Source organism: Actinoplanes sp. NPDC051405 (genome assembly GCF_055586185.1).
In genome coordinates, this window is record NZ_JBVJIR010000021.1 from 124193 (window position 1) to 181398 (window position 57206).

48 protein-coding genes (1 of these 48 cut by a window edge) are annotated in these 57206 nt (G+C 72.3%); 24 read left to right on the forward strand and 24 right to left on the reverse strand.

The window, feature by feature from the left end:
• Positions 1–622: 622 nt before the first annotated feature.
• Positions 623–1219, reverse strand: a complete 597-nt coding sequence (locus tag ACZ6S4_RS36720; protein ID WP_465479313.1) for a TetR/AcrR family transcriptional regulator — start codon at positions 1217–1219, stop codon at positions 623–625.
• 81 nt (positions 1220–1300) lie between these two features.
• Between ACZ6S4_RS36720 and ACZ6S4_RS36725 the strand changes: the two genes are divergently transcribed.
• Complete coding sequence (locus ACZ6S4_RS36725; protein WP_465479314.1) at positions 1301–2044, forward strand: SDR family NAD(P)-dependent oxidoreductase; 744 nt, start codon at positions 1301–1303, stop codon at positions 2042–2044.
• A gap of 6 nt (positions 2045–2050) precedes the next feature.
• On the opposite strand, the gene ACZ6S4_RS36730 is transcribed toward ACZ6S4_RS36725, so the two are convergent.
• From ACZ6S4_RS36730 to ACZ6S4_RS36745, 4 genes are read right to left on the reverse strand one after another with little or no spacing between them, the layout of a single operon-like run.
• A complete protein-coding gene (locus ACZ6S4_RS36730) occupies positions 2051–3091 on the reverse strand; it encodes a hypothetical protein (RefSeq protein WP_465479315.1) in 1041 nt (346 codons plus the stop codon).
• 43 nt (positions 3092–3134) lie between these two features.
• On the reverse strand, positions 3135–4058 hold the full coding sequence (locus ACZ6S4_RS36735) for a ketopantoate reductase family protein (protein ID WP_465479316.1): 924 nt from the start codon (positions 4056–4058) through the stop codon (positions 3135–3137).
• Positions 4058–4324 carry a UBP-type zinc finger domain-containing protein gene (locus ACZ6S4_RS36740; protein WP_465479317.1) on the reverse strand — a complete coding sequence of 89 codons (267 nt, stop codon included), beginning with the start codon at positions 4322–4324 and terminating at the stop codon, positions 4058–4060. Before ACZ6S4_RS36740 ends, ACZ6S4_RS36735 begins: the two co-directional genes overlap by 1 nt.
• Positions 4321–5895 (reverse strand): Na+/H+ antiporter, encoded by a 1575-nt coding sequence (locus ACZ6S4_RS36745; RefSeq protein WP_465479318.1) that lies wholly within the window; start codon positions 5893–5895, stop codon positions 4321–4323. The genes ACZ6S4_RS36740 and ACZ6S4_RS36745 overlap by 4 nt, the downstream gene beginning before the upstream one ends.
• 142 nt (positions 5896–6037) lie before the next feature.
• Here ACZ6S4_RS36745 and ACZ6S4_RS36750 point away from each other — a divergent pair, with 142 nt between their 5' ends.
• Genes ACZ6S4_RS36750 through ACZ6S4_RS36775 form a run of 6 tightly spaced genes read left to right on the forward strand, consistent with a single transcriptional unit; the run spans position 6038 to position 11867 of the window.
• Positions 6038–7042, forward strand: coding sequence for a 3-oxoacyl-ACP synthase III family protein (locus tag ACZ6S4_RS36750; RefSeq protein WP_465479319.1), 1005 nt, complete (start codon positions 6038–6040; stop codon positions 7040–7042).
• The gene (locus ACZ6S4_RS36755) at positions 7039–7770 is read left to right on the forward strand and encodes a glycosyltransferase family 2 protein (RefSeq protein ID WP_465479320.1); all 732 of its coding nucleotides are present in this window, start codon (positions 7039–7041) and stop codon (positions 7768–7770) included. Before ACZ6S4_RS36750 ends, ACZ6S4_RS36755 begins: the two co-directional genes overlap by 4 nt.
• The gene (locus ACZ6S4_RS36760) at positions 7770–9221 is read left to right on the forward strand and encodes an AMP-binding protein (RefSeq protein ID WP_465479321.1); all 1452 of its coding nucleotides are present in this window, start codon (positions 7770–7772) and stop codon (positions 9219–9221) included. The genes ACZ6S4_RS36755 and ACZ6S4_RS36760 overlap by 1 nt, the downstream gene beginning before the upstream one ends.
• Positions 9218–9952 (forward strand): glycosyltransferase family 2 protein, encoded by a 735-nt coding sequence (locus ACZ6S4_RS36765; protein ID WP_465479322.1) that lies wholly within the window; start codon positions 9218–9220, stop codon positions 9950–9952. Before ACZ6S4_RS36760 ends, ACZ6S4_RS36765 begins: the two co-directional genes overlap by 4 nt.
• Positions 9949–11031 carry a cytochrome P450 gene (locus ACZ6S4_RS36770; RefSeq protein WP_465479323.1) on the forward strand — a complete coding sequence of 361 codons (1083 nt, stop codon included), beginning with the start codon at positions 9949–9951 and terminating at the stop codon, positions 11029–11031. The genes ACZ6S4_RS36765 and ACZ6S4_RS36770 overlap by 4 nt, the downstream gene beginning before the upstream one ends.
• Positions 11022–11867 carry an NAD-dependent epimerase/dehydratase family protein gene (locus ACZ6S4_RS36775; RefSeq protein WP_465479324.1) on the forward strand — a complete coding sequence of 282 codons (846 nt, stop codon included), beginning with the start codon at positions 11022–11024 and terminating at the stop codon, positions 11865–11867. The genes ACZ6S4_RS36770 and ACZ6S4_RS36775 overlap by 10 nt, the downstream gene beginning before the upstream one ends.
• A gap of 30 nt (positions 11868–11897) precedes the next feature.
• Here the strand turns inward: ACZ6S4_RS36775 and ACZ6S4_RS36780 are convergent, their stop codons facing one another.
• Together ACZ6S4_RS36780 and ACZ6S4_RS36785 are read right to left on the reverse strand one after the other, a co-directional pair.
• Positions 11898–12548 carry a hypothetical protein gene (locus ACZ6S4_RS36780; protein ID WP_465479325.1) on the reverse strand — a complete coding sequence of 217 codons (651 nt, stop codon included), beginning with the start codon at positions 12546–12548 and terminating at the stop codon, positions 11898–11900.
• A gap of 20 nt (positions 12549–12568) precedes the next feature.
• Positions 12569–13270, reverse strand: a complete 702-nt coding sequence (locus ACZ6S4_RS36785; RefSeq protein ID WP_465479326.1) for an EcsC family protein — start codon at positions 13268–13270, stop codon at positions 12569–12571.
• A 200-nt stretch (positions 13271–13470) separates the two neighbouring features.
• Here ACZ6S4_RS36785 and ACZ6S4_RS36790 point away from each other — a divergent pair, with 200 nt between their 5' ends.
• A complete protein-coding gene (locus ACZ6S4_RS36790) occupies positions 13471–15822 on the forward strand; it encodes a putative bifunctional diguanylate cyclase/phosphodiesterase (RefSeq protein WP_465479327.1) in 2352 nt (783 codons plus the stop codon).
• 5 nt (positions 15823–15827) lie between these two features.
• Here ACZ6S4_RS36790 and ACZ6S4_RS36795 read toward each other — a convergent pair whose 3' ends face one another.
• Positions 15828–16322, reverse strand: a complete 495-nt coding sequence (locus ACZ6S4_RS36795) for a GNAT family N-acetyltransferase (RefSeq protein ID WP_465479328.1) — start codon at positions 16320–16322, stop codon at positions 15828–15830.
• A 100-nt stretch (positions 16323–16422) separates the two neighbouring features.
• Here ACZ6S4_RS36795 and ACZ6S4_RS36800 point away from each other — a divergent pair, with 100 nt between their 5' ends.
• Both ACZ6S4_RS36800 and ACZ6S4_RS36805 read left to right on the forward strand, forming a co-directional pair.
• Positions 16423–17334: a proteasome assembly chaperone family protein gene (locus ACZ6S4_RS36800; RefSeq protein ID WP_360553253.1), complete on the forward strand. Its 912-nt coding sequence runs from the start codon at positions 16423–16425 to the stop codon at positions 17332–17334.
• Positions 17335–17431: 97 nt separating this feature from the next.
• Positions 17432–18973 carry a GAF domain-containing protein gene (locus tag ACZ6S4_RS36805; RefSeq protein ID WP_465479329.1) on the forward strand — a complete coding sequence of 514 codons (1542 nt, stop codon included), beginning with the start codon at positions 17432–17434 and terminating at the stop codon, positions 18971–18973.
• A gap of 10 nt (positions 18974–18983) precedes the next feature.
• On the opposite strand, the gene ACZ6S4_RS36810 is transcribed toward ACZ6S4_RS36805, so the two are convergent.
• The gene (locus ACZ6S4_RS36810) at positions 18984–19757 is read right to left on the reverse strand and encodes an alpha/beta hydrolase (protein ID WP_465479330.1); all 774 of its coding nucleotides are present in this window, start codon (positions 19755–19757) and stop codon (positions 18984–18986) included.
• A gap of 175 nt (positions 19758–19932) precedes the next feature.
• Here ACZ6S4_RS36810 and ACZ6S4_RS36815 point away from each other — a divergent pair, with 175 nt between their 5' ends.
• The 6 genes from ACZ6S4_RS36815 to ACZ6S4_RS36840 all read left to right on the forward strand — a co-directional run bounded on the left by ACZ6S4_RS36815 (position 19933) and on the right by ACZ6S4_RS36840 (position 27886).
• Positions 19933–20538 carry a hypothetical protein gene (locus ACZ6S4_RS36815; protein ID WP_433732182.1) on the forward strand — a complete coding sequence of 202 codons (606 nt, stop codon included), beginning with the start codon at positions 19933–19935 and terminating at the stop codon, positions 20536–20538.
• Positions 20539–20680: 142 nt separating this feature from the next.
• Positions 20681–21655: a hypothetical protein gene (locus ACZ6S4_RS36820; RefSeq protein WP_465479331.1), complete on the forward strand. Its 975-nt coding sequence runs from the start codon at positions 20681–20683 to the stop codon at positions 21653–21655.
• A 678-nt stretch (positions 21656–22333) separates the two neighbouring features.
• Positions 22334–23017, forward strand: coding sequence for a tRNA (guanosine(46)-N7)-methyltransferase TrmB (gene trmB, locus ACZ6S4_RS36825; RefSeq protein WP_465479332.1), 684 nt, complete (start codon positions 22334–22336; stop codon positions 23015–23017).
• Positions 23018–23109: 92 nt separating this feature from the next.
• The gene (locus tag ACZ6S4_RS36830) at positions 23110–25716 is read left to right on the forward strand and encodes an ATP-binding protein (protein ID WP_465479333.1); all 2607 of its coding nucleotides are present in this window, start codon (positions 23110–23112) and stop codon (positions 25714–25716) included.
• A 59-nt stretch (positions 25717–25775) separates the two neighbouring features.
• The gene (locus tag ACZ6S4_RS36835) at positions 25776–27224 is read left to right on the forward strand and encodes a selenium-binding protein SBP56-related protein (protein WP_465479334.1); all 1449 of its coding nucleotides are present in this window, start codon (positions 25776–25778) and stop codon (positions 27222–27224) included.
• Positions 27221–27886, forward strand: coding sequence for a hypothetical protein (locus ACZ6S4_RS36840; protein ID WP_465479335.1), 666 nt, complete (start codon positions 27221–27223; stop codon positions 27884–27886). Before ACZ6S4_RS36835 ends, ACZ6S4_RS36840 begins: the two co-directional genes overlap by 4 nt.
• A gap of 37 nt (positions 27887–27923) precedes the next feature.
• Here ACZ6S4_RS36840 and ggt read toward each other — a convergent pair whose 3' ends face one another.
• The 6 genes from ggt to ACZ6S4_RS36870 form a co-directional block, all read right to left on the reverse strand.
• Positions 27924–29726 carry a gamma-glutamyltransferase gene (gene ggt / locus ACZ6S4_RS36845; RefSeq protein ID WP_465479336.1) on the reverse strand — a complete coding sequence of 601 codons (1803 nt, stop codon included), beginning with the start codon at positions 29724–29726 and terminating at the stop codon, positions 27924–27926.
• Positions 29727–29822: 96 nt separating this feature from the next.
• Positions 29823–31724 carry an acyl-CoA dehydrogenase family protein gene (locus tag ACZ6S4_RS36850; protein ID WP_465479337.1) on the reverse strand — a complete coding sequence of 634 codons (1902 nt, stop codon included), beginning with the start codon at positions 31722–31724 and terminating at the stop codon, positions 29823–29825.
• A gap of 105 nt (positions 31725–31829) precedes the next feature.
• Positions 31830–31997, reverse strand: coding sequence for a hypothetical protein (locus ACZ6S4_RS36855; protein ID WP_465479338.1), 168 nt, complete (start codon positions 31995–31997; stop codon positions 31830–31832).
• A gap of 32 nt (positions 31998–32029) precedes the next feature.
• Positions 32030–32443, reverse strand: a complete 414-nt coding sequence (locus ACZ6S4_RS36860; protein ID WP_465479339.1) for a hypothetical protein — start codon at positions 32441–32443, stop codon at positions 32030–32032.
• Positions 32444–32469: 26 nt separating this feature from the next.
• Positions 32470–34398 (reverse strand): ABC transporter ATP-binding protein, encoded by a 1929-nt coding sequence (locus tag ACZ6S4_RS36865; protein ID WP_465479340.1) that lies wholly within the window; start codon positions 34396–34398, stop codon positions 32470–32472.
• Positions 34395–36152, reverse strand: coding sequence for an ABC transporter ATP-binding protein (locus ACZ6S4_RS36870; RefSeq protein ID WP_465479341.1), 1758 nt, complete (start codon positions 36150–36152; stop codon positions 34395–34397). The genes ACZ6S4_RS36865 and ACZ6S4_RS36870 overlap by 4 nt, the downstream gene beginning before the upstream one ends.
• A gap of 214 nt (positions 36153–36366) precedes the next feature.
• Here ACZ6S4_RS36870 and ACZ6S4_RS36875 point away from each other — a divergent pair, with 214 nt between their 5' ends.
• Both ACZ6S4_RS36875 and ACZ6S4_RS36880 read left to right on the forward strand, forming a co-directional pair.
• Positions 36367–36720: a DUF3311 domain-containing protein gene (locus ACZ6S4_RS36875; RefSeq protein WP_465479342.1), complete on the forward strand. Its 354-nt coding sequence runs from the start codon at positions 36367–36369 to the stop codon at positions 36718–36720.
• A 27-nt stretch (positions 36721–36747) separates the two neighbouring features.
• Positions 36748–38430 (forward strand): sodium:solute symporter family protein, encoded by a 1683-nt coding sequence (locus ACZ6S4_RS36880; RefSeq protein ID WP_465479343.1) that lies wholly within the window; start codon positions 36748–36750, stop codon positions 38428–38430.
• Here the strand turns inward: ACZ6S4_RS36880 and ACZ6S4_RS36885 are convergent.
• Entirely contained in the window at positions 38417–39928 is a 1512-nt protein-coding gene (locus ACZ6S4_RS36885) for an alpha/beta hydrolase (protein ID WP_465479344.1), read from the reverse strand. The genes ACZ6S4_RS36880 and ACZ6S4_RS36885 overlap by 14 nt on opposite strands.
• Before the next feature lie 103 nt (positions 39929–40031).
• Complete coding sequence (locus ACZ6S4_RS36890; RefSeq protein ID WP_465479345.1) at positions 40032–43091, reverse strand: M14 family metallopeptidase; 3060 nt, start codon at positions 43089–43091, stop codon at positions 40032–40034.
• 153 nt (positions 43092–43244) lie between these two features.
• Between ACZ6S4_RS36890 and ACZ6S4_RS36895 the strand changes: the two genes are divergently transcribed.
• Positions 43245–44372, forward strand: a complete 1128-nt coding sequence (locus tag ACZ6S4_RS36895) for a PQQ-dependent sugar dehydrogenase (RefSeq protein ID WP_465479346.1) — start codon at positions 43245–43247, stop codon at positions 44370–44372.
• Between the two features lie 25 nt (positions 44373–44397).
• Here ACZ6S4_RS36895 and ACZ6S4_RS36900 read toward each other — a convergent pair whose 3' ends face one another.
• The 3 genes from ACZ6S4_RS36900 to ACZ6S4_RS36910 all read right to left on the reverse strand — a co-directional run bounded on the left by ACZ6S4_RS36900 (position 44398) and on the right by ACZ6S4_RS36910 (position 46839).
• Positions 44398–44652, reverse strand: coding sequence for a hypothetical protein (locus ACZ6S4_RS36900; RefSeq protein WP_465479347.1), 255 nt, complete (start codon positions 44650–44652; stop codon positions 44398–44400).
• 114 nt (positions 44653–44766) lie between these two features.
• Positions 44767–45102, reverse strand: a complete 336-nt coding sequence (locus ACZ6S4_RS36905) for a hypothetical protein (protein WP_465479348.1) — start codon at positions 45100–45102, stop codon at positions 44767–44769.
• 27 nt (positions 45103–45129) lie between these two features.
• On the reverse strand, positions 45130–46839 hold the full coding sequence (locus tag ACZ6S4_RS36910; protein ID WP_465479349.1) for a sodium:solute symporter family protein: 1710 nt from the start codon (positions 46837–46839) through the stop codon (positions 45130–45132).
• A 113-nt stretch (positions 46840–46952) separates the two neighbouring features.
• Here ACZ6S4_RS36910 and ACZ6S4_RS36915 point away from each other — a divergent pair, with 113 nt between their 5' ends.
• The 3 genes from ACZ6S4_RS36915 (at position 46953) to ACZ6S4_RS36925 (ending at position 51603) form a co-directional block, all read left to right on the forward strand.
• Positions 46953–48830, forward strand: a complete 1878-nt coding sequence (locus ACZ6S4_RS36915; RefSeq protein WP_465479350.1) for a Xaa-Pro dipeptidyl-peptidase — start codon at positions 46953–46955, stop codon at positions 48828–48830.
• A gap of 113 nt (positions 48831–48943) precedes the next feature.
• Positions 48944–49600, forward strand: a complete 657-nt coding sequence (locus tag ACZ6S4_RS36920) for a glycoside hydrolase family 97 N-terminal domain-containing protein (protein WP_465479351.1) — start codon at positions 48944–48946, stop codon at positions 49598–49600.
• The gene (locus tag ACZ6S4_RS36925) at positions 49555–51603 is read left to right on the forward strand and encodes an NPCBM/NEW2 domain-containing protein (RefSeq protein WP_465479368.1); all 2049 of its coding nucleotides are present in this window, start codon (positions 49555–49557) and stop codon (positions 51601–51603) included. The genes ACZ6S4_RS36920 and ACZ6S4_RS36925 overlap by 46 nt, the downstream gene beginning before the upstream one ends.
• Here ACZ6S4_RS36925 and ACZ6S4_RS36930 read toward each other — a convergent pair.
• Complete coding sequence (locus ACZ6S4_RS36930; protein ID WP_465479352.1) at positions 51575–52264, reverse strand: TetR/AcrR family transcriptional regulator; 690 nt, start codon at positions 52262–52264, stop codon at positions 51575–51577. The genes ACZ6S4_RS36925 and ACZ6S4_RS36930 overlap by 29 nt on opposite strands.
• A gap of 85 nt (positions 52265–52349) precedes the next feature.
• Between ACZ6S4_RS36930 and ACZ6S4_RS36935 the strand changes: the two genes are divergently transcribed.
• A complete protein-coding gene (locus ACZ6S4_RS36935) occupies positions 52350–53594 on the forward strand; it encodes an FAD-dependent monooxygenase (RefSeq protein WP_465479353.1) in 1245 nt (414 codons plus the stop codon).
• On the opposite strand, the gene ACZ6S4_RS36940 is transcribed toward ACZ6S4_RS36935, so the two are convergent.
• Both ACZ6S4_RS36940 and ACZ6S4_RS36945 read right to left on the reverse strand, forming a co-directional pair.
• Positions 53563–54219, reverse strand: a complete 657-nt coding sequence (locus tag ACZ6S4_RS36940; RefSeq protein ID WP_465479354.1) for an HAD family hydrolase — start codon at positions 54217–54219, stop codon at positions 53563–53565. The genes ACZ6S4_RS36935 and ACZ6S4_RS36940 overlap by 32 nt on opposite strands.
• Positions 54216–55082 (reverse strand): LLM class F420-dependent oxidoreductase, encoded by an 867-nt coding sequence (locus ACZ6S4_RS36945; RefSeq protein WP_465479355.1) that lies wholly within the window; start codon positions 55080–55082, stop codon positions 54216–54218. Before ACZ6S4_RS36945 ends, ACZ6S4_RS36940 begins: the two co-directional genes overlap by 4 nt.
• Before the next feature lie 397 nt (positions 55083–55479).
• On the opposite strand from ACZ6S4_RS36945, the gene ACZ6S4_RS36950 reads away from it, so the two are divergent.
• Entirely contained in the window at positions 55480–56619 is a 1140-nt protein-coding gene (locus ACZ6S4_RS36950) for a glycosyltransferase family 2 protein (RefSeq protein WP_465479356.1), read from the forward strand.
• On the opposite strand, the gene fgd is transcribed toward ACZ6S4_RS36950, so the two are convergent.
• Positions 56616–57206, reverse strand: partial view of a glucose-6-phosphate dehydrogenase (coenzyme-F420) gene (gene fgd / locus ACZ6S4_RS36955; protein ID WP_465479357.1) — the 3' portion only. Its footprint extends 417 nt past the window's final position; 591 of the gene's 1008 nt are visible here — the last part of the coding sequence; its start codon lies beyond the right edge, outside the window; its stop codon occupies positions 56616–56618. The two genes, ACZ6S4_RS36950 and fgd, sit on opposite strands and share 4 nt — an antisense overlap.

Genomic DNA, 57206 nt, shown 5'->3' on the forward strand with positions numbered 1-57206 from the left:
GGGGCCAGCGCGCCAGGCCGGGCCAGCGCGCCGGGCCGGGCCGGGTCGACGCTGTCGAGTCTGCGCGTGGCCGGACGTGCTGCGCGGGCCGCATTGGATCAGCGCGCGCCAGGTTTAGGCGTGCCGCATCCGCACCGGACCAGACCGTGCCTGCGCCGGGCCGACCCGGCCACGCCCGCATCGGCCCACCGGTCCCGCGCGCGGCCGCACCGGGCCAGACCGTGCGGCCCAGACTGTCCCGCCGGGCTGAACCGGAACGGCCAGACCGGGCCTTGCCGGGCGAGGCGACGCCGCACCCGGCCGAGCCGACCCGGCCATGCGACACCGCGCCATGCCACGCCAGACTGCGGCGCGTCAAGCCGGCCAAGCCGCGCCTGACCAGCCCGGGCCGGCCAGGCCGGGCCAAGCAGCGCCTGACCAGCCCAGGCCGGCCAGGCCGGGCCAAGCAGCGCCTGGCCGGCCCGAGCCGGGCTCGGTCCGGCCAGCGCGGGCAAGCTTCCGCGACCATCCACCGCCGCCCCCATCCGACGCCGGCCAGCTGAAGCGCCGCCTTCACCGACCGCGCCCGTTCGCGGATCGCATTGCCGGCTCCGACGCCCATGCGGCGACCGCAACCGCGCGGTCAGACGGTGAAGGAGTGCACGTAGGCGAGACCCGCCTTCATCGACACCCGCATCGGTTCAGCAGTTCGCAGAGTCTGGCTCAGGACGCTGCCACCCTGAAGCGCGGTCAGCAGGGCCATCGACAGCTCATCAAGGTCAGCCTCCGGCCGCAGCTCACCCCGTTCGCGCATCGCTCGCAGGCCGTCGTGCAGCAGGGACTGCCAGCGCTGGAAGGCGTTGCACAGGTCTTCGCGGGTCGCTTCGTCGGTCGGGCCCAGCTCCCCCGCCAGCGACGTCAGCGTGCATTCGCCCCGGCCGCTGTTGTGCTCCTGGTGTTCGATCGCGGCATCGGCCCACGCCTGCAGCGCGTCGAAACTGTCCAGGGCGCCCATGACCGGCCGGCCGGGGATCAGCGGCGCCTCGGCCTGGCGGGTGATGACCGCCCTGATCAACGCCTGCTTGCTGTCGAAGTAGTGGTAGAGCTGCGAGCCGCTGATGCCGGCCGCCTTCCGCACGTCCTCTGTGCTCGTGCCGGCCACGCCGTGCCGGGCGATGAGCTCCGTCGCCGCCTCGAGGATGCGTTCCCTGGTCGCCTGCCCTTTGCGGGTCAAAGTCACACGCTCAGCCTAGCGGACTGGGTTGCGCAACCCAAAAAGGCGGCGTAGGAATGGGTTCAACAACCCAGAAATGGAGTCGACGTGTCTGAACTTGTGGGAAAGACAGCCTTGGTGACCGGGGCCACGGCGGGTATCGGCCGGGCCGTCGCGGTGCGGCTCGCGGAGAACGGGGCCGAGGTCGTGGTGCACGGCCGGGACGCGCAGCGCGGGGCTGAGCTGGTGTCAGCCATCGCCGAGCGGGGCGGCCTGGCGCGGTTCGTCGCCGCCGATCTCTCCGCCGCCGGGGACGTCGAGCGGCTGGCGGCCGAGGCCGGGGAAGTCGACATCCTGGTCAACAACGCCGGGGTGTACGAGTTCACCTCCACCCCCGCCACCAGCGCGGACAGCTTCGACCGGCACCTGGCGATCAACACCCGGGCGCCGTTCCAGCTGGTGGGGGCGTTGGTCCCGGGCATGATCAAGCGAGGGCACGGAGCCATCGTCAACATCAGCTCGACCGCCGCCACCTCGGTCGCGCCGGTCGGGGCGGCCTACGGGGCGTCGAAGGCCGCGCTGGAGACGTTGACCCGCTACTGGGCCACCGAGTTCGGCGGCGCCGGCATCAGGGTCAACGGCATCGCCTCCGGGCCGGTGCGCACCCCGGGCACGGCACCGCTGCTGTCCGCCTACCCGGACGCGATGGATCAGGTGACCGCGCGCGGCCGGATCGGCGACCCCGAGGAGATCGCGGATGTCGTGCTGTTCCTGGTCGGGCCGTTCAGCAGCTACGTCAACGGGACTGTGGTGGCTGTCCACGGTGGAGAGCGCAGCCTGCTGCCCAGCTGACGACCATCAGGCCGTCTGGCTCAGCACATCGTTGAAGATCTTCTGAACGACCGTCTTCTTCTCCGGCGGGGCGAACGCTCCCACCCCCACCTGCCACGCCCCGCCGGAGGTCGTGAAGAAGTGGCTCATGTCGAGGGTGTACCGCCCCTTGGCATCCGTCGGCGTCTCCACGTACCAGGTGCTCTCGTCGTAGGCCCGGCCCTTCGCACCCGGGTCGAACCACTCCGTGGTGAGCCGGTCCCGCTCCGCCGGACCGCAGGGCGCCGGGCACGGCCGCAGCATGATCTGCAGCCGTTGTCCGCTTCCCGGGTTCCCCTCGTCGATGCACACCCGGGCCTGCGCGTCCGGGATGCTGATGCGGCCGGCCACGCACCCCCAGGTGCCGGGCGTGCGGAACGCGAAAGGCCACCCGTTGAACGCCATCGTGTACGTGTCGTCCCCGGCGGCGTAGGCCGGACCGACCAGCTTGCGGACCGGTGCCGACCGCAGGGTGGGCTTGCTCGACGGGACCGCCTCCGTCGCGCCCGGAGCAGGTTCCGTCGGCCGGGCCGGGATCGGCGAAACGGCGGTGGGCCGCGCCACCGGGGTGTCGGATTCCGCGTTGTCGAGCAGCGCCGCCACACCGAGGCCGCCGCACACGCACAGCAGCAGGACCAGCGGCACCACCACGAGCGCGATCGCCGCCGGCAGGCCTCGGTACTTCTGCGGCGCCGGTCCGATCGCGCCGTCGAGCAGGGCGATCGCCGGTGCGCGGTACTCCACCTCGGCCACCTGGCCGGGATGGACCGGCACCACCGTGTCGGCGGTGCCGATCCGCGACGGCAGCAGATACGGCACGTGCATGTGGACGTGGTGCTGACCGGGCGGCACCGGCACGACGGTTCGCCCCCAGCGGGCGGGGACCGGCTGACCGTTGATCGCCAGGTACGGCTTGAACAGGCCCAGCATGAAGGTCAGCCACGAGTAGCGGGCCGTCACGGCAATGGCGGTCGAGCCCTGGTATCCAGGAGGCGGCGCGCCCCACGAGGGCTGCGGCGGGTCGTACACGGCGGTCCTTTCCGATCAAGGACTGCGAAGCATACGGCTGCGGTCAGCCGGTCCGGCCGCGGGAGTAGACCGACAGATTCGTGTACGCCGCCGCGTACAACGGTGCGTCCACGCCCAGCCGCTCCGCGTGGGCGACCAGGTCTCCCACGATCGCGTCGGCTTCAACCGGCCGGCCCGCCTGCATGTCGCGGTACATCGACGAGGTTGTCGGGACCTTGCGGGCATTGGTGATGCTGCCGCGCAGGAACGTCAGTGCCTGCTCGCGCGGCGGGTGGCCCGCCGCCGTCACGATGGCGACCGCCTCGGCGATCACCCGGTCGGTGAAGGCCGGGCCGCCCGGCGCCGCCAGCACCTCGCCCACCGGGCTGCGCATCAGCGTCGTCACCACCCCGAGGCTGGCCAGGAACAGCCACTTCTCCCACATCTGCTGGGTGATCGTCGTCGTGCCCTCGGAGTCGAACTCCGCCCCCGACAACGCTTCGGTCACCGCCGCCAGGCGTGGGTCCGGGCCGCCGTCCAGCGGGCCGTACGCGAGCCGCTGCAACCCGGTGAGCTGCACCACGTCGCCCTCGTCGGTCAGCGTGCCGGCGATCATGCACACGCCGCCGTACACGTGGCCGGGTCCGAACGCCGCGGTCAGCGCGTCGATGTGCCGCATGCCGTTGAGCAGTGGGACGATCACCGTCTCCGGTCCCACCGCCGGTTTCAGATCGTTCAGGGCCCCGTCCAGGCCGTAGCTCTTCACGGCGAGCACGATCAGGTCGTAGGGGCCGTCGATCTCCCCCGCCGTGACCGTCCTGACCGGGATGGTGCTGTCCCCGGCCGGCGAGTGGATCCGCAGCCCGCGCCCGGCCAGCGCGGCCGCGCGGGCCGGGCGGACCAGGAACGTGACGTCCCGGCCCGCCTCGGCCAGCCGGCCGCCGAAGTAGCCCCCGGTGGCGCCGGCGCCCACGAACAGGGTGCGCATCAGGCGCCTAGCAGGTCATCGACGAAGCACCACTTCCAGTTCTCGCCCGGCTCGTAGGAGCGCATCACCGGGTGGCCATCCATTTCGTAGTGGGCGGACATGTGCCGGCGCGGCGACGAGTCGCAGCAGGCCACGTAGCCGCAGTCCAGGCAGAGGCGCAGGTGCACCCAGTCGTGGTGGCCGTCGGCCACGCACTCGGGGCAACCGCCCTCGTACGGCGCCTGCGGTGTCGGTTCCCCGGCTTCCTTCAGGTGCTGGCAGGTCAATCGTCACTCCGGTTCAGCTGGGACTCTTCCAGGTCGAGGTCGCGCTGGGCGCGGGTGAGCACCTCCTCGGAGATGCGCCCCTCGTTGCGGGCGATCTTGAAGACATGGCGCTCAGCGGTAATCATCTCCCGACGCAGCCGACCGTACGCCGCCGACGGGGTCTCCTGCGTCTGATTGCCCAGCCGTTCCCAGGCGCTGTTGGCCCGGCTGTCGGTCAGCGCCCGCAGCCGGTCGACGACGGACCGCGGTGCGCCGTCGGCCGCGGCCTCCAGCCGTTCCAGCGCCGCGCGGCTCGCCGCGTGCTGCACAGCCGCCTCGGCCAGGGCATCCTCGGCGCTGGTGTCCTCCTTGACGCCGAGGCGCCGGGCCAGCACCGGCAGGGTGGGACCCTGGATCAGCAGGGTGAGCACGATGATCGCGAAGGCCACGAAGACGAACAGCTCGCGTGGGTAGTCGGCGTTGGGCACGTCCTTGTTGAGCGGCAGAGTCAGCGCCGCGGCCAGGGTGACCACGCCGCGCATGCCGGCCCAGGCGATCACCGTGGGCACGCTCGGCGGCGGGCGTTCCTCCCGGGCCCGGACCCGGGGGATCAGCCGCGCCAGGTACGTGGCCGGATACATCCAGGCGAACCGGACCAGCACCAGGGTGACGAACACCGCGGCGGTGACCGTCACCGTGGTGGCCAGGTCGCGTTCGATCCGGCTGATCAGGTCGCGGATCTGCAGACCGACCAGCAGGAAGACCACCCCTTCGAGCAGGAACGTGATCAGCCGCCAGACCGCGTCCATCTGCAGCCGGGAGGTCGCCGACAGCAGGTACGGGATCCGGTGCCCCAGGTAGAGCCCGGCCACGACGACCGCCACGATGCTGGAGGTGTGCAGCCGCTCGGCCACGATCACCACGACGAACGGGGTGAGCAGCGACACCGCGTCGTCGAGCAGCGAGTCCTCGATCCGCTTGTGCAGCCAGGCGGCGCCCATCGCGGCCGCGAAGCCGATCAGCACCCCGCCGCCCGCCTTCAGCGCGACCTCGCCGGCGATCTCCCAGAAGCCGACGGCCGAGCCGAGCAGTGCGCCGACCGAGATCCGTACGAGCACCAGCGCCGACGCGTCGTTGAGCAGGCTCTCGCCCTCGAGGATGGTGACCACCCGGCGGGGCAGGCCGATGCGGCGGGCGATCGCCGTCGCCGAGACCGCGTCGGGCGGCGCCACCACCGCCCCGAGCGCGATGCACGCGGACAGCGGCACCTCGGGCAGCAGCGCGTGCACGACGAAGCCGACGACGAACGCGGTCAGCACGACCAGCCCGACCGCGAGCAGCAGGATCGGGCGCAGGGCGCGGCGGAAGGCGACCACGTTGGTCTGCAGCGCGGCGACGTAGAGCAGGGGCGGCAGGATGCCGATCAGCACCAGCTCCGGCTCGATCTCCACCTCCGGCAGGCCGGGGACGAAGGACAGGCCGAGGCCCGCCACCAGCAGGACCAGGGGCGCGATGAAGCCGAGCCGCCGGGCGAGCGCCGCGCCGAGCACGGAGATCGCCACGAGCACGACCGTGTCGACGATGGGTTCCATGCCCGGAAGCTTAGAGAAGTCCGCCCGCGACGCCCTGTGGCGCCTCCCACGCTCCTCGACCCTGGTCCTGGTCGCCGGGCCTAGGAAGAATGAGCCGTTCTACTCACGCCGCGGACCCCGGCACTGCTGAAGGCTGGCGCCCATGACGACGACCGTTCCCCGCGTGGGTATCACCGCCGTGGCCAGCTGCCTGCCCGAGCAGCGGATGACGACCGACGAACTGCAGGAGAGGGTGGGCGGCGGCCTGCCGTTGCCGGCCGGGATGTTCGCACAGGCCACCGGCATCACCACCCGCCGGGTCGCCGCCGACGGCGAGTACGCCTCCGACCTGGCCGTGGCCGCCGGCCGGCAGGTTCTCGAACAGGCCGGCCTGGACGCGCTGGACGTGGACCTGCTGCTGTTCGCCTCGGCGACCCGGGACATGGTCGAGCCGGCGACCGCGCACGTCGTGCAGGCGGCGCTGGGTGGCCGGGCGCACGCCCTGGACGTGACCAACGCCTGCAACAGCTTCCTCAACGGCATCGACCTGGCCCGTTCGATGATCCTGGCCGGGCGGGCCCGCCGGGCGCTGGTGGTGACCGGCGAGACCCCGACCCGCGCGATGCGACCCCGGCTGGACGGCATGCGCCAGGCCCGGCAGGCGTTCGCGGGTTACACCTTCGGCGACGCCGGGGCGGCGGTGCTGGTCGAGCCGGTGGCCACCGGCGGCATCCTGGACGTGGACGCCGAGACGCACTCGCAGCACTGGGCGGTCGGCGGCATCTTCGGCGGCGGCTCGCGGCATCCGCGCGGTGACGAGCACACCTACTTCACCGGCGACGGGCACAAGCTGCGCGGCGTCTTCGAGAAGATCGGCCTCGGCCTGGTCGAACGCGTCCACCACCGCACCGGCCTGGGCTGGGACGACTACGCCCGGGTGCTGGTGCACCAGGTGACGCTGCCCTACCTTCAGCGGTTCGTGGAGGTGGCCGGCGTGCCGGTGGACAAGCTCGAGGTGACCGTGCCGGAGCTGGGCAACATGGCCAGCGCCACGCTGGGCGTCCAGCTCGACCGGGTGCGTCCCGCGCTGCGCACCGGCGACAAGGTGCTGCTGGTCGGGCTGGGTGGCGGCGTGAGCCTGATGACCATGATCTGGGAGGTGTCGTGACCGCGCTGTGGGTGATCGTCCCGGCGTACAACGAGGCCGGGCGGATCGGTCAGACCCTGGCGGCGCTGGCCGCGCAGACCGACACCGGCTTCGAGCTGCTGGTGGTGGACAACGGCTCGACCGACGACACGGCGGCCATCGCGCGCGCTTTCGTCGCGCCGTTCCCCGTGCATGTGCTCGTGGAGCCGGAGAAGGGCGTCGGCTGCGCGGTCGACACCGGTTTCCGGCACGCGATCGCGGCCGGGGCCACCATGCTCGCCCGTACGGATGCGGACTGCCTGCCCCGGCCCGGCTGGCTGGCGGCGGCCCGGGCCGGGCTGACCGGCGGCGCCGGGCTGATGTGCGGGCGGATCACCGCGCGCCGCGACGAGCACGGCCCGGCCGGGCGGGCGCTCTTCCGGCTGCTGGTGGCGCTCGCGGCGGCCTTCGGGCGGCTGCGGCCGGCGCACCGCGCGGACGGCTACCGGGCGCCCTACCGGATGCACGCGGGCAACAACATGGCCATCACCGCGACGCTCTACGAGGCCTGCGGCGGCATGCCGCGGCGCCCGTCCCCCACCGACCGCACCTTCCTCAACCGGGTCCGCCGCAGCACCACGGCGATCCGGCACAGCCGCACGATGGTGGTGGAGAATTCCACCCGCCGGCTGGCCGCGTACGGGATCGTCGGCACCGCCAAGTGGTATCTCGACCGCGGCAGCGGCGCGCTCACGGCGGATCCCCGCTGATGCTCGGCGAGCTCATCGCGGGCCTGCGTGACGACGACACCCGGCCGGCCGTGCTCGGCGCGCGGCGCACCGGACAGCCCGTGGTCCGGGCCACCCGCGCCGACCTGTCCCGGCTGACCAGCGGGTACGCCGCCGCCCTGCACGCGCGCGGGCTGGTGGCCGGGGACACCGTCGGCATCGCCGTGCGCCCGGGGCCACAGTCCTTGGCGGTGCTGCTGGCGGCGTACCACCTGGGTCTGCGGATCGCGGTGCTGGACCCGACCGCCGGCCCGGAGGTGCTGCTGTCCCGGCTGCGGCTGGCCGCGCCGCGGCTGGTGCTGGCCGACGCGGCCGCGCAGGCGGTCGCCGGCTGGGCCGCTCCCCTGGCCCGCCGGGCCCACCTGGCCCTGCCCGAACTGGCCGCGCTGGCGCCCACGGTCACCGTCGGGCGGCGGCTACCCGGCACCGCACCCGGCCTGGCCCCGGCGAGCGGACCGGCCCCGGCGGGCTTCGACGGCGACGGCGACGCGGTGGTGGTCTTCACCTCGGGCACGACCAACCGGCCGCGCGCGGTCGTGCACACCCGCGCGAGCGTTTCCGCGGGCATGCGGGCGGTCCGCGACCTGGTCCTTCCCGTGCCCGGCCGGCCGGTGCTGGGTGGCACCTTCTTCGTGCTGGTCCCGTCGCTGGCCGGCGGCGCGCCCGTGGCGTTGCCGGCGCACCGGCCGAAGACATTGGCGCGACAGCTCGCGCGGCTCGCGCCGCAGGCCACCTATCTGACGCCGCCGCGGCTACGGGCTGCTCTGGCGGCCGGCGCCCGGTTCACCGGGCGGGTCTACAGCGGATCGGCGCCGGTCAGCGCCGGGCTGCTGGCCGCGGTCCGGCGGGCGGGCGCGGAGCAGGCCTGGGGCGTGTACGCCCTCACCGAGGTCTTCCCGGCCGCCGCGGTGGAGAGCGCCACCAAAGCCGCCTTCACCGGGCCGGGTGATCTCGTGGGTGAGCTGCTCCCGGGGGTACGCGCCCGGGTCGACGACGACGGTCAGCTGCTGCTCGCCGGGGCCAACGCGGCGGACCGCTGTCTCGGCGAGCCGTCGCAGCAGTGGGTGGCGACCGGGGACATCGGCCGGCTCGACGGCCGCACGGTGGTGCTCGGCGGCCGGTGCAAGGACATGATCCTGCGCGGCGCCGAGAACATCTATCCCGGCCTGTACGAGCCCGCGCTGCACGTCCCCGGCGTCGAGCTGGCCGTGATCGTGGGCGTACCGGCCGGCGACGGCGACGAACGGGTCGTGGCCGTGGTGCAGCCCGCGGCCGGTGCCGCGCCGGAGGCCGTCCGGGCCGCTTTGCGAGAGCCGCTGGCCCGGATGGGTTCGGCCCGGCCGGACGCGGTCGTGCTCGCCGAGGTGCCGCTGGCCGGGCGGTCCCGTAAGCCCGACCGCGCGGCGGCGGCCCGGCTGGCGGCCGGCGCATGAGGGACCTCGCGGTGATCGTGCCGGCGTACAACGAGGCCGTGCTGCTGCCGGGGTTGCTGGCGGCGCTGGCCGCCCAGTCCGATCAGGACTTCACCCTGGTCGTGGTGGACAACGGCTCGACCGACGGCACGGCCGCGATCGCCGCGGCCCATCCCGGTGACGTGGTGGTCCTGCACGAGCCCGAGCCGGGTGCGGGCACGGCCGCCGACACCGGTTTCCGGCATGCCATCGCCGGTGGTGCGAACCGGCTGCTGCGCACCGACGCCGACTGTCTGCCGGCCCGGGAGTGGGTGGCGACCGCCCGGCTGCTGCTCGACGAGGCCGACCTGGTGTGCGGGCGCAGTGTGCCGCGCCGCGACGAGGGGCCGAGCCTCGCCGAACGGCACCTCTATCCCGCCGTCGTCCGGCTGGCCGCCCGATACGGCCGGTGGCGGCACCGCTCCCCGGCCTACCGGTGCCCGTTCGTGCTGGTGCACGGGCACAACGTGGCGATCACCGCGGAGCTCTACGAGCGTTGCGGCGGCACCCCGCGGGAGGCCCTCGGCGACGGCGCGGAGGACGTGACGATGCTCAACCGGGCCCGTCGGCACAGTGCGCGGGTGGTGCGGGCCGAACAGCTCGTCGTCGAGTCGAGCCTGCGCCGGCTGCGGGCGTGGGGTGCCCGCCGCACCCTGCTGTGGCACTGGGACCGGCGGTACCGGCCCGCCCCGGCCGCGGTGCACGTGCGATGAGGGCTCGTTCCCGGGACCGGCTGGTCTACCTCGGCAGCCATCCGATGCTGTTCGCGCTGCTCGCCGCGGGACGGCTGCGGCCGGTGCTGCGGCTCGGCGGCACGCTGCTGATCAACGACGCCGAGGCGTACACGGCCGGGCTGACCCGGATCCCGCTGGACCGTACCGCCGAGGGCACGACCGGCGGGGCCGCGGGCCGGCTCACCGGTGGTGACCTGCTGTTCGACCAGCACGGCGACGATCACCGGCAGGCCCGGCGGGGCACGGCCGACGCGCTGGGAGCGGCCGCGGTGGCCCGGCTGCGCCCGATCTGGACGGAGGTGCTCGACCGCGGGCTCAAGCCGCTGACGGACGGCGAGACCGTTGATCTCGTACCGGTGGTCACGGAACTGGCCGGCACGACCGCGGCGGCGCTGCTCGGCCTGGAGGTGGACGGCCCCGCGCTGGCCGCGGCGGCCCGCGAGGCGGCGGCGACGGCAGCCCGCTCGCACCTGCCGGGTCCGGGTCGGCGCCGGGCTCTGACCCGGGCCCGGGCGGCGACCGACCGGCTGTCCGCGCTGGTCGCGCCGGGCGGCGGGCCCGAGGCCGGCCTGGCCGTGATGCTGGCGGTGGCCGCGGTCAACACGACGGTCGCCGCACTGCCGCGGGCCGCGGCCTGGGCCGCGGACGCCGACCTCTGGGGGTACGCCGGCAGCCCCGCCCTGGCCTCCGAGCTGCTGCGGGTCACCGCTCCGACCCCGTTGCTGCCCCGCGTCGCCGCCGCGCCCGGTCGCCTGCCGACGACCTCCGGTGGCTGCCCGGTCCACGCCGGCGACCGGATGCTGCTCATCGCCCGGCACGCCGTCGGCGCCCACCACCTCGACCCCGACCCGGGCTCGCCCGCCCCGGCGCACATCGCCCAGCTCGTCTTCGGCGTCGGCCCGCACGCCTGCCCCGGCGCCCGGCTGGCCCGCACCCAGCTCACCGACCTGCTCCAGGCGCTGGCCCCGCTGCGCCCGGTGGTGGTCCGGGCCCGGCCCGATCGGCGCGCGGCGCTGCCGGGCTGGCGTTCCTTGACGGTACGGGCGACATGCGGCTAGCTGTCACCGGCGCGTCCGGCTTCTGTGGCGCAGCCGTCGCCCGCCTCGCCGCGGCCCACGGGCACGACGTGCTCTGCCTGGGCCGCCGCCCCGGTCCGGTGGGTCGCCACGTTCCCTGGGATGCCGCCCGGGAACTGCCCGACGTGACCGGCGCCGACGCCGTGGTCCACCTGGCCGCCGCCGTCGGTGATCCCCGGCCGGGGCGCCGGACCGAGGCGGCGTTCCGGGCCGTGAACGTGGACGGGACCGCGCGGCTGCTGCGAGCGGCGGACGGCCGTCCCGTGGTCTGGGTGAGCAGCGCCAGTGTCTACCGCCCGGGCCCGTACCGGACGCCCGTGTCCGAGGATCATCCCGTCGACGGGCACCGGGGTGTGTACGGGCGGACCAAGGCAGCCGGGGAACGACTCGCCCTGGCCGCCGGCGCGGTGGTACTGCGCCCACGGGCGGTCTACGGCGACGGCGACCGGCATCTGGTGCCACGGCTGCGCCGGGTGGTGCGCGGGGGCCGCGCGTGGCTGCCGGGGCCGGACGTGGCGATGAGCCTCACCGCGGTGGAGAACCTGGCGGCTGCGTGCCTGGCGGCGGTGGAGTGGCCCGGCGGCGTCTACAACATCGCCGACGAGCGGCCGTACCGGCGCGACGAGGTTTTCGCCCGGGCCCTGCGCGTGCCGGTGCGGCACGTGCCGGCCGGGCCGGTCCGGGCGCTGGCCGCGGTGTCACCGACCCTGACCCGCTACGCCGTCGATCAGCTCACCGACGGGATGGTCCTGGAGCTGGGCCGGGCCCGGGCGCTGGGCTACCGCCCGGAGCGCACGCTGGCCGACTACTTGGTGTAGACGGCGACCCTACTTGAGTAGACGGCGACGCTACTTGGTGTAGACCACCGACGAGCGGAAGACCGTCGCGGCGTGGGTGCCGTCGCCACTGCGGCGGGTCACCACCGCGTCGACCGTGAAGACATAGCCGGTCCTGCGGTCGAGGCCGGACACCGTGGCGCTCAGGAAGCCGCACGGGTTGCCCGGCTTGACCCTCACGAAGCCGATGTCACGCTGCGTGCCGAGTACCAGGTCCTGGCTGATCCCGGTGACCCGGAACTCGACGATGTTGTAGCCGCCGACGTTGTACCAGTTCACCGTGGCCGAGGTGGGGCCGGTCGTGACGGCCAGCGCGTTGATCTTGTTGAAGTGCGGGGTGTCCCGGGCACAGGTGGCCGACGGGGTGGGCCGCACCACCGGGGGCAACGGCAGGAAGCCGCTGGTGGTCGCGGTCGGGGCCGGCGAGACGCCGCTGCTCGGCCGCGGGGTCGGCGTGGCGCTGCCCTGGGCCACGACGAGCCACTGGTCACTGCCGGTCACCTCGGAGGTGATGTCCGTGCCACCGCTCTTCGTGGCGCTGGGCGCGGTGAACAGGCTGCAACCGGTGAGCACCAGCGGGGTCACCAACAGCAGGAGCCACCGCTTGCGCAACGGCAAGCGGCCCCCGGAGTTCGTGTCCCTGTCCTTCACAGGAGCACTCATCGACCACGTTCACGCCGACTTTAGGAACGGCGGTAGAGCTCCGTGGTGCGCTGGGCCAGGTCCTTGGTCGCGGCGGAGTTCGCCCAGGTGCCGAGCACGACAGCCGCGCCCGGGATGACCTTGGCGGCCATCCGCCGGGCCGCCCGGACACCGGCCATCTGGGCCAGCTTGACGCCGAGCTTGACCATCACCCCGGACAGCGGCTGGCCGGAACTGGTCGCGAAGAGCCGGCTGGCGCGTTCCCGGCCCGCCGCCACTCCGAGCGCCAGCCGGGCGGCCTCGGCGGCCTTGTGCACCCGTTGCAGCACCAACAGGTCGGTGGCGCGGTCCTGACCCGTCGGGTCGACGCCGTACGCGGCGGCCATGTGCAGCACCATCCGCGCCTGCGTCCAGGCCAGCACGCCCACGTCGACGACCGCGCCGGGCAGGCCGGTGGCACCGGAGACGGCACCGGAGAGCCGCGCGTGGTTGGTGAACCGCCGGACCACTTGCTGGGCCAGCTCGTCCGGGGTGAGGCCGGGCTGTTCCGAGCGGGCCCGCTCGGCCCAGCGCTGTGCCTCGGGGCCGAGCCGGCGGACCGCCTCGAGGGCGAGGTGCTCCGGGGCGTACTGCGGGTCGGCCTTCATCCGGGCCCACAGCGTCCCGGGTGGGCCGGCCGGGTCCGGGCCCTGGTCAGAGGCGTTCGGCGGCGTCGGGAGGGCGGGTACGGCGGGATCGGTCACCAGAGCACTCCGAGGGGTCGAGAGCGGGATCTCGTTCCATTGTGCCGTGCAGCTGCACGTGCACGGCAACGGTTGGCCGGATCCCACGCTGTGCATCCGTCCGGTGACGCTCGCCGCCCCTGGTTTTGGCTCATCCCGTCCACCGGGCGACCGATGAGGGCTGCGCAGGCACGCATTCGCGGCGGAAGGACGACGCACGCATGACGACGGGCGAGGAACGGCAGGTGGAACGGCTGCGGCCGACGCCGATGCTGATCACGGCTGTCGCCGTACTGGTCGTGTCGATCGGCGTCTTCGTGGCGAACTTCGCCGCGCAGCGCAGCCAGGTGGTGTGGGGCTGGATGCCCGCCATGATCGGTACCGCGATCGCGGGCTGGGCCTGCTGGCGTACCGCCTTCACCCCCGGGCTGGACCGGGTGACCCGGCGCGTGTGGCGCTCGCTGGCGGTGGTCTGCGTCCTGATCGTGCTGGGCGTGGCCGGCGATGCCCGCTACACCGTGCTGAACCCCGGCCGGCTGGACCAGCAGCACGACGTGCCGACTTCGATCTGCTACGCGCTGGCCATGCTGGTGCTGCTCTGGGCCCTGCTGCGGCTGCCGATGGCCAAGCGGGAGAGCAAGGACCGGATCATGGTCCGCTTCCTGCTCGACGCCGCGACGATCAGCATCACGGTCGGCATCTTCTCCTGGTACATGCTGCTCCAGGTGGTCAACGCCTGGGACGCCGAGGGGCCGGCCGCCGTGCCGGTGATCATGCTGATGGCCCTGGGCCTGGTCGGCTCGCTGGCCTTCGTCAAGGTCGCGCTCAGCGGTTTCGGTGGCGTGGACCGGATCGCCCTGCGGCTGCTCGCGGCCGCCGCGGCGGTCGGCGCCGTCGGCGGCGGGCTGTTCCCGCTGCTGTTCGACCTGCACCCGGGCCTGAGCGGATCGCAGATGTTCGTGCCGGCGACGCTGCTGTTCGTGGCGTTCGCCGCCGACCGGCAGCGCCGGGCCGCCGGGGTCCCGCAGCCCGAGCGCCGCCGCCGGCCTTTCAGCGTGGTGCCCTACCTGGCCGTCGCGGCCACCGACGCTCTCCTGCTGACCGTCAGCAGCCAGGCCGGCGGTGCCGTGCTCATCGTCGCGCTGGCCGCGGTGCTGCTGACCGCGCTGGTCGTGCTGCGCCAGGTCAACGCGCTGTCCGAGAACGGCCGGCTGCTCGGCCGGGTGGACGCCAACCTGGTCGAGCTCAACGGCTACCAGCGCCGGCTCACCCACCGCGCCACCCACGACGCCCTCACCGACCTGGCCAACCGCACGTTGTTCGAGCAGCAGACCCGCGCGGCGCTGGCCGACACCGAGGCCGGGGCGAGCGACACCCTCAGCCTGGCCCTGATCGACCTCGACGACTTCAAGGCGATCAACGACCGGCTCGGTCACGCCGTCGGCGACGCTCTGCTGGTCGTCGTCGCCCAGCGGCTGCGCGAAGCGGTCCGCGAGGACGACGTGGTGGCCCGCCTCGGCGGCGACGAGTTCGGGCTGCTGCTGCGCGGGCTGCGCCTGGCCGAGGCGACCGAGGTGCTGGACCGCATCGCCGAGTCGCTGACCCGCCCGGTGCACGCGCTCGGCTACGACCTGCTGGTCAAGGCCAGCATCGGGCTCGCCGAGGTGTGGCCGGAGGCCAGCCCGCAGGAGCTGCTGCGCCGCGCCGACCTGGCGATGTACGCCGCCAAGGAGCGCGGCAAGGGCCGGCACGCGGTCTACGACGCCCGCCTCGAGCAGGACCAGGCGGCCGACGCCCAGCTCGGCGCCGAACTGCGTCAGGCGCTGGACAACGGCGACTTCACGCTGGTCTACCAGCCGATCGTCTCGCTGCCCGACGGCGAGTGGACGTCACTGGAGACGCTGATCCGCTGGAAGCACCCCGAGCGCGGCTTCGTCGGCCCGGACGTGTTCATCCCGATCGCCGAGCGCACCGGCCTGATCGTGCCGCTGGGCGACTGGATCCTGCGGACCGCGCTGCGCCAGGCCGCCGAGTGGCAGGACGTCTTCGGATCGGGCGCGCCCGGAGAGATCGGCGTCAACGTGTCGGCCCGGCAGCTGCGGGAACCGGGTTTCGCCGCGGACGTACGGGCGGCGCTCGCGGACAGCGGCTTCGACCCGGAGAAGCTGGTCGTCGAGGTCACCGAGACCGCGGTCTTCGACGGCGGCGTGGCCCTGGACACGTTGCAGAGCCTGGTCACGCTCGGGGTCAAGGTGGCGCTGGACGACTTCGGCACCGGGCACTCGTCGCTCGGGCTGCTGCGTACCTGCCCGGCCGACACACTCAAGGTCGACAAGTCCTTCGTGGACGGCATCGGCGGGCGCTCGGAGGAGGCGGTGATCGCCACCGCCATGATCCAGATCACCAACGGGCTGCACCTGCAGGCCATCGCCGAGGGCGTGGAGACGGCCGAGCAGGCGGAGACGCTGTACCGGCTCGGCTACCGCTTCGCGCAGGGCTACCACTTCTCCCGCCCGCTGTCCCCGCAGCAGGTCACCGACCACCTCGAGGCCGCCCGGGTGCTCGCCGTCTGAGCCATTCACACCACCACCGGGCTGCGCCGTTCCAGCAGCACCACGTCCCGCCAGCGGCCGTGGTGCCGGCCGACCCGCTCCCGGGTGCCGATCACCCGGAACCCGGTACGCCGGTGCAGCGCCAGGCTGGCCTCGTTCTCCGGGAAGATGCCGGACTGGATGGTCCAGATGCCGGCCGCCTCCGTCGAGGTGAACAACCGCTGCAACAGCGCCCGTCCCACACCCCGGCCCTGGGCCGCGGCGTCGACGTAGACGCTGTGCTCGACAACTCCCGCGTACACCGGGCGGGGTGAGACCCTGGTGACAGCGACCCAGCCCAGGACGGTGCCGCCGGCCTCGGCGACCCAGCGATGATCCGCCAGCCGGCCCGCGTCGAAGGCGGCCCAGTCCGGCGCCGTCGTCTCGAAGCTGGCGTCGCCGCCGTCGAGCGCCGCCTGGTAGATCGCCAGCACGGCCGCCGCGTCACCGGGCACCATCGGCCGTAGGGAAAGATCAGACATGCACCGATCCTCGCGCGCGGGAGCAGGAATGAACACGCGCGGCCCGGTGTTCCCACCACATGGCCCGCCCCCGCGGGCGCATCTCGAGGAGGTCCGCAGCGTGCTCGACCCACAAGGGCTCTACGAGTTGGCCGACGACCTGCCCGACCTGGACGAGCCGGTGCTCGTGCAGGCGCTGACCGGGTTCGTCGACGCCGGGAGCGCGATCCAGCTCTCCCGCGAACATCTGCTGGAGCACCTGGACACCCAGGTCCTGGCGACCTTCGACATCGACCAGTTGCTCGACTACCGGTCCCGCCGGCCCTCCATGATCTTCGTCGAGGACCACTGGGAGAGCTACGAGGAGCCGAGCCTGGCCCTGCACCTCGTACGCGACCAGCTGGGCACCCCGTTCCTGCTGCTCGCCGGGCCCGAGCCGGACCTGCAGTGGGAACGCTTCATCGCCGCCGTGACCGGCCTCATCGAGCGCTTCGGGGTCAACCTGACCGTCGGCCTCAACGCCATCCCGATGGCCGTGCCGCACACCCGCCCGGTGAGCGTCACCGCGCACGCCACCGACCAGCGCCTGCTCGGCGACCGCGAGTCCTGGTTGCAGCGCGTCCAGGTCCCGGCGAGCGTCGGCAACCTGCTGGAGTTCCGGCTGGGCGAGTCCGGGCACGACGCCATGGGGTACGCCGCCCACGTGCCGCACTACCTGGCCCAGACCACGTACCCGGCCGCCGCCGAGCTGCTGCTGGACTCCGTCTCCCGGACCACCGGGCTGGCCCTGCCCACCGGCCGGCTCCGCGAGGCCGCCCTGGTCGTCCGCCAGGAGGTCGACAAGCAGGTCGCCGACGACGAGCAGGCCAGCCGGCTGGTGCTGTCGCTGGAGGAGCAGTACGACGCGTTCCTGCGCGGACGGCAGGGCAACCTGCTGGCCGAGTCGAGCGGGCCGCTGCCGACCGCCGAGGAGCTCGGCGCCGAGCTCGAGCGCTTCCTGGCCGAGCAGAGCCGCGACAACGACCAGGGCTGAGCCCGCACCGGCTTCCCCAATCCCACCCCGGCCCGCCCGAACTGTCTGATGATGTGAGGTGCATCGAACGGCGACGGGCAGGCATGGGGGTTTCGTGGTGGCACCATTTCTCACGCGGCGGTCGGACGGACCGGCGCTGCGCCCGGTCCCTCGTGACGTCGAGAGCCTCGAGAAGCTGATCACGGATCTCGAGCGGGCCCAGGATCTGGCGTCGACCTGGCGGATCACGGTGGATAGCACGGTCCAGTCGCACAACTTCAGCTACGGCGCGGTCTGGCTGCCCGACGGCAAGGGCAACGTCCACATCGAGTACGAGACCGGCCCGATCACCCGCGAGCTGCAGTCCGCCGTGCCCTCCGGGCCGGTACCGGCCGACGTCGGCCTGGTCGGCAAGGCCTGGCGCACGAAGCAGTTCGTGTACCTGGGCTCGATGGCCGAGTGCGCCGACTGCCTGCGCTGCCAGGCGGCGAGCCGGGCCGGCATGGCCGCCGCGGTGGTGATCCCTGTCATGCACCGCAATCAGCAGGTCGCGGTGCTGGAGTACTACTCGGCCGAGCCGCTCTACATCGACGGGCCGCGCAGCGAGAAGTGGGCGTCGATCGCCCGGATCGCCGAGCAGGCCCGGTTCACCGCCGTCGCCGCCGCCGAGCTGCGCCAGATCGCCGACGACCAATTCGCGGTGACCAACGTGGTCACCGCCCTGGGCGAGGCGACCGACTCATCGTCGGCCCTGCGGATCGCGCTGGACTCGGTGCGCACGTCGTTCGGCTGGGCGTACGGGTCGTACTGGCAGGTCGACGACGAGCAGCACGTGCTGCGCTTCCAGGTCGAGTCCGGCTCGGCCGGCGACGAGTTCCGCAAGGTGACCCTGGCCGCGACCTTCGCCGAGGGCGTCGGCCTGTCCGGCCGGGCCTGGCGCGCCAAGGACCTGGTCTTCGTCCGCGACATCGGCGAGCTCACCGACTGCGTCCGGGCGCCGGCCGCGCAGCGCGCCGGGGTGCGCTCGGGGGTCTGCTTCCCGATCGTGAGCCACGGCCGCATCATCGGCACGATGGACTTCTTCACCAGCGAGTTCATCGACCTGTCGGAGTCCCGGGCGTCCGCCCTGCGCAACGTGGCGCAGCTGGTGTCGCAGCGGCTCGACATCGTGCGAGCGGCGGAGGCGGCCCAGGAGAGCGCCCGGGCCCTGCTGGACACCGTCTCGCGGCTGCGCGCGGCCAGCGACGACGCCACCCGGGTGGCCCAGGACGCGGTCAACCGCGCGTCGGACATGACCCACGAGGTCGAGGCCCTGGGGAACGCCTCCACGGCCATCGGCGATGTCATCAAGATCATTTCTTCGATCGCCGACCAGACCAATCTGCTCGCTCTCAACGCGACGATCGAGGCCGCCCGGGCCGGTGAGGTCGGCCGCGGCTTCGCGGTGGTGGCCGGTGAGGTCAAGGACCTGGCCCGGGAGACCGCCGAGGCCACCCAGCGGGTCGCCGAGCAGATCACCGGGATCCAGAACAGCGCCCGTACGGTGTCCGCCGGCATCCTGACCACCAGCGACACGATCGGGCAGATGGACGCGGTCCAGGCCCGGATGAACGAGGTCCTCGAGGAGCAGGCCCGGATGGCCGGCGCCATCCGGACCTAGTCCTGCTGTCCTAGTTCTTCAGGGGCAGCCAGTCCAGCACGGTCTGGATCTCGGCGTCCCAGTAACCCCACTCGTGCGCGCCCGGCCCGAACGCGGCGTCGAGGTCGACGCCGTGTTCGCGGCAGGCCGCCACGAAGCGCTCGTTGGCGGCGCGCAGATGGTCCTCGGTGCCGCACCGCAGCATGAGCCGGGGCAGTTCCCGGCGGTCAGCGGTGGCGACCAGGTGCAGCAGGTCGTCATCGGTGCCGGCCAGCGGGCGGTCGAAGACCCGGCCGAGCAGCTCCACGATGTGCGGGCGGTCGTCGTGCTGCTGCATGCCGGCCACGTCGAGAGCACCGGAGAGGCTGGCCGCGGCGGCGAAGCGTTGCGGCTCGCGCAGGGCCCACTTCAGCGCGCCGTAGCCGCCCATCGACAGGCCGGCCACGAACGTGTCCTCGCGGCGGGTCGAGACCCGGAAGAACGACGACACCACCGCCGGCAGCTCCTCGGAAAGGAACGTGAAGAACCGGGACCCGTGCGTCTCGTCGGCGTAGAAGCTGCGGTGCACCTGGGGCATGACCACGGCCAGGCCGCGGGCGGCGGCGTACCGCTCGATCGAGGTGTAGCGGGTCCAGGCGGTGTCGTCGTCGGTCAGTCCGTGCAGCAGATAGAGCACCGGCGGCGGCGCGTCGGTGTCGTGACCGGTGATGCCGATCTGGGTGCTCGCCCGCTCGGGCAGCACGACGGTCATCGAGGTGCCGAGCGCGAGAGTCTCGGACGAGAAGTCAACACGGAGCAGGGCCATCGCTTCAGTATGTCGTGATTACGGAACGCACCCGCACGGTCACCGCAGCGCTTGGGGAATGTCGTACCCGTCGATTAGTATGTGTGTACTAAAACAAGCGCTGAGCTGCGGGGAGATCACCTTGACGACGCCCGTTTCGACCAGTTCCACCACTCTGATCCCGCCCTACGCGACGATGCTCGGTTTCACCCGCTACGTCGCCCGCACCGGGCCGGCGAAGGCCACCTTCGTCGGCGGACTGCGCCGCCAGCGCGAGCGGCGCACGGGCTTCAACCCGCACGGCCAGCTCGTCAAGGCCCTCAAGGCCGACATCGCGTTCCGCACCGGCGGCAGCTACCTCAACGGGGTCGTCGACCTCGTCAAGCCGCGGTGGAAGCCGCTCTATGAGGCGGTCAGCGCCGGGGCGACGACCTACCTGCACTCCCTGGGCGACCCGGAGGGCGTCGGCCTCGCGCAGACCCGCGACGCGCTCGCCTCGGTCGGCCCGCTGGCGGTCAAGATCAACCCCCACTTCGGCCTGCGGTACGAGGACGGCCGGCGCGAGGCTGTCCGGCTGCACTTCGACGAGCAGCCACCCACCCCGGAGGCCGTCACCGCGACCCTGCACCTGATGGCCCGCCACATGGACCAGATCCTGCCCAACGCCGAGCCGGTGCTGGTCGACCTGCGCCGCGGCACCACCCACCGGATCGACCCGGGAGCCCGCCCGGGCGACGTGGAGAGCTGGCTGGCCGGGGAGGCGGCCGCGTTCACCGCCATGTGGGCCGCGACCGCCGCCTGACCGATCGGCCGCCCGACCCGCCCGAACGGTCCGTATTTCTCCAGGTTTCGGCGCGGGAACTTCTTAGGAGCAGCCCGGTTGCGACGATGTCTCCGGTGTAGGTGAACGGCGACACGTCGGGGGGCGTTCGGACATGCGGGTTGTGACGCGAGCAGCAGGCACCATCGCGCTGACGGTGCTTGGAGCCGCGGCGGGGGCGCTCTTCCAGACGGCGCCCGCCGCCGCGGCCACCCCGGCCATGCCGAGCCTGGTCGCCTACGTCCGCGCCGGCGACGTGTGGGTGAGCAAGGGCGCGACGGAGACGAAGCTGACCACCGGCGGCGGCTGGTCGCGGCCGCGCTTCTCCCCCAACGGCCGCTCGATCGCTCTGCTCAAGGCCGGTCAGCTGTGGACCATGAAGGCCGACGGCACCGGCCAGCGCCGGCTGACCACCCGCGCGGCCTCCGGCCCGTCCTGGTCCCCGGACAGCACCAGCATCGCGTTCGCCTCGCTGTCCTGCTCCGGCGGCCCGGGCGTCTACCAGATCTCGGCGACCACGGCCGGGGCCACGCCCACGGTGGTCTTCCCGGCGTACTGCCGCGACGAGCCGCTGCCGGCCGAGCCCGCCCCCGCCGCGAAGGCCGGGACGCCGAGCGCGCTCCACGACCGGCTCCGCACCGACGACGCGGTGGCCTGGTCCCCCGACGGCACCCGGGTCGCCTTCCGCGGCGGCGACTGCGAGTCGACGTACGACGCCTGCCTGACGGTGGGCACGGTGGCGACCGGCGGCGAGAAGACCGTCGCGGCGTACGGCGGCGGCAGCCTGCAGACCTCGGGCTTCGCGGTGATCCCGAGCTGGCGCGCCGACGGGGCGAAGCTGGCCTGGACGGCGTACCAGCAGGGCGAGACGGCCGCGGAGAACCAGCCGCTGCACGTCGTGGAATACGACACGGCAACCGGGGCGAAGCGCACGGTGGGGGCCAGCCAGGACCGCGAGCTGGCGTACGTGGACGCGAACCGCGGGGTGGCCACGGGCACGTACCGCAATGGTTCGTGGGTCATGATGGTCAACCTGGCCACGGGGGCGCGGACTCCGTTCCACCAGGGCTCCCAGCCGAGTGTCCAGCCGGTGAGGTGATCGCGGGGTAGCGAGGACGGCCGGCCCGGCGCCGGCCGTTCTGTCGTTCCCGGCTGTTCTGTCGTTCCCGGCCTCCCGCAGGCGGTTCTCGGTCGCTCGGGTGCCGGCCTCGGCCTTCCGGTCCCGTTCGGCTTTCCGGTCCACCCGGCCTTCCGGTCCCACCTGGCCTTCCGGTCCCACCTGGCCTTCCGGTCCCACCTAGCCTTCCGGTCCCACCTGGCCTTCCGGTTCCACCCGGCCTTCCGGCCCCATCGGGCGTCCCGGTCCCGCTCGGCCTTCCGGTACCACCCGACCTTCGTTCCCACGGCGTTCCGGTCCCACCCGGCGTCCCGGTCGCGCTCGGGCGTCCCGGTCCCACCCGGCATCCCGGTCCCGCTCGGCGTCCCGGTCGCGCTCGGGCGTCCCGGTCCCACCCGGCATCCCGGTCCCGCTCGGCGTCCCGGTCCCGCCCGGCGTCCCGGTCCCGCCCGGCGTCCCGGTCCCGCCCGGCGTCCCGATCCCACCCGGCGTCCCGATCCCACCCGGCGTCCCGGTCCCACCCGGCGTCCCGATCCCACCCGGCGTCCCGATCCCACCCGGCATCCCGGTCCCACCCGGCATCCCGATCCCACCCGGCATCCCGGCCTGCTCACGGCGGCGGATGACAGGCGGCCGGCGCTGCGTATCGTGGACGGCCTGATGAGTGAGACGACAGAGCGCCCGATCCGGACGTTTCATCCCCGGCGTGGCCGGATGGGCAGCCGGCACGCGGACGCCATGACCGACATCTGGCCGGCGTACGGGCTCACGATCGTCGATGGTGACCGCACTCCCCTCGACCTCGCGGAGTTGTTCGGCCGCGATGCGCCCAAGGTGCTGGAGATCGGTTTCGGCATGGGCGACACGACAGCGGCGATGGCGGCGGCCGACCCGGGCCGGGACTACCTCGCGGTGGAGGTGCACACGCCGGGCATCGGCAACCTGCTCGCGCTGATCGGCGAACGCGGCCTCACCAACGTGCGGGTCGCGCACGGCGATGCGATGGAGCTGGCCCGCAAGGTACCGGCGGGCAGCCTGGACGCGGTGCACGCGTTCTTCCCCGACCCGTGGCCCAAGGCCCGGCACCACAAACGCCGCCTTATCCAGCCGGCGAACGTCGCGCTGCTGCGGGAGCGGCTCCGACCCGGCGGCACGCTGCACTGCGCGACCGACTGGGCCCACTACGCGGAGGCAATGGCCGAGACTCTGGACGCCGATCCGGGCCTGGCCAACGCTCACGAGGGATTCGCGCCGCGGCCGGCGCACCGTCCCGAGACGAAGTTCGAACGGCGCGGGGTCAGCTCCGGGCGGGAGATCTTCGACCTCATCTACCGCCGGACCTGACACCGCGCGTGGTCGCATCCACTCGACATTCTCTAGCGGTTTGCCGGTTTTATGGCTTCTTGGCCCGTAGCCTGAGATGCGGAGGTCCAAGCATGCCGCGAAGTGATCTTGGCCTCGAGCGTCCCGCCGCACCGGTGGCGCCGAGCGCCCGGCCTGCCGGAACGACTGCGGCGGCGACCACGCCGGCCAGCACCGAACCGGACGGGCGCACGCAGCCCGGCACCACGCCGGCCGCGAACAGCCCGGCGCCCGCCACCCCCGGACCCACCGAACAACCCGAGCCGGCGGAGCCCGCCCCCACCCGGCCGGCTGAGCCCGCCGCGACCCGGTCAGCGGCCCCCAACGCCTCAACCACGCATCGCCCAGCGGCACAGCCCACGGCTGTGCCGCCCGCCACCTCGCAAACCGCGACTGCGCAGCCCACGACGGCACAACCCGCGAACGGGCAGCCCGCCAACGGACAACATACGACGGCGCAGCCCACGACCGCGGAGCCCGCGAACGGGCAGCCCACGACGCTACGGCCGACAACCACGCCCACGTCCCCCGCGCAGACAGCAACCGCGACCGCCGTCCCGCTCAATGGCATTCACCGGGCCGAACGCCGGGACGCATCCCCGGGCGACGGTGGCCGGCAGTCGTGGCCGGACATCTTCTCCGCTCAAGACGACGGAATCAACAGCGCCGCCGGTGAGCAGCTCGCCGCCCTCATCGCCCGCGCCGCGCACGCGCCCACCGGGCTTGTGCACTTCGTCGACGGTGAGGCGTTGCGGATCTACGGCAGCTACGGCTTGCGGATGCACTGGGAGGACATCGGCGGCACCCCGCTGCGGGACAGTCTCGCCGGGCTGGTCGTCGCCGACGGCCGGCCCTTGGTGATCACCGACTTCGCCACCGATCCGCGGATTCCGGCCAATTCTCCGATCCGGCTGCGGGGGCTCAGCGGCGCCTATCTCGGGCAGCCGATCCGGGACGCCTCCGGGGCCGTACTCGGGATCTGTTGCGCGCTCGACACCCAGCCGCATGAGTGGTCCGCCGATGATGTCGCCGCCGTCGGTGACGCCGCACGGCTCGGGACCTTGCTCATCACCGAGCAGCAGGGGCGCCAGGAGGTCGATCGGCAGCGGCGGTTCCTCGACGCCGTGCTGGACAACCTGCACGACGGGGTCACCGCCTGCGACGCCGATGGGCGGGTTGTGCTGGTCAATGCCCGGATGCAGCGGCTCTGGGGCGGCGCGCGGATGCCCGCCGATCTCTCCGACGACACCGCCGGCGCCGGGCTGAGTGACGGGGACGGGCGGCCCATCGCTCCCGGTGACGTCGCTCTGTTCCGGGCGCTTCACGGTGAGCGGCTCCGCAACGAGGAGCTGGTGCTGCAGGGGCGTGGGGGGCGTACCCGCTACTACCTGATCGACGCGCAGCCGATTCTCGGGCCGGACGGGGAGACCGTCGGGGCTGTGCAGGCCGTTCAGGACGTCACCCGCCAGCGGCGGGCCGAACGGTTCCGGACCTGTGAGCTTGCCGTGGTCACCGCCCTCGCCGCCGCGCCGACGATCGAGGCCGCCGGGCCTCGGGTGCTGGAGGCTGTGGTCGGCACGCTCGGCTGGACCCATGCCGAGTTGTGGCTGGTCGACGAGGCCGCCGGCGTGGTGCGGTCCGCCGCCAGCTGGAACTCGCCCAGCTGGCAGTCCGACATCGAGGTGCCGGCCGAGCTGCCGTACGGCACCGGGTTGCCCGGCCGCGCCTGGCAGGCCGGCAAGCCGCTGTGGATCCGCGACGTCGGCCGGCCGCAGAGCCTGATCTCGCCGGAGACGGCCGAGAGCTCGCGGCTGCACACCGCGCTGGCCATCCCGGTGCGCAACGGGCTCGAGCCGCTGGGTGTGCTGACCGCTTTCGCCGACACCATCGAGGATCCCGAGGACGAGCTGGTCGCGCTCATGTCCGGGATCTCCGCGCAGATCGCCCAGTTCATCGAGAAGCGGCTGGTCGAGGATCTGCAGCGGCAGCTCATCCGGACCAAGAACGAGTATCTCGCGCTGATCGGTCACGAGCTGCGGACGCCGCTGACCTCGATCGCCGCCTACACCGAGCTGCTGCGGGACGCCGACGCCGAGACGCTCGTGGCCGAGGGTCCCCGGCTGCTGGAGGTCATCGACCGCAACGCCACCCAGCTGCGGCACATCATCAACGAGCTGCTGGAGCTCTCCGCGCTCGACACCGGGCACGCCGCGGTGCAGCTCAGCCCGATCAACCTGGCCGAGGTCGTCCGGGACTCGGTGCGGGCCGCCCGGGACGCCATCACCGACGAGCCGGTGTCGATCGTCGACGAGCTGCCCGACGAGCTGGTGCTGCCCGGTGACCGGCACCGGCTGCGCCAGGTCGTCGACAACCTGCTCGGCAACGCCGTGAAGTACAGCCCCGACGGCGGGCGGATCGCGGTGCGGTTGCGGACCACCGGGCGGGCCGCCGAGCTGTCGATCTCGGACACCGGGATCGGCGTCTCGCAGGAGGAGCGCGAGAAGATGTTCACCGGCCTGTACCGCACGAGCCGGGCCCGGGACCGGGCCATCCCCGGCACCGGGCTGGGGCTGACGCTCAGCCGCGCGGTCGTGCAGCGCCACCACGGCACCATCGAGCTGAGCGAGCACGAAGGACCCGGTACCACGGTGTGCGTGCGGCTGCCGCTGGACGCTCGTTGACAACTCCTTGACACATGTGACCCTGGTCACCGAGCGGCCGCCGGGCGAGGATGACCACCATGACGAGGTGGACACCAGATCCGACGTTCTATCCCTCCCCGCGTGATGCCGCCGGAGCACCGGCCGAACAGCTGGCTTACATCGCCGCCTTCGACCGCTCGGCCGAGCAGCCGGACGCCATCGCTGTCGTGGACACCGACCCGGCCTCCGCCACGTACGGCACGGTCGTCGGCTGGACCGAGCTGCCGCACACCGGCGACGAGTTGCACCACTTCGGGTGGAACGCGTGCAGCAGCGCCCTGTGCCCCACCGCGCCGCACCCGCACGTCGAGCGGCGCTACCTGATCGTGCCCGGGCTGCGTTCGTCGCGGATCTACGTGCTGGACACCAAGGACGACCCGCGCAACCCCGTACTGGTCAAGGAGATCCCGGCCGAGGAGCTGGCCGGCAAGGCCGGCTACTCCCGGCCGCACACCATCCACTGCGGTCCGGACGGCATCTACGTCTCCGCGCTCGGCGGCGGCTCGTCCGACGGACCGGGCGGCATCGCGGTGCTGGACCACACGACCTTCGAGGTACGCGGCGCGTGGGAGAGCGACCGCGGTGACCAGTACCTGGCGTACGACTTCTGGTGGCATCTGACCCGCGACGTGCTGGTCTCCTCCGAGTGGGGTACGCCGTCCATGATCGAGGACGGTCTGGTCCCGGAGCTGCTGCTGGGCCGCAAGTACGGCCACCGCCTGCACTTCTGGGACCTGGCCAAGCGTTCCCTGGTGCAGACGGTCGACCTCGGCGACCAGTACCAGATGACGCTGGAGCTGCGTCCCGCCCACGACCCGCGCAAGGAGTACGGCTTCCTCGGCGTCGTCACCAGCGTCGAGGACCTGTCCGCCTCGGTCTGGGTGTGGCACCGGGAAATGGGTCGGTCTTCAGACCGGTCAAGGGCGGCGGCGGGGTGGTCGGATGGGCAGTTCGCGGTCACCAAGGTCATCGACGTGGCCGCCGAGCCCGCCGACGCCGACGCCCTGCCGCCGGCGCTGCAGCCGTTCGGTGCGGTCCCGCCGCTGATCACCGACATCGACCTGTCGGTGGACGACCGCTTCCTCTACGTCTCCTGCTGGGGCACCGGCGAGCTGAAGCAGTTCGACGTCAGCGACCCGTTCCACCCGGTGCAGACCGGCTCGGTCCGGCTCGGCGGCGTCGTCGGCCGGGTGGCGCACCCGTCGTTCCCGGACGAGCGGCTGGCCGGCGGCCCGCAGATGGTCGAGGTCTCCCGCGACGGCAGCCGGGTCTACGTCACGAACTCGCTGTACGGCTCGTGGGACGACCAGTTCTACCCGGACGGCGTGGGCGCGTGGCTGGCCAAGATCGACGTGGACACCGAGCGCGGCGGGATGACCCTGGACCCGAACTTCTTCCCGCACGGCGACGAGTTCCGCGGCCGTCGGGTGCATCAGGTACGGCTGCAGGGTGGCGACGCCTCGTCCGACTCGTACTGCTTCCCGTGACCGGTGGCCAGCTCGCGGTGCTGGCGGCGCTGGGCGCCTTCCACGGGCTGAACCCGGCCATGGGCTGGCTCTTCGCGGTGGCCCGGGGCATGCAGGAACGCAGCCGGGCCGTGCTGCTGCGCTCGGTGCCGCCGATCGCCGCCGGGCACCTGGCCTCGGTGGCGATCGTCGCGGCGGTGGTGTCAGCGACCGAGTCGGTGGTGGCCGGCAACGTGGTGGCCATCGTCGGCGGGGTCGTGCTGGTCGGCTTCGGCCTGTGGCGGCTGCTCTCGGCCCGGCACTTCCGGTGGGCCGGGATGCGGCTGTCCGCGGCGCAGCTGGCCGGCTGGTCGTTCCTGATGTCCTCGGCGCACGGCGCCGGGCTGATGCTGCTGCCGGTGCTGGCCACGACGACGGCGACGGCGCAGCCGGCCGGGCATGCCGGGCATCTCGCCGCGGCGGCTCCGGCCGGTCTGGCCGGCACGCCCGCCGCGGCCCTCGACGGGCTGCTGGCGGCGGGCGTGCACACGGTGGCGATGTTCGCGGTGCTGGCGACCTGCGCCGTGCTGGTCTACGAGTTCGTCGGCCTGAGCGTGCTGCGCCGGGCCTGGTTCAACGTGGACAAGCTGTGGGCCGCGGTGATGGTCGCGGCCGGCGCGCTGACGATCGCCCTGACGGCGTGAAGCCTGTCCCGCCGCGGTGGCGGGACAGGCCATCAGATCAGCGCCGGGGATGCACCACGCCCGCGGCACCACCGCCGCGCCGGGCCGGCTCGGCGCTGGCGATCAGCTTGCCGCCGCGGCCGAACTCGATCGCGGTGGCCGCGCCCAGCTCCGCCACGGGCGGCTGGAACGCGTGCCCGAGCCGGCCCAGGGCGTCGCCGTACTGCGCGATGAACGCCGGTTCGGCCTGGACGGCGGCGGTGTTGCGCTGCGACGCCCGCGGTGCGGCCATCGCCTCGGGCAGGGTCATACCCAGGTCGATCCGGTTGACCAGCACCTGCAGCACGGTCGTGATGATGGTGGCGCCGCCGGGCGAGCCGAGGGCCAGGAACGGCCGGCCGTCCTTGAGCACGATCGTCGGCGACATGGAGCTGCGGGGACGCTTGTTCGGGCCGGGCAGGTTGGGGTCGGGCGCGCTGCCCTGCGTACCGGTGAAGTTGAAGTCGGTCAGCTCGTTGTTGAGCAGGAAGCCGCGGCCCGGCACGACCATGGCGTTGCCGCCGGTCTGCTCGATCGTCAGGGTGTATTCCACGACGTTGCCCCAGCGGTCGGCGACGGTGAGGTTGGTCGTGCTCTGCCCGTCCTCGACCTTGCCGCCGACGCGCGCCGGCGTGCAGCCCGAGGCGGTGATGTCACCCGGCGGCACCGGCTTGGGCAGGGCCGTCGCGGGGTTGATCTGGCAGGCCCGCTGGGCCGCCCACCGGTCGCTGATCAGGCGGTCCAGCACGGGCTGCGGCGTGTAGGCGCCCACGTAGCGGTTGCGGTCCGCGAAGGACAGCGCGGAAGCCTCGAGGTACTGGTGCAGGGCCTGGGTCCTGGAGACCTCGGAGAGGTCGGTCCGCTCCAGGATGTTCAGCGCCTCGCCGACCGCCGTGCCACCGCTGGACGGGGTGGACATGCCGTAGACGGTCAGGCCGCGGTAGTCGGACCTCGTCGGGGCCGGGAACCGCAGCCGGTAGTTGGCCAGGTCGGACAGGCGCAGGTCGCCGGGGCGGATCGGGTACGCCCAGGGGGCGGCGGGGTCGTCGGCGACCGGCGGGTTCTGCACGGTGCGCACGATGTCGGCGGCGACCGGGCCGCGGTAGAAGACGCCGGTGCCGCGCCGGGCGATCAGCCGGTAGGTGTCGGCCAGGTCGGGGTTGCGCTGCACGGAACCGACCGCGGGCGGGGCGCCGCCGGGCAGGTACAGCTCGCGGGTGGAGTCGAACTGGGCGAAGGGCGCCGCGTTGTCGGCGATCTGCTGCCGGAAGGTGGCGTCGACGGCGAAGCCCCGGTCGGCGACCTTGGCGGCGGGCTGCAGCAGGCTGCCCAGGGAGCGGGTGCCCCACTTGCCGGTCGCGGCCTCCCAGGTGGCCAGGGTGCCGGGGGTGCCGACGGAGAGACCGCTGACCCGGGCCTCGGCGAAGTCGTAGGGCAGGCCGTCGGCCGGATCGACGAAGATGTCCTCGGTCATCGTGGCCGGCCCGGACTCGCGGCCGTCGATGGTGTGCACCTTGCGGTGTTTCGCGTCGTAATAGACGAAGAAGCCGCCACCGCCGATACCGGCGGAGAACGGCTCGGTCACCCCGAGGGTCGCGGCGGCGGCCACGGCCGCGTCGACCGCGTTACCGCCGCGGCGCAGCACGTCGAGGCCGACGGCGGTCGCGGTGGGGTCGACGGTGGAGACCGCGCCGCCGTAGCCGGTGGCGGTCGGGCCCAGGGGTGGCGCACCGCCGTGGGCGGAGGCCGCGGCGGGCACGAGGGCGACGGTGGTCGCGGTGAGCGTGGCCGTCATGGCCAGCGCGGTCGAGAACCGCATCATGCCTCCGGGAACGGTGAGAACAGAGTGGACAGACTCCTGCCTACCGCGACTGGGAGGTGCGCACAACCCGGGACACGCTCGTCACCGAGCGTCAGGTCATTCCGTAGCCGTGAACGGCGGGATCCGGCGGCGGACATCCTCGACCGTCGCCGGGCCCGGCTGCCAGGCCGACACCCAGGCGCCCTCGGTGGACCTCGGGATGATGCCCTGCTCCAGGAAGGCATAGCGGCCGCCCAGCACCCGCCGGGTGGCTTCGACGTCCAGGGAGTCGGTGTTCTCCCAGAGCGCGGCGAAGAGTGCCTCCACCCGCAGCCGGGACTGCTGGCAGAACAGGTCGGCCAGTTCGTGACCCGCCGCACGATGCTCCCGTTCGGCGCGGGCCCGGACGCACACCGCCGACATGGCGAACAGCTCGGCACCGATGTCGACGACGCGGCCGAGGAAGGCCTGCTTGTGTTCCAGCCCGCCCTGCCAGCGGGACATGCCGTAGAACGTCGACCGGGCGAGCTTGCGCGAGGTCCGCTCGACGTAGCGCAGGTGCCGGGCGAGCGGGCCGAACTCGGCGTACCCCGTCGGCACCTGGCCGCGGCCGACTGCCAGGCTCGGCAGCCACCGCGCGTAGAAGGCCCCGGCCCGGGCCCCGGCGCGGGCCTTGCGGCCCATCCCGGCCTCCGGGTCGATGATGTCGCCGGCCACCGTGAGGTGCGCGTCGACCGCCTCCCGGGCGATGAGCAGGTGCATGATCTCGGTGGAGCCCTCGAAGATGCGGTTGATCCGCAGGTCTCGCAGGACCTGCTCGGCCTCGGCCGCGCGTTCACCGCGGGCGGCCTGCGAGGCGGCCGTCTCGTAGCCGCGGCCGCCGCGGATCTGGATCAGCTCGTCGGCGACCAGCCAGGCCGTCTCGCTGGCGAAGAGCTTGATCAGCGCGGCTTCGATCCGGATGTCGTTGCGGTCGTCGTCGGCCAGGATGCAGCACAGGTCCAGGGTGGATTCCATCGCGTACGTGGTCGCGGCGATGAAGGCCATCTTCTTGGCGACGGCCTCGTGCTGCGACACCGGCCGGCCCCACTGCACCCGCTCGGCCGACCACTCCCGCGCGACGGCGAGCGACCACTTCGACGCGCCGACACACATCGCCGGCAGCGACAGCCGGCCGGTGTTGAGCGTGGTCAGCGCGATCTTGAGGCCCTTGCCGAGGCCACCGATCACGTTCTCCTGCGGCACGAACACGTCGTGGAATCGGGTCACGCTGTTTTCCAGGCCACGCAGGCCGAGGAACTCGTTGCGCCGTTCCACCGTGATGCCGGGTGCGTCGCCCTCCACCACGAAGGCGGTGATGCCCTTGCCGGGCACCCGGGCCATCACGACCAGCAGGGTCGCCACGGTGCCGTTGGTGGCCCACAGCTTCACGCCGTTGAGCCGGTAGCCGCCCTCGACGGGCTCGGCGACGGTGCCCAGGCGGGCCGGGTCGGACCCGACGTCGGGCTCGGTGAGCAGGAACGCGGACACCTCGCCGGCGGCCAGCCGGGGCAGGAACGCCTTCTTCTGCTCCGGGGTGCCGAAGGTCTTGAGCGGTTGCGGCACGCCGATCGACTGGTGGGCCGACAGCAGCGCACCGACGGCCGGGCTGGCCGAGCCGATCAGGGTCAGCGCCCGGCAGTAGTGCAGGTTGGACAGGCCGAGACCGCCGTACTCCTTGTCGATCTTCATGCCGAACGCGCCGAGCGCGGCCAGGCCGTGGAAGACCTCGTCGGGGATGCGGGCCTCGCGTTCGATGCGGGCGCCGTCGACCTCCGCGACCAGGTACGCCTCCAGCTTGGCGAGGAACTCCTCTGCGTCGGGACGAGGCTCCGCCGCGGGCCAGGGATCGATGAGGTCGAGCCGCAACCGCCCGAGGAACAGCTCCTTGCCGAAGCTGGGCTTGCGCCATTCGGACTGGCGGGCCTCCTCGGCCACCTTGCGCGCCTGCTTCTCGGTGACGTCGGCCGGTTCGGTCACGGTCTACCCCCTTGACCCGGGTACGGCTGCTCGTAGCAGCCACGCTACCCAGCGGGGTTACCGCAAGGTAGCCCTCGACCGATGTCGATCAACGACACCCGGCGCTCAGGAGTCGGCGAGGATGTCCGTCTCGAGCTGGTCGACGATCGGGTTCAGCATGTCGTTGAGCTCACGGACCAGCACGGCGACAGCCCGGCGCGCGCTCTGCTCGACCTCGGCGTCCGGGCCTTCCGGGGCCGGCGGCAGGTCGTCGAGCCGGACGGGCGCCTGCACCAGCAGCGAGGCGCGCAGGTGCGGGCTGCGGGTCAGGTCCTGCTCGGACGGGCCGACGTACTGACCGACAGGTCCTGCTCGGACGGGCCGACGTACTGACCGAACAGCTGAGGCCAGTCGCGCCAGCCGCGGTCCCGGTCCCACTGGCGGCTCCAGGTGAGCTGGGCCGGCCACGGCGACACCAGCGTGACGTCGCAGATCAGGCTGCCGTCCCAGGCGCTGCGCGAACACGCCGCCGATACGATCCGGGGATGCCGGCGGACGTAACCGGGCTCCAGGCCGGTGGCCAGCCGCCACGCCACCACGGCGAAGGTGACCGGCGCGAAGTCGCCCCACGCGGGGGCGAACTCGTCGATGCGGCTGCGCACCTCGCCGGCATAGCGGCTCGGTCCGCCGGTCGCATGCTCACGGTCGAACTGCTCGTCGATCCAGAACGCCTGCTGCACGGTCACCAGCCTACGAGTCCCGTGGATCATGCGGGGGCCGAGTGGGCCGCCCAGGTCTCGAACATGGTCGCGTACCGGCCGCCCGCGGCCAGCAGCTCGTCGTGGCTGCCCGTCTCCACGATGCGGTGCTCGTCCACCACGATGATCCGGTCCGCCCGCATGGCCGTCGACAGCCGGTGCGCCACCAGGATCGCCGTACGCCCGTCCAGCAGGCGGTCCAGCGCCGCCTCGACCCGCAGCTCGCTGCGCAGGTCCAGGCTCGAGGTGGCCTCGTCCAGCACCACCACCCGGGGCTCGGCCAGGAACGCCCGGGCCAGGGCCAGCAGCTGGCGCTCGCCCGAGGACACCGACTGGCCGCGCTCGTGCAGCGGGGTCGCGAGGCCCTCCGGCGAGCGTTCCACCAGGTCCCGCAGGCCGACCGCGTCGACCGCCGCCCACACCTCGGCGTCGGTGGCCGCCGGGCGGGCGAAAGCGATGTTGTCGCGCAGCGTCCCGGCGAACAGGAACGGCTCCTGCGGGACCACGCCGATCTGCCGGCGCAGCGAGGCCAGGGTGACCTCGCGCAGGTCGTGACCGTCGATCCGGATGCTGCCGGCGGTCGGGTCGTAGAGGCGGGTGACCAGCTTGGCCAGCGTCGACTTGCCCGCGCCGGTCGGGCCCACGCAGGCCACCGTCTCGCCCGGGTGGATCACCAGCTCCACGCCGGCCAGCACCGGGCGGTCCGGGAGGTAGCCGAACGTGACGCCGGCGAAGACGATCTCCCCGCGTACCGGTGGAAGCTCTGTCGCATGCGGATGCTGGACCACCGACGGCCGCGCGCCGAGCAGGGTGTTGATCTTTCCGATCGCCGCCCGGCCCTGCTGGTACTGGGTGTAGAGCTGGACCAGTTGCTGCACCGGCTGGAAGAAGGCGTTCAGGTAGAGCACGAAGGCGGTCAGCTCGCCGATGGTCAGGGTGCCGCGCAGCACCATGCGGCCGCCGATCAGCAGCAGCGCCGCCATCCCGAGCAGGCCGATCACCGACGTGCCGGGGCCGTAGATCGCGTTGATCCGGCCGGTGAAGTCGTTGGCGTCGCGGTAGCCGCCGACCACCTCCCGGTGCGCCACGATGTTGCGGTCCTGCCGGTTGTGCGCGGTGACCACCCGGACGCCGTTGAGGCTCTCCGACAGGTCGGCGAACATCGCGGCGATCGCGTCCCGCTGGCGGTTGTAGCCCCGGTCGGCCGCCCGGCGGAACCACAGCGAGGCGATCAGCAGCGGTGGCACGACCAGCATGAGCGTGATGACGGCCAGCCCGGCGTGGTAGTGGAACAGCACCCCGGTGACCACGACCATGGTGAGCGCCTGGATGACGAACTGGGCGAAGCCGTCGGCCAGCAGGGACTGCAGCGACTCCACGTCGGAGGTCATCCGGGTCATGGTGACGCCGGCCTTCTCCCGGGTGTAGTAGTCCAGCGACATCCGCTGCAGGTGGGCGAAGATGCGGATCCGCAGGTCGCGGGTGGCCGAAGCGGCGAGCCGGCCGCTCTGCCGCATCCGGACGGCGGTGGCCAGCCCGGTGGCCAGCACCGCCGCGACGAAGGCGACCGTGGCCCCGACCAGCACGGGCAGATTCTTGGCCGCGATGCCGTGGTCGATGCCGACCTGCACCAGGTACGGCCCGGCCTGCAGCAACAGGGTCTCGACCAGGATCGCCAGCAGCGCCGCCACCAGCAGGCCGGGCCGCCCGATGACCAGCCGGGGCAGGGTGACCCGGGCACCGCTGTCGGCCACCGGGTCGAACGGGACCCGCGGGTCGCCGTGCTCCGGCTCGCTCGCCTCCAGCTTCGCGACGCCCTCGGCCACGTCGGCCGGGATGCCGGCGAACGGCAAGCCGTTGCCCTTGCGCCCGGCCATCCCCATCGAGGGCCGCCCACCACTGCTGAACCCGCCGAAGCCACCACCGAAAATGCTCATGCGGCCACCGCCGAGGCGAGGACCCGCGCGTACTGCGGCTCGGTCGCCAGCAGCGACTCGTGGGTGCCGTCGGCGACCACCCGGCCGCCCGCCATCAGCACCACCCGGTCGGCCAGGCTGATCGTGGAGAGCCGGTGCGCCACGATGATCGTGGTCCGCCCGCGCATGAGGTCGCGCAGCGAGGAGTGGATGCGCTGCTCGACCGTCACGTCGATGGCACTGGTGGCGTCGTCGAGCACCAGCACCGGCGGGTTCACCAGCAGGGCCCGGGCGATGGCGACGCGCTGACGCTGGCCGCCGGAGAGCGTGTAGCCGCGTTCGCCGACCACCGTGTCGTACCCCTCGGGCAACTCCCGGATGAAGTCGTCCGCCCCGGCCGCCACCGCCGCCGCGACCACGGACTCGCGGTCGGCCCCGGGGCGGCCGTACGCGATGTTGTCGTGCAGCGACAGCGAGAACAGGAACGGCTCGTCGGGCACGATGCCCACCTGGTCACGCAGCCGGGCCAGGCGCAGGCTGCGCACGTCGTGCCCGTCCACGGTGATCCGGCCGCCGGTCACGTCGTAGAACCGGGCGAGCAGCCGGCCCAGGGTGGACTTGCCGGAGCCGGTGGCCCCGACGACGGCCACCGTCTCCCCGGCCCGGATGCGCAGGTCCAGGCCGTCGAGGGCCAGGGTGCCGTTCGGGTACGCGAACCGCACGTCGGAGAAGCACACGTCGCCCCGCAGCGCCACGTCCACCGGCTCGGGCGGGTCCACCACCTCGCTGGGCGTGTCCAGGATCTCGTAGATGCGCGCGGCCGAGGCCGAGGCCCGCTGACCCATCATGATCATCATGCCGAGCATCCGGAACGGCGGCTGGAGCATCAGCACGTACGAGTTGAAGGCCACGATCGTGCCGACCGTGGTCTCCCCGTCGATCACCATGATGCCGCCGACCAGCAGCACCAGCGCCAGCCCCAGCCGGGGCAGGTTGTCCAGCACGGGATTCCACCGGCTGCGGATCCGGGCGTCCTGCAGGTACGCCCAGCGGATCCGGTCCGCCGCCTCGGCCAGCGAGCGCAGCTGACGCCCCTCGGCGGCGAACGCCTTGACGATCCGCACGCCCTGGATGTTCTCGTCGACGACGGTGGCCAGCCGGGCCAGCCGGGCCTGGATGAGCCAGGACACCGGGAAGATCGCCTTGCGCATGCCGACGCCGAGGAAGCCGATGACCGGCATGGTGGCCATCGCCACGATGGCCAGCGGCACGTTGATCGACAGCATCAGCACGAAGGCCACCACCGCGATCAGGCACTGCACCAGAATCGACGGGCCGAAGGACAGGTACATCTGCACGGCACGGATGTCGGAGCCGGACCGCGACATCAGCTCACCGGACTGGACCCGGTCGAAGAAGCCGAACGGCATCCGGGCCAGGTGCGCGTAGACGATGTTGCGCAGGTCGTACTCAAGCTCGTACGCGGTGCGCAGCAGGTAGAGCCGGGCGGCGTAGTTGATCAGGCCCTGGGTCAGCGCCAGGGCGACGATCCACCAGACGTAGGTGGGCAGGTCGGCGGTGCGTTCGACGATCGCCCGGTCGATGCCGAGCCGGACCAGGTTCGGGATCTGCACCTGCACGACGAGCCCGGCGAACGACAGCACGAGCGAGGTGATCAGCAGCGCGCGGTGGGCCCGGACCAGGGGCAGCGCGCGACGCAGCCAGGATTTGCGCTGGTCGGGATCGATAGCGGCGCGGGGCGCGCGGCGGCTCAACAGTGAGCCGGGGCGACGGCGGAAGAATGGGACACGGCGCCTCCTCCGGGATACTTAGCCAGGCTAAGGATACCCCGGGCCGGTGACCAGGCGAGTATCGCGGGTTCCGTGCTGAGTATTGATCTCCGTCGCTCGGAGTGATTGAGTGGCTCGCGTATCGCGCAGGTGACATTGGTCACTGGTCATTCCATCATGCATGCCCCGGAGGGGTTCTATGACGGCGAATCGGTACGGGCCACCAACCTGGCCCCCTCCCCCTACCTATCCGCCCTATCAGGATGTCGCGCCGCCGGCCGCGGACCGGCGCCCCGGGCCGCAGCACGGCACCGGCGAGTGGCGCACCATCCGTGAGCGCAGTGCGATCCGCCGGCCCGCCCGCGTGCGGCGGGAGGACGCCAGCCCCTGGAACTGGCTGCTGCTCGTACCGATAGTCCTGCCGTTGATCCCGGGTCTTTACAACCGCATCGAGCCGACCCTGTTCGGGATCCCGTTCTTCTACTGGGGTCAGCTGTCCTTCGCCTTCCTCGCCAGCGCGGTCCTCACCTTCCTCCACCTGAAAGTGCGGTGACGGGGACCGGTGTCCGACAAACAGGTCATGCAGCTCACGATCTTCCTGGCAGTCTTCGGCGCGGTGACGATGCTGGGCTTCGCCGCGGCGCGCTGGCGGCGACCTGACTCGATCCACAGCCTTGAAGAGTGGGGCCTCGGCGGCCGCGCGTTCGGCAACTGGGTGACGTTCTTCCTGCTCAGCGGGGACGTCTACACGGCCTACACGTTCGTCGCGGTGCCCACCCTGGTGTACGGCGTCGGCGCGGCCGGCTTCTTCCCGGTGCCGTTCCTGGTCATCGTCTACCCGATGCTGTTCGTGGTGCTGGCGCGCTTCTGGTCGGTCTGCCACGTGCACGGCTTCGTCACCCCGGCGGAGTTCGTCCGCGCCCGTTTCGGTTCGCGCGGTCTCGGCACCATCGTGGCCGTCCTCGGCATCGTCGCGACGATGCCCTACATCGCCCTGCAGCTGATCGGCATGGAGGCCGTGTTCGAGGTGATGGGCCTGCCCAAGGGCTGGCCGCTCACCGTGGCGTTCGCGGTGCTGGCGCTCTACACGTTCAACGCCGGGCTGCGCGGGCCGGCGCTGGTGTCCATCATCAAGGACGCGCTGGTCCTGTGGACGGTGCTGGCGGTGATCATCATCGTGTCGATGACCCCGGGCCAGTGGGACGTGGTGTTCCGCATCGCCCAGGACAAGTACGCGGCCAGCCCGCGCACCGACGACGGCCTGCTGCTCGCCTCGCAGAGCCAGCTCAACTACGTGACCCTGGCGCTGGGCTCGGCGGTCGCGCTCTTCCTCTACCCGCACACGCTCACCGGCGTGCTCGCGGCCCGCAACCGCGGCACGCTGCGCCGCAACCTGGCGGCTCTGCCGCTCTACACCCTGACCCTCGGGGTGCTCATGCTGATCGGTTTCGCCGCGGTCTTCGACGGTACGACGGCAGTGGGCGGCAACGGCAACACCGTGGTCCCCCAGTGGTTCGCGGAGAACACCCCGCCCTGGACGGCCGGGCTGGCCTTCGCCGCCATCGGCGTGGGCGCCATGGTCCCGGCGGCGATCATGTCGATCGCCGCGGCGAACCTGTTCACCAGAGACCTCTACCGCCAGTACATCCGCCCGCACGCCTCGGCCCGGGAGGAGACGTACGTCAGCAAGACCGTGTCGCTGACCGTGAAGTTCGGCGCCCTGCTGGTCATCCTGCTGCTCAACACGCAGTTCGCCATCGATCTGCAGCTGATCGGCGGTGTCCTGATCATGCAGACCCTGCCGGCGGTGGCCCTGGGCCTCTACACGAACTGGTTCCACCGCTGGGCCCTGGCCGGCGGGATCGGTGCCGGCCTGGCGGTCGGCCTGCTGATGCTCTACCAGGTGCCCAAGTACGCCGGCGACGGCCGCACGGTGGTGCGCGAGCATCTCGGCGGATCGGCCTGGCCGCTGAGCAACCTGGGCATCGACAGCGACGCCTCGATCTACGTCGGAATCGTCGCCCTGGCGGTGAACCTGCTGGTGGCGGCGCTGCTCACCCCGGTGCTCCGCGGCGCGGGCGCCGCCGACGGCCGCGACCACACCCGGGAGCACGACTACGTCGCGGACGAGGGCGACCCGACGGTACGCAGAATGGTGGAGATCCTGGACGGCGAGCCGGTCCCCGACGAACCCGAGAAACCGGGCTCTTTGTTCACGCCGGTGCCCCGCCGTCCCCGCGACGAGGGGGTCAGAACCCGGTGATCCCGCCGTCCCGGGGCCGCCGCGGCGCGATGCCGCCCACGCCCGCCGCCTTCGGCTCCACTCCAGGACACCCGGTCCCGGCGGCGGGCGGCCGGACGGTCAGCAGGTAGCGGTCCACCGCCCCGCCCACACAGTCGCTGCGGCCGTAGACGGTGTGTCCCCAGCCCTCGTAGGTCAGCAGGGACGCCTTCGGGCCGAGCTGCGCGGCGACGTGCTGGGCCCAGGCGTACGGGGTGGCCGGGTCGTGCCGCGCGTTGACCAGCAGCACCGGGCCGGTCCGGGCCGGGGACAGCGCCCGCTGCGGGTTGTCGGTGCCGTCGGTACGGCCCAGGCAGCCGTAGACCGACGTGAGCGCGAGCGGTGAGAACGGCATCTGCGGCGACTTCGCGGCGATCCGGTCGAGGCGGGCGCGCAGGTCGGCGTACCCGGCCACCGGCATCGACCAGTCGTCGCAGAACACCGCGTGGAAGTTGTGCTCGCTGACGTCGACGGCGGCGGCGGCCCGGCCCAGCTTGGTGCCCGCGCCGCCGGTCGCCTCCTTGATGAAGACGCCGAGCGAGTGCCACTGCGGGTCGTACATCGAGCTGAACGCGACCCCGACCAGCTCGTGCAGGGTCAGCTTGTACGCCGTGTCGTTCGGATCCCGCAGCGTGCCGCGCCGCGCTGAGGCGAGCAGCCCGGCCCAGAGCTTGCGGACGTCGCGGCCGTGCACCGCGCACTCGGTGCTGCGCGCGCACCAGGCCACGAACTCGTCGAACGAGTCCTGGGCGGTGAGCGCCTCGCCGCCCAGGAAGCCGTCGGTGTCGACGGTGTGGTCCATGACGCTGTCCAGCACCATCGCGCGGACCCGCTGCGGGTAGCGCTCGGCGTACTGCTGGCCGAGCAGGGTGCCGTACGAGGCCCCGTAGAAGCTGATCCGCTCCTCGCCCAGCGCGGCCCGCACCGCCTCCAGATCCCGCACCACGCTCAGGGTGTCGACGTGACCGTAGAGCGGCCCGGTGCGCCGGGCGCAGTCGGCGGCGAGCCGGCGGTTGTAGGCGACGAACGCGTTGTACGCCTTGGCACTCTCGATCGCCGGCGGCGGGGCAGCGGTCAGCACGGTCGTCGTGCACACGATCGGATGGCTGCGCGAGATCCCGCGCGGGTCGAAGCCCACGATGTCGAAGCGCCGTCGCAGCTCGGGGCTGAAGAACGTGCTGTCGAGGGTGAAGTCGACGCCCGAACCGCCGGGGCCGCCGGGGTTGACCACCAGCGTGCCGATCCGCTGCTTCGGGTCGGCGGCCGGGCGGCGGGCCAGCGCGATCGCCACGGACGGCCCGTACGGCTGCGCCCAGTCGACCGGTACGGCGAGGGTGGCGCATTGGGCGGTCTTGTCCTCCTCGCAGGGCTGCCACTTCGGCGCTCCCCCGCGTGCCGCGTACGCGGGAGCCGCCGCCGAGGTCACCGCGGCCAGGACAGTGAGGAACGCGGCCAGGATCGGCCGTGTCTTTGCTCGCACCGGTTGTCTCTCCGCCCTGCCCGGCAGGCGCGCCGCGCGCCTCCTGTCTAGAGCAAGCGCGCGGCGCGATCTGCGGTTCTGGCGGTTTACCTCCGAAAGAGGATTACCTCTTCAGGTGACGCAGGGCCCGGCGGACCAGGTCCACGCGCTTGTCCTCGGGCAGCCCCTCCAGGCCGAAGCCCAGGTAGACGCTGTCCGCGGTGGTCACGGCGGCACCGGAGTCGAAGGCGAGCTGGCTGCGCGCCCAGTCGGTGCTGTTGCGGCCGGAGCCGGGCGGCGGCCCGGCGACGGTCCAGCCGCCGAGGTCCGCCTCGAACGAGGTCTGCTGCGCGACCGCGCCGCCGACCTCGACCCGCACGTCGTCCAGGAAGACGCCCAGGCCCTGGGTGCCCCAGTCCGACATGTAGGAGATCGAGAGCTCGACCTGCTTGCCCGCGTAGGCGCCCAGGTCGGCGTCGAACTGCTTCCAGCCGGAGCTGGTGCCGGTCGCCGCGTTCCAGGTGCCGGTGGTGCCGGTCGGCGTGCAGCCCTCGCCCTGGTAATGGGTCAGGAACGGGTGGATCGTCTCGATGCCGGACTGGCAGCTGTCCCCGGTCTCGGTGGTGGTCAGCCCACCCGCGTCCGGCAGCGTGGTCCAGTCGTCGGTGCCCACCACGTGCGCCTCGACGAACATGAAGTCCCAGTTCGCCTCGGTGTCGAAGGACGTCTGGAACTTCAGCCGCGCGGCCGTGGCCGCCGTCAGGTCGACGGTCTTGGTGAGCCGCTTGTACGAGACGTCCGACTGCCCGCTCCACAGGTACCAGTCACCGTCGTACGGGTCGTACGGCGCCGCGCCGGGCAACTGCCAGTCGATCGGCGCCCGCGAGTTGCCGAACTGCGGGAACTGCTTCGGCGGCAGGAAACTGGACGTGGTCAGGAAGGAGCCGGTGTGGTCACCGGCCGGGGTGGCACTGAAGCCCTTGAAGGCTCCCTCGGTGCCGACCAGCGGGTACGGCGTGCCCTCCGCGCTGGTGCCGCCGTCGCTGACGTAGGAGTACGCCCCGAGCCAGTACTGCTCGAAGTCGTTGCCCAGCGGCAGACACGTCGGGTCGTTCGCCGCCAGGCACTCCGCCGGACCGTTCGGCTGGTACACGTAGGCACCGTTGGCCGCCTGCGCGAAGCCGGCGTACTTGCCGCTGAACAGCAGCTTGCCACCCTCGTTCAGGTAGTCACGCACGGCCAGCTCGGTCTCCAGGGCCGAGCGGGCCACGGTGCCGGCCGGCTGGCCGGGCGCCCGCGGGATGATGTCGTCGCCGGTCTCCCACAGCACGGTCCGGTAGTGCGAGAGCACACCGAGCGGGTGCGGGGCCTGACGACCGTTGGCGTCGATGTCGTAGACGTCGGCCGAGCGGCCGGCGCGCTTGAGGGCCGCCACGTGCGCGGCGGCGTAGCGGGCAGTGGTGGCACCGTCGGTGTTGGCCGGCGAGACCCCGGTGACATCCTCGGCGGCGAGCACCAGCACGTCACCGCCGATCTTGTCGGCCACGGTGTAGGTGAAGCTCGCCGACTTGACGGTCCTGCGGCCGTTGCGGGCGGTGAACCAGACCTGCACCTTGTCCTTGGCGCGGGCCTTGGTGACTGTGCCCCGGCGCTCGGCGAAGTACTTGTCGACGCCGTCGCCGTAGCGCTCGCCGCCACCCCACTCCCGGGTCCGGTCGGTGCGCTCACGCCCGCCGTTGACCCGGTAGTGCAGGGTGACGTCGCGCAGGGCCCGGCGGGCGGTCACGGCGACCTGCTGGCGCGAGCCGTACGAGGTGCTGAACGCGTCGACGGTCAGGTCGGCGGTGCTGCGCCCGACGGTCGAGACCGGGTTGTCCGGGTCGACGGCCGACTGGCCGACCGACAGCGCGAACGGCAGGTTCTTGCGGAACTCGTCCTCGATCAGCTTCTCGTCGTCCGGGAAGTTGAAGCCGCTCTCGCAGTCCTCGGCCTTCCACTGGTCGTCGGGGTAGAGGTTGGAGATCGTCTCGCAGGTGCTCATCTCCGGGGTGAAGCCGAGCGCACCGGTGCGCACCTGGGCGTGGAAATCGGTGTCGCCGTTGGTGGTGTAGAGCTCGGCCGAGATGTCCGGGTCGTAGCCGGGCACGGCCGGGTGCGCGTCGTCGCCGGCCAGGGCGATCTGGATCTGGTCGTCCGGGCTGGGCGTGCTGACCTGCCAGCCGATGCCGTAGAGCAGCAGCTCGGCGGCCGAGTGGTAGTTCACCAGGAACTCGAAGCCGACCCGCTTGAAGAGCGCGTCGAGCGCCTTGGTCTCGGGCTCGGAGTTGGGGCTCGGGCCGCGGTAGGTCTCGCTGGCCGGGTCGGGCGACGAGCCCTCGTTGTCGTAACCCCACTTCTCCGCGAAGTTGCGGTTGAGGTCGACACCGTCGCCCGCGGTGATCTCACCGTCGCCGTTGTTGTCGCGCAGGTTCTTGCGCCACAGCCGGTGGCCCTCGGTGAAGGTGAAGTCGTAACCGTCCGGGTTCACCACCGGCAGGAACCAGACCTCGGTGGTGTTGAGCAGCCTGGTCAGCGCCGGGTCGGTGCCGTAGCCGTCGATGACGTGGTGCATCAGCCGCCGGGTCATCTCCGGGGTGATCCACTCGCGGGCGTGCTGCGCGCCGAGATAGATCGTCGCGGGGCGGCGCCCGTCGGGCACGAACCGCGCGTCGCGGGTCACCTTCACGGCCTGGATGGGTACGCCGCGGACCGTCTTGCCGACGGTGACCAGCTTGGCCAGGCGCGGGTTGCGGGCGGCGGTGTCGGCGAGCTCCTCGCGGAGGCCACCGGGGGCGTTGTACTGCCGGAAGACGGTCGGCGCGGCGGCGGCCTGCTTGCGCATCGCCGTGGACTTGCGCTTCTCGGCCAGCGGCACGCCCGCGGCGATCAGGGACTCGGCCTGGCGGCGGCCGAGGATGGGCTGGACGGTGACTTTGCCGTCGGCGGCGGCGGTCACGGCGCTCTCGTCGTGGTCGATGCCGACCGCCCGAAGGCGCTGGAGCTGTGCTGCGTCAAGGGTGCCGACGTACACCGCGAGATCGTCCTCGGCTGGTACGGCGGCGGCCGGCGCGATCCCGGACAGGGCCGCGGCGGCCACTGTCAGAAGAGATAACGCGCAGGCGGTAGCCCGGCGGGCTGGGGTCATGGTGTGAGCCTCCATGGGTGGGAAGGTCGTGTGTGGACCCTCCCGGCCATCCGCCGAGGCTGTCAAGGATGTGCATACCTGTATCGGTGAAGAAATGGTAACGGTCCGTACCCGTTCAGGTTTCTCTCAGCCAGGCGAGGCACGGTGGGTGCCATGTCAACCGCCGATCGGTCGAGGATGCGCTGGCAAGTGGCTGTTACCGCTGCTGGCGCGGCCCTGCTGGCCGCTTGCTCCGCCGAGGAGCCGGCTGCCGCTCCCGCGCCCCGCGCGAGCGCGCCGGCTGCCACCGCGCCCGCCTCGGCCGCCCCGTCCACGGACCGCGGCACCCCCGATCTGAGCGCCCCGGAGACCGTGGCGACCGGGCTCGAGGTGCCGTGGGGAATGGCCTTCCTGCCCGACGGCAGCGCGCTGGTGGCGGAGCGGGACAGCGGGCGTGTGCTGCGGGTGCGGACCGGTGGCGGAAAGCCGGAGCAGGTCTTCACGGTGCCGGGAGTCGCGGCCGACGGCGAGGGCGGGCTGCTCGGCCTGGCGGTCGCCGCCGACTACGCCCGGACCCGGTGGGTCTACGCCTACCACACCGCGGCGGACGACAACCGGATCGTGCGGTTCAAGCTCGGCGGCGGCACCCCGGAAGTGATCTTCGACGGGATCGGCAAGGCCGGCATCCACAACGGCGGCCGGATCGCCTTCGGCCCGGACAAGATGCTCTACGCGGGCACCGGGGACGCCGGGGACGGCAGCGCCTCGCAGGACGCCGGCGACACCAACGGCAAGATCCTGCGGCTGACCCCGGAGGGCCGGCCCGCGCCGGGCAACCCTGAGGCCGGCTCGCCGGTCTGGAGCCTGGGGCACCGCAACGTGCAGGGCCTCGCCTGGGCGGCGGACGGCACGATGTACGGCATCGAGTTCGGCCAGAACCGCCTCGACGAGGTCAACAAGATCGAGCCCGGCGGCAACTACGGCTGGCCCGAGGTCGAGGGCAAGGGTGGCGACGGGGACTACGTCGACCCGGTCGTCACGTGGAGCACCGATGAGGCCTCCCCGTCCGGGGCGGCGATCGCCGGCGACACCCTGTACGTCGCCGCGCTGCGGGGGCAGCGGTTGTGGACCGTGCCGCTCGACGGCGGCGAGCCGAAGGCCGAGTTCTCCGGGCGGTACGGACGGCTACGTACGGTAGCCGTCGCGCCGGACGGTGCCCTCTGGCTCACCACCTCGAACACGGACGGCCGAGGCGACGTACAGGATGGCGACGACCGGATCCTGCGCTTCCGCGCCCGGTGACGGCTCGGGCGGCGGAGCGCAGGCGTCACGTCCGATTGTTGGGCGGAAGCAGCGGCAAATTGGAGATCGCCGCCGCGTACTGGGCGATCTGCCGGTAGTTCGGCACGACGCCGACACTACGCAGCTGATCCTGAATGGCCTGGGCAACGTCATCCTCGGACTTGCCGCGATGCGTCTGCATGACCTTGTTGACGGCATAGTCAACACGAAGCTGCATCTGCCAGCCGACGGGCCGTTGTCCTGCACCGCCGGCGAAGCTCACTGAGGCGAGGGGTTCCATGACCTGAGTATCGGAAGCACCCCCGGTGGATCGGAAGGGTCGGGGTAGGGGTGCAACCGTCTTGCACCCGGGCCGCACCGGCTTCTCCATCAATCAGGCGGCCCGGGTTGCCATTCAGTCACCCACGGGCTTCCGGGGCCCCGCGTCGGCGTCCGGATCCGCCTTGGCCGCGGGCACCTGGGTCGGCCGCAACCGCAGCCAGAGCAGGAAGAACGCACCCAGCGCCAGCATCGCCAGCCCCATCCAGAGGTTGATCCGGACGCCCTGCGCCTTGTCGATCTCCGACGGGCTGTCGAAGATCCCCAGCAGCGTGACGATCAGGCCGTACACCACGAACAACCCGCCGATCACCCGCCGCACGTCGAACAGCCGGGCCGCGGCGGACACCTTCTCCGCCTCCGCGGTCTGGGCCAGCAGCTCATCATCGGGACCGTTGGTCTCCTCGGACATCTCAACTCCTCTCGCGGCTCGCGCCGGTCACCAGACGGGGATGTACAGCAGGAACGCCAGCGCGACAGCGATGCCACCGAGCAGCACGGGGTTGCGCCACCAGACCTTGTCGCCCGCGATGATCACCTCGCCGGAGGTAGACGGTCCGGCCAGGCCGTAGACCAGGCCACGCAGCTGGTTCTCGGGCTTGGACTCGGTCACCATGGTGACCGCGACGGCGGTCACCACCGCCGTGGCGAAGGCCAGGCCCGCGCCCCAGAAGCTCTCCTCCAGGTCGGAGTTGAACTTGACCACGTCCGCCAGGTACAGCAGGTACAGGGTGAGCGACGACAGCGTGCCCAGCGTCAGCGACCAGAAGCCGGCCCAGGCGGTCATCCGCTTCCAGAACATCCCGACGATGAAGGTGGCGAACAGCGGGGCGTTGAAGATCGAGAACAACGCCTGGATGTAGTTCATGATGTTGCTGAAGCCGGCCGCGATGAACGCGGTGCCGATGCCGACGACGATGCCGCCGACCGTGGCGAGCCGGCCGATCCGCAGGTAGTAGTCGTCGGAACGGTTCTTGCGGATGTAGGTCTGCCACAGGTCGTAGGTGAAGACGGTGTTGAACCCGCTGACGTTGGCGGCCATGCCGGCCATGAACGAGGCGATCAGGCCGGTCACCGCGATCCCGAGCACGCCGTTGGGCAGCAGGTCGCGCATGAGCAGCGGGATGGCGTTGTTGTAGACCAGGTCACCCTCGTCGGCGCCGAGCCCCTTGACCGTGATGATGGCGATCAGGCCGGGGATGACCGTGACCGCCGGGATCAACAGCTTCGGGAACGCGCCGATGATCGGGGTGCGCCGGGCGGCGCTCATGTCCTTGGCCGACAGGGCCCGCTGCACCTCGGCGAAGTTCGTCGTCCAGTAGCCGAACGAGAGCACGAAGCCCAGGCCGAAGACGATGCCGATCCAGTTCGCGCCCAGCGGGTTGTCCGTGCTCACCGTGCCCTGCCAGGTGTGCAGGGCGGCGTCGCCGAGCTTGCTCTCGCGGACCGAGTCGAACAGGCCGTCGATGCCGCCGACCTTGACCAGGCCCACGACGGTGATCGGGATGAGCCCGGCCAGGATGACGAAGAACTGCAGCACCTCGTTGTAGATCGCCGAGGAGAGCCCGCCGATGCCGATGTAGAGCAGCACGATGGCCGCACCGATCACGATCGACACCCAGAGCGGCCAGCCGAGCAGCGCGTCGAGCACCAGCGCCAGCGCGTACAGGTTGACGCCGGCGATCAGCACCTGGGCGATCGCGAAGGTGACCGCGTTGACCAGGTGGGTGGGCCGGTTGAAGCGCAGCCGGAGGAACTCCGGGACGCTGCGGACCTTGGAACCGTAGTAGAACGGCATCATCACGATGCCCAGGAAGACCATCGCCGGTACGGCGCCGATCCAGTAGTAGTGCAGGGTCATCAGGCCGTACTGGGCGCCGTTGGCGGCCATGCCGATGATCTCGAGCGCGCCGAGGTTGGCCGAGACGAACGCCAGGCCGGTGACCCAGGCGGGCATCGATCGGCCGGACAGGAAGAAGTCGGCGCTGGTCTTGATCGCTCTTCGGGCGGCGAAACCCACGCCCAGGACGGTCGCGAAATAGATCGCGAGGATCAGGTAGTCGAAAACGTCGAGATCGAGCCGTAGCCCCTCAGCCGCGAGCGTCTCCACGGGCACCTCCTGTGCAGTCCAGGCCGCGATACCCGTCATGAAGATCCTTCACACCTGCTTGTTTCATCCAGGTAAATCGGCGGTCCGGCTTCACCCGGCACCCCTCGTGCGATCGAATGGCATGGATGTCCATCGTTCCCGGAAGGACCGCCATGCCCGTTGCCGCACCCCGAGCTCTGCTCGTCGCACTTGTCGTGCTCGCCGGTCTGCTCAGCGTGCCCGCGCCCGCCTCGGCCGCCCCGCCCTTCGTGCGCGGCGGCGAGACAGTGCCCGTCTACGACTACGCCGACGCGATCCGCGAGAGCGTGTGGGTCCAGACCCCCACCGACGCCGACCGGGACGGCGTGCCCGACCGGGTCGCGGTCGACCTGGTCCGCCCGCGCACGGCCGCCGGCGTCAAGGTGCCGATCATCATGGACGCCTCGCCGTACTACGCCTGCTGCGGCCGCGGCAACGAGGGCGAGCTCAAGCAGTACGACGCCCAGGGCGTGATCAGCAAGGCACCGCTGTTCTACGACAACTACTTCGTGCCCCGCGGGTACGCGTTCGCCGCCGTCGACCTCAGCGGCACCAGCCGCTCGACGGGCTGCGAGGACGTCGGCGGCCCGGCCGAGGTGGCCGGGGCCCGCGCGGCGATCGACTGGCTCAACGGGCGGGCCCGGGGCTTCACCGCCGACGGCACACCGGTCTCGGCCCGCTCCTGGAGCACCGGCAAGGTCGGCATGATCGGCAAGTCCTGGGACGGCTCGGTGGCCAACGGCGTCGCCGCCACCGGGGTCCGGGGGCTGGAGACCATCGTCGGAATCTCGGCCATCTCCAGCTGGTACGACTACATGCGCTACAACGGCTCCCTGCGTTCCTCGGGCTACCCGAACTACCTGCAGTCCGTGGTCAGCGACCGGCTCACCGAGTGCGCGGCGGTGACCTCCTCGCTGGCCACCGACAGCGCCGACGACACCGGTGACTACAACGCGTTCTGGCGCGCCCGCGACTACCGCCCGGCCGCCGGCCGTGTCCGGGCAAGCGTCTTCGTGGTGCACGGCCTCAACGACCTGAACGTGACCACGCCGCAGTTCGCCGCCTGGTGGCAGGAACTGGCCGAGCAGGGCGTGCCGCGCAAGATCTGGCTGCACCGCACCGGGCACGTGGACCCGTTCGACGTACGCCGCGCGGAGTGGGTCGGCACGCTGCACCAGTGGTTCGACTACTGGCTGCAGGGCCTGCGCAACGGCGTCATGGCCCAGCCGCGGGCCACGATCGAGACCGCGCCCGGCGTCTTCACCGCGGCCCGTGACTGGCCGCTGCCCGGCACCCGCGAGGTCAGTGTGCCGCTGGGGTCGTCGGTGGCCTCGTACACCGACGCGTCGCTGACCGAGGACGTGGCCGTGGCCTCGCCGTCGGAGGAGGTGGCGGGGCGGCTCGCCGTGCTCTACGGGCCGCTGCGCGCGCCGCTGCGCATCTCCGGGTCGCCGTCCGTACGGTTGCGGATCCGCGTCGACCGCCCGACGACCCAGCTCACCGCCCGGCTGGTCGACTACGGCACCGCCACCCGGGTCGACTACGGCAGTGGTGACGGTGTGCGGACCCTGGCCACGGAGTCGTGCTGGGGAGCGTCGACGGCGGCCGACGACGCCTGCTACCGCGACGTGGCCGAGCGGGTGGTGACCTCCGACCACGAGGTGCTGACCCGCGGCTGGCTGGACGCGGCGCACCACGTGTCGCTGCGCTTCACCACGCCGCTGCGGGCGGACCGCTGGTACACCGTGGCGGTCCCGCTCAGCGCCTACGACGTGACGGTCGCGGCCGGGCACACCCTGGGCCTGGTCCTGACCCAGAGCGACCCGGAGTTCACCGAGGCACCGGACACCGGCGCCACCGTACGGGTCGACCTGGCCGCCAGCCGCCTGATCCTGCCGGTCACCGGCCGCGCCACGCTCACCCCGGCCCCGGCCGGGGCGACGGTCACCACCGCACCGGCAACCCCGGCGGAACGCCGGGCTCCGGCCGACCGCCGGCAGCTGCCGCAGTAGCCGCGCATCGGGCCCGGCGTATCCCGCCGGGCCCGATCGGCAGTAATAAATATTATTCTGGATCTCATTAACGCGCGTGAAATATGGTCATCCTTCGACGCGAAGGAGATCCGATGCGCCTACGGCGACTGTCCTCCACTGTGCTCGGTGCGGCGCTGGCCGCCACCACATTGGCCACTTCGGCGGCCGCCGCGGAGCCGCTGTCCTGGTCCGTGAGCGGCCCGGGAGCCGCGGTGAACGCGCGGCTCGCCCTCGACGAGGCCGGCCGGCTCAGTTTCGGGGTCGACCGGGCCGGCACGGCCGTGCTGTCCCCGGCACCGATCGGCATCGTCACCACCGCGGCCGACCTCAGCGCGGGGTTGACCTTCGTGTCGCGCGGCAACCGCACGGTACGCGAGCGGTACACCAAGACCACCGGCAAACAGCTCGCCCGCGACGTCACGCTCACCGAGTCGACGTTCGCCTTCACCGGCGCCGGCGGGGCCCGCCTGGACCTCGTGGTGCGGGTGTCGGCCGAGGGCGCCGCCTACCGGTACGTGCTGCCGGCCGGTGGCACGATCACCGGGGAGACGTCGTCGTTCTCGATGCCGGCCGACGCGCCCGCGTGGCTGCTGCCGTACTCCCCCAACTACGAGAACGAACGGGTGCAGACCACCGCGGCGCCGCCGCCACCGGTGACTACGGTTTCCCGTCGCTGTTCCGGGTCGGGAGCAACTACGCCCTCATCACCGAGTCCGACGTGGACGGACGCTACTCCGGCGCCCGGCTGACCCACAGCGCCGGCTCAGGCGCGTACACGATCAAGCTCGCCGACCCGCAGATCGTGGCGACCGGCCGGCTGGCCACCCCCTGGCGTACGGCGATCGTCGGCGACCTGGCCACCGTCACCGGCTCGATGCTGGTCGACGACCTGGCCCCGCCGGCGAAGCTCACCGACACCTCCTGGGTGCGGCCCGGCACCACCGCCTGGTCCTGGCTGTCGGAGCACAGCAGCCCGGGCGACCCGGCGCGGCAACGGCAGTACATCGACTTCGCCGCCCGCAACGGCTGGCCCTACGTGCTCATCGACGAGGGCTGGAGTGCCGACTGGGTGCCCGGCGTGGTCCGCTACGCCCGGGCCCGCGGGGTCGACGTGCTGCTCTGGTTCCACTGGACCGCGCTGGACACCGCGCAGGAGCGGGACACCATGCTGCCGCTGCTCAAGTCGTGGGGAGTGGCCGGGGTCAAGGTCGACTTCATGGACTCGGACAGCCAGGCCCGCTTCCGGTGGTACGACGAGATCCTGGCCGCCACCGCCGCCCACAAGCTGATGGTCAACTTCCACGGCGCCACCGTCCCGCGGGGGGTGCAGCGCACGTGGCCGCACGTCATGACGCTGGAGGGGATCCGCGGCGCCGAGCAGTTCCGGACCCGGGCCGCCACCAACACGATGTTCCCGTTCACCCGCAACGTGGTCGGCGGCATGGACTACACGCCGGTGACCTGGGTGGTGGCCGACCGGGACACCACCGACGCGCACGAGGTGGCCCTCGCGGTGGTCTACGAGTCCGGCTGGCAGCACCCGGCCGACAAGCCCGAGACGTACGAGTCGCACCCCGAGGCGCTGCGGACGCTGAGCCAGCTGCCGACCGTGTGGGACGAGACCAAGCTGCTCGCCGGGGCCCCCGGCCAGGAGGCCGTCATCGCCCGGCGGCACGACGACCGCTGGTACGTCGGCGGCATCTCCGCGGTGGCCGCCAAGACGTTCAGCACCCCGCTCGGATTCCTCGGCAGCGGGCGCTACCTGGCCGAGACACTGCGCGACGGCGACGGCGGACTGGTGCGGGAGAGCCGGATCGTGCGCCGCGGAGACACGCTCACCGTGCCGGAGCGCACCAACGGCGGATTCGTCACCGTGCTGTGCGCGTACACCGGGTCGGCGACGTGCGACCGGCCCGTACGGCGGGTGCCGGCCACCACGCTGACTGTCGACCCGGCGAGCGCGGATGTCCGTCCGGAGGGGACGCTGTCGGTGTCGGCGACGTTCACGCTGCCCGCCGGTGGGCCGATCACCGGGGTGACGCTGGCGCCCGTACCGCCGGCGGGCTGGACCGTCTCCGGCGCGGTCGTCCGCGACGCCACCATGCGCGGCGGCGACATCCTGCGCGGCACCTGGCGGCTCACCGCACCGGCCGGCGTCACCACCGGCTTCACCGACCTGCCGGTCGCGGCCGACTTCACCTTCCCCGCCGATCCGGGCTCGCCCGACGCCCCGGGAAGCCGCCGGCCGGTGCACGTCGAGCAGGCGGTCCGGGTCCTGGTGCCGCCGGCCGACCCGGCCGGCGCCCCGGCGGTCAGCGACCTGCCGTTCCTGAGCGAGAGCAACGGGTACGGGCCGGTCGAGCGCGACCGGTCCAACGGGGAGGCCGACCGCGGTGACGGCCGCCCGCTGACCATCCGCGGCACCGTGTACGCCAAGGGGCTCGGCATGCACGCCCCCGGCGAGATCACGGTCTGGCTGGGTGGCGCCTGCACCGGCTTCACCGCGGTGGCCGGCATCGACGACGAGGTGACCCAGTCCGGCTCGGTGGACTTCCAGGTGCTCGGCGACGCGCGGCCGCTGGCGTCGACCGGGATCCGGCGCAGTGCCGACCCGGCCGCCGCGCTCAGCGTCGACGTCACCGGCGTGCGGATCCTGACCCTGCGGGCGACCGACGGCGGGGACGGCCGCAACTTCGACCATGCGGACTGGGCCGACGCCCGGCTCAGCTGCGCACCGAGCGCCGGTCGATAAGGGCGGCGAGGCCGTCGAGGATGCGGTCCAGGCCGAAGGTGAACGCCTGGTTCTGGCCGCCCTCGACGGCCGTCTCCCGCATGGCCGCGACCAGCTGCGGGAAACGCGCGCCGTGCCGGGTCATGACCTCGCTCATCGCCGCGTTCATCCCGTCCTCGTCGAGCCGGGCGGCGGACTGCTGGGCCAGCATCCGGGCGTGCCCGGCCAGCACCGCGACGGCGTCCAGCCGTTCCGCCCCGGTGAGCCCGGACCCGCTGCCCAGGGCGGCCAGGGCGCACTCCATCCAGCCGAGCTCGCGCGGGCCGAGCGGACGCCGTCCGACCGTGGCGTCGACCGACCACGGGTGCCGCAGATAGGCCGCGAAGAGCCGCTCCGACCACTCGGTGAGCGCAACGCGCCAGGAGCCGGCCGGCAACTCCGGCGGCTCCCCGATCGCGCGCTCGATCATGAGTGCCACCAGCTCCGCCTTGCCCGGCAGGTAGCGGTAGAGCGACATCTTGGTCTTGCCGAGCTCGGCGGCGACGCGCTGCATGGAAACGGCGGCCAGGCCCTCCGCGTCGGCGACCGCGATCGCGACGTCCGTGATGCTCTCCAGGGTCAGCGCCGGCTTGGGCCCGCGCGTGGGCTGGGCCCGCCCGTCCCACAGGAACTCCACTGACATCGGACAACCCTCTTGCGCTCCGGCGACAACTGTCTCTACCGTACACAGAAATAACTGATACCTACGGACACAGTTTGGAGCCACCATGATCGGCACAGTCCTGATCTCGGGCGCGAGCATCGCCGGGCCCGCCCTGGCCTACTGGCTGGGCCGCCACGGTTTCCGGCCGACGATCGTCGAGATCGCCCCGGCCCTGCGCACAGGCGGCAACGCCGTCGACTTCCGCGGTCCGGTCCACCTGGGCCTGCTGGAACGCATGGGCGTGCTGGACGCCCTGCGCGAGGTGCAGACCGGGGGCACCGCGATGCGCTTCGTGGACGCGGACGGGCGGCGGACCATGGAGATGCCCGCCGACTTCGCCGGTGGCGACATCGAGATCCTGCGCGGCGACCTGTCCCGGATCTTCTGCGCGGCCGCCGGCGAGCACACCGAGTACCTCTTCGGCGACAGCATCGCGGCCCTCGACGAGACCCCGGGCGGCGTCGACGTCACCTTCGCCTCCGGCCGGCAGCGCACCTTCGACCTGGTCATCGGGGCCGACGGGGTGCACTCCAACGTCCGCCGGCTGACCTTCGGCCCGGAACGGCAGTACGTCAGCCACCTCGGCTACTACGTCGCCGGCTGGCCGATGCCGAACCACCTCGGCCTGGGCCGCGACACCCTCGGCCACAACACCCCCGGACGGCTGGCCTCGATCGGCGGCGACCACCGGGACCCGGCGCAGGCCGGCGCGTTCGTCGTCTTCGCGTCGCCCGAGCTTAGCTACGACCGGTACGACCTCGACGCGCAGAAGCAGCTGGTGTGCGAGCGCTTCGCGGACCTCGGCTGGGAGGTGCCGCGCATGCTGGCCGCCCTGGACACCGCCGACGACCTCTACTTCGACCAGATCTGCCGGGTGGACATCGAGCCCTGGTCGCGGGGACGGATCGCCCTGGTCGGCGACGCCGCGTGCGGGGCCACCATCGGCGGCATGGGCAACGGTACGGCGCTGGTGGCGGCGTACACGCTGGCCGGCGAACTGGCCGCGGCGGACGGCGACCACACCGTGGCGTTCCCGCGCTACCAGGCCCGGATCAGCCGCTTCGCCAAGCGCGCGCAGAAGGGCGGTGCGGGCGCGGGCCGGTTCCTGGCCCCGAAGACGGCGCACGGCCTGGCGATCCGCAACTGGCTGCACAATCGGGCGTGGTTCATGACGATGACGTACAAGATCGCCGGCGACCGCAGCAGCGGCATCGACCTGCCCACCTACCCCGAAGCGGGGTCCCGGGCCGGCCGCACGGGCCGGCCCGGAGAACCGCTCAGCGGAGCTTCTCGACCGCCTCGACCGTGAGCTCGTCCAGACCGTCGATGACCAGGCTCGCCAGCGCCAGCGCGTCGGCCGCGGGCGGATAGACCCCGTGCGGCACCGCGATGACCGCGAGCCCCGCCGCGGCCGCCGATCGCAGGCCGTTGCTGGAGTCCTCGACCGCCGCGCAGACCTCCGGGGTCAGACCCAGCTGCTCGACCGCGGCCAGGTAGACGTCCGGCGCCGGCTTGCCGCGGGGCACCTCCTCGGTGGACAGCGTCACCCGGAACGTGCCGGCCAGCCCGGCCGTCTCGAGGACCTGGTCGATGAGGATCCGGGCGGACGAACTGGCCAGGGCCACGGGAAAGCGTTCCGCGAGCCGCCGGACCGCGTCGACCGAGCCGGGGATCAGCGGCAGCGCCGACCTGTACCGCTCGGCCATCCGGGCGAGCACGTCCGCGGCGACCTGCTCCGGGGTGCGGGGCACGCCCACCTCGGCGCTCAGGTGCGTGGACCACTCGCCGGTGCTCATCCCCATCATCCGGGTCTGGGTGTCGGCGAGGAACTCGCGCCCGTGCTCGGCGACGTAGCCGCGGCGCACCTCCTCCCAGACCTCCTCGGTGTCGATGATGACGCCGTCGAGGTCGAAGACCACCGCCTGCACCGTCACAGCGCCTCGATCGCGGGCATGACCTCGGAGCGCAGCGTCTCGATCTTGCGCAGATCGGAGACGCCGGCGATCATGCCGTGCCCGACCGTGAAACCGAGGCCGGCGTAGCGGGTCAGGTCGGCGATCACCTCCGCGACGCGCTCGCCCTTCTCCCCCGGGTCGAGGTTGAGCAACACCGTCTTCTCGATGGTGTCGTAGTCGCGGCCCTCGTTGGCGCAGTGCTGCCGCAGCACGTCGAGCTTGTGCTCGACCTCCGGAACGCCGAAGAGGTTGCACGAGTCGGCGTACTTGGCGACGAAGCGCAGCGTCTTCTTCTCGCCGCTCCCACCGATCAGGATCGGCGGGTGCGGCTTCGACAGCGGGAGCGGGGAGTTGAGCAGGCGGCCGAGCTGGTAGTGCTTGCCCTCGTACGGCGCCTCGTCACCGTGGAACATCCGCAGGCAGATCTGCAGGGCCTCCTCGAGGCGCTCGAAGCGTTCCGCGGTGGGCGGGAAGAACAGGCCCAGGCCTCGGGACTCCTCCTCGTTCCAGGCGGCGCCGATGCCGAGCATGGCCCGGCCGCCGGAGAGCACGTCGAGGGTGGTGACAGCCTTGGCCAGCAGGCCGGGGTCGCGGTAGACGACGCCGGTCACCAGGGTGAGCAGCTTGGCCCGGCGGGTGTGCGCGGCCAGGAAGCCGAGCGCGGTGTACGCCTCCAGCATCTCGTGCTCGGGAGTGCCGAAGATCTGCCACAGGTGGTCCATGACGCTGATCCGGTCGAAGCCGGCCTCGTCGGCCGCGGTGGCCACGTCGGCCAGCACCGGCCCCAGCCTCGCCGCGCCGTCGGGCCAGGTGAAATCGGCGATGTGCAGACCCAGTTTCACTGAGAATTTCCTCTCCACGCTCGGGTGGCCGGCCGGCCCTGGAGACGGCGGCCCCACCCGAACCCTATCCCGCACATCCATCACCGTACGGATTCCTCCGCGCCCGGAATGCCGTTTATGGGGGTGTCGAAATCCCACCTTTCGTCACGCAGCGCAGTGGGCGATCTGTCACGGTTCTCCGTTGCTTAACCGGTAAAGGGGCACCGGAGCTGCATATTCGTGACTGTCCGCGGCCGGCCCCACCGTCACCCCCGCGACCAGTTGACGCACCGTAATCGATTGGTAAGTTGTTGCCCGGTCCCCCCGATGACCTCCGTACCGCACCCGCCGAGGAGCCACCGCCATGCCTCCCGCGCCGCGACAGCCGGCGAACCACGCCTCGTGGTCGTCGCCAACCGTGACCGTCGTGATCCCCGCCCTCAACGAAGAGCACAACCTGCCGCTGATCCTGGAGAACCTGCCGCCGGTGGACGAGGTCGTCGTCGTCGACGGCCGGTCCCGCGACGACACCGTGGCGGTCGCCCGCGAGGTGCGCCCCGACGTGGTCGTGGTCCGCCAGACCCGCTCGGGCAAGGGCAACGCGCTGGTCTGCGGGTTCGCCGCGAGCACCGGCGACATCGTGGTCACGCTCAACGCGGACGGCTCGGCCGACCCGCAGGAGATCCCCCGCTTCGTGGACGCCCTGTTGTCGGGCGCCGAGGCGGCCCACGGCTCGCGGCTGCGCCCGGGCGGCGACCACCGCGACGCCGGCGCCGCCGAACGTTTCGGGCACGCGGTGCTGTGCCGGGTCGTCAACCTCTTCTTCGGCACCCGCTTCACCGACCTCAGCTGCGCCTACAACGCCTACTGGCGCGAGCTGCTGCCGGCGCTGGAGCTGCCGGCCCCGGACGCGCGCGGGCCCAAGCGCGGCCGGTTGGCCTGGGGTGAGGGGCCGGAGATCGACACCCTGACCACGCTGCGGATGGCGACCCAGGGCCTGCGGGTGGTGGAGGTCGCCACGGTCGGCTATCCCCGCATCCACGGCGACGACCGGCCCCGCCGCGTCCTGCCGGCGGCGCTGCGCGCACTGCGGACCGCGTGGAGCGAGTACGTCCGCCGGTGGCGGATCGGCCGCCGCCCGGCCCCGCAGCGTTACGACGCCTCCCGGGCGACGCGCTTCGAGGCACCCCGCTTCGAGACACCTCGGGAGGCGCGGTTCGGGACACCTCGGGAGTCCCGCTTCGAGACATCCGCGGGGTCCCGCTACGAATTGCCGGCGGCCCGGCAGAGCCCCTACGCGGACGAGCCGACCGGGCGGCACGCAGCCCGGCACTCGGTGCCCCCGCCCGGCCGGGACCGCGACATCCAGGAACGTGACATCCGGAACCGTGACAGCCGGGAGGGCCGGGGACGCGACGGCCGGCGGTCAGTGCGGCGGCGCGGCGGCGAGCCCGGCCGCCCGGACCTCACCGTGATCCAGGGCGAGGGCCGGGACGAGCGCTGGGACGGCCCGGCGCACCTGCGGGCGGTGCCGGGCGAGAACTACCGCGGGTATTAGCCCTGGGCGACGCGGTCGCGCAGGCGGGGCAGGATCTGCTCGCCGTACACCCGCAGGAAGCGGTCCTGGTCCGGGCCCGGCGCGTGGAAGACCAGGTGCTTGAAACCCATGTCGAGATACTCGGCGACCTTCGCCGCGTGCTCGTCCGGCTCCGACGAGACGATCCAGCGGGTGACCGTACGGTCCACCGACAGCGCGTCGGCCCGTCGCTGCATCTCGATCGGGTCCTCCACGCCGGTCTTCTCCTCCGGCGACAGCGCCAGCGCACCCCAGTAGGCGGTGTCGTTGCGGGCCTGCTCGAGATCGGGGTCGAAGGAGACCTTGACCTCGATCATCAGGTCGACGTCGTCGAGTGACCTGCTCGCCTTCTCGGCGCCCTCGCGGACGGCCGGCAGCAGCGTGTCGGTGTAGAGCTCGCTGCCCTTGCCGCTGGTGGTGATGAACCCGTCGGCGATGCGCCCGGCGAGCCGGGTCGCGGCCGGGCCGGAGGCGCCGATGTAGATCGGCACCGGCTGCTCCGGCTTGTCGTAGATGGTGGCCAGCTCGGTGCGGTAGAAGGTGCCCTCGAAGGTCACCCGGTCCTCGGT

What these genes read in the sequence shown, in the direction of transcription:
- ACZ6S4_RS36735 (WP_465479316.1), bottom strand. Translation starts at nt 4,058, where the DNA reads ATGCGCACCCTGTTCGTGGGCGCCGGCGCCACCGGGGGCTACTTCGGC.
- ACZ6S4_RS36745 (WP_465479318.1), bottom strand. Translation starts at nt 5,895, where the DNA reads ATGGAACCCATCGTCGACACGGTCGTGCTCGTGGCGATCTCCGTGCTC.
- ACZ6S4_RS36750 (WP_465479319.1), top strand. Translation starts at nt 6,038, where the DNA reads ATGACGACGACCGTTCCCCGCGTGGGTATCACCGCCGTGGCCAGCTGC.
- ACZ6S4_RS36760 (WP_465479321.1), top strand. Translation starts at nt 7,770, where the DNA reads ATGCTCGGCGAGCTCATCGCGGGCCTGCGTGACGACGACACCCGGCCG.
- ACZ6S4_RS36765 (WP_465479322.1), top strand. Translation starts at nt 9,218, where the DNA reads ATGAGGGACCTCGCGGTGATCGTGCCGGCGTACAACGAGGCCGTGCTG.
- ACZ6S4_RS36770 (WP_465479323.1), top strand. Translation starts at nt 9,949, where the DNA reads ATGAGGGCTCGTTCCCGGGACCGGCTGGTCTACCTCGGCAGCCATCCG.
- ACZ6S4_RS36775 (WP_465479324.1), top strand. Translation starts at nt 11,022, where the DNA reads ATGCGGCTAGCTGTCACCGGCGCGTCCGGCTTCTGTGGCGCAGCCGTC.
- ACZ6S4_RS36780 (WP_465479325.1), bottom strand. Translation starts at nt 12,548, where the DNA reads ATGAGTGCTCCTGTGAAGGACAGGGACACGAACTCCGGGGGCCGCTTG.
- ACZ6S4_RS36790 (WP_465479327.1), top strand. Translation starts at nt 13,471, where the DNA reads ATGACGACGGGCGAGGAACGGCAGGTGGAACGGCTGCGGCCGACGCCG.
- ACZ6S4_RS36795 (WP_465479328.1), bottom strand. Translation starts at nt 16,322, where the DNA reads ATGTCTGATCTTTCCCTACGGCCGATGGTGCCCGGTGACGCGGCGGCC.
- ACZ6S4_RS36810 (WP_465479330.1), bottom strand. Translation starts at nt 19,757, where the DNA reads ATGGCCCTGCTCCGTGTTGACTTCTCGTCCGAGACTCTCGCGCTCGGC.
- ACZ6S4_RS36815 (WP_433732182.1), top strand. Translation starts at nt 19,933, where the DNA reads ATGCTCGGTTTCACCCGCTACGTCGCCCGCACCGGGCCGGCGAAGGCC.
- trmB (WP_465479332.1), top strand. Translation starts at nt 22,334, where the DNA reads ATGAGTGAGACGACAGAGCGCCCGATCCGGACGTTTCATCCCCGGCGT.
- ACZ6S4_RS36830 (WP_465479333.1), top strand. Translation starts at nt 23,110, where the DNA reads ATGCCGCGAAGTGATCTTGGCCTCGAGCGTCCCGCCGCACCGGTGGCG.
- ACZ6S4_RS36835 (WP_465479334.1), top strand. Translation starts at nt 25,776, where the DNA reads ATGACGAGGTGGACACCAGATCCGACGTTCTATCCCTCCCCGCGTGAT.
- ggt (WP_465479336.1), bottom strand. Translation starts at nt 29,726, where the DNA reads ATGATGCGGTTCTCGACCGCGCTGGCCATGACGGCCACGCTCACCGCG.
- ACZ6S4_RS36865 (WP_465479340.1), bottom strand. Translation starts at nt 34,398, where the DNA reads ATGAGCATTTTCGGTGGTGGCTTCGGCGGGTTCAGCAGTGGTGGGCGG.
- ACZ6S4_RS36875 (WP_465479342.1), top strand. Translation starts at nt 36,367, where the DNA reads ATGACGGCGAATCGGTACGGGCCACCAACCTGGCCCCCTCCCCCTACC.
- ACZ6S4_RS36880 (WP_465479343.1), top strand. Translation starts at nt 36,748, where the DNA reads ATGCAGCTCACGATCTTCCTGGCAGTCTTCGGCGCGGTGACGATGCTG.
- ACZ6S4_RS36890 (WP_465479345.1), bottom strand. Translation starts at nt 43,091, where the DNA reads ATGACCCCAGCCCGCCGGGCTACCGCCTGCGCGTTATCTCTTCTGACA.
- ACZ6S4_RS36895 (WP_465479346.1), top strand. Translation starts at nt 43,245, where the DNA reads ATGTCAACCGCCGATCGGTCGAGGATGCGCTGGCAAGTGGCTGTTACC.
- ACZ6S4_RS36900 (WP_465479347.1), bottom strand. Translation starts at nt 44,652, where the DNA reads ATGGAACCCCTCGCCTCAGTGAGCTTCGCCGGCGGTGCAGGACAACGG.
- ACZ6S4_RS36905 (WP_465479348.1), bottom strand. Translation starts at nt 45,102, where the DNA reads ATGTCCGAGGAGACCAACGGTCCCGATGATGAGCTGCTGGCCCAGACC.
- ACZ6S4_RS36910 (WP_465479349.1), bottom strand. Translation starts at nt 46,839, where the DNA reads ATGACGGGTATCGCGGCCTGGACTGCACAGGAGGTGCCCGTGGAGACG.
- ACZ6S4_RS36915 (WP_465479350.1), top strand. Translation starts at nt 46,953, where the DNA reads ATGCCCGTTGCCGCACCCCGAGCTCTGCTCGTCGCACTTGTCGTGCTC.
- ACZ6S4_RS36920 (WP_465479351.1), top strand. Translation starts at nt 48,944, where the DNA reads ATGCGCCTACGGCGACTGTCCTCCACTGTGCTCGGTGCGGCGCTGGCC.
- ACZ6S4_RS36930 (WP_465479352.1), bottom strand. Translation starts at nt 52,264, where the DNA reads ATGTCAGTGGAGTTCCTGTGGGACGGGCGGGCCCAGCCCACGCGCGGG.
- ACZ6S4_RS36935 (WP_465479353.1), top strand. Translation starts at nt 52,350, where the DNA reads ATGATCGGCACAGTCCTGATCTCGGGCGCGAGCATCGCCGGGCCCGCC.